Raw genomic sequence first — 54288 nt, 5'->3', positions numbered from 1 at the left:
GGGAAGTGAGAGGTAAAGTTTGGTCGCTTTATCCTTCAACAAACCTGGATGGCTTCATAGTTTTATAATCGCAACTTGAGTTAACATAGCATTCCACACACCTATGTCATGAAATTTATAAACCCCTATATACATCCCAGCTCTATGTCTACCATCTTTTAAACCTCCACCCCACCTTTGCGGTAAACACTTCCAAAGAGTTTTCTTCTCACGAAATCCTTCCGCAAGAGGTGGCATACAGGAAAATCACGATTCTATTCTTCTTTTGGGGGCTGGTGGGCTGCACCAATCCGAACCTTAAGACCAGAGGAGTCCTCACCCAAAAGGCGATGGTGGTGTCGGCGCACCCGCTGGCTTCTGCGGTGGGCGCTGATATTCTGCGGCGCGGCGGAAATGCCGTGGATGCGGCCGTGGCGGTGCAGTTTGCGTTGGCCGTGGTCTACCCAGATGCCGGGAACATTGGCGGAGGCGGTTTCCTGGTGCTTCGGCAAAAAGACGGCACGCTCAACACCCTGGATTACCGCGAGAAAGCTCCAGCTAAAGCACACCGAGACATGTACCTGAACGGCCAGGGTGAAGTCATTGAAAACCTGAGCTACAAAGGGCATCTGGCACCGGGGGTTCCGGGTACGGTAGACGGCATGGTGCAGGCCCACGAGAAATATGGTCGGCTCCCCTGGCCGGTGTTGGTGCAACCCGCGGTGAACCTGGCTGCCACTGGCTTTCCGCTTACCAAAAAAGAGGCGAAAAAGCTGAACCAGCAACGAAAAGACTTTCTCCAATACAACACCGTCCGGCCCGACTTCATCTTGAAAGATCGATGGCGCACCGGCGATACCCTCCGGCTGCACGACCTGGCCCATACGCTGGAACGGATTCGGGACAAAGGCCGGGCTGGTTTTTACGAAGGCCGCACCGCAGACCTGCTCACCGCCGAGATGAAACGGGGCACCGGCATTATCACCCACCAAGATTTAGCGGCTTACCGCGCCGTCTGGCGAACCCCCATTACCGGGCAGGTGGGCGACTACCGCATCATCTCCATGCCTCCCCCCTCCAGCGGCGGCATCGCATTAATCCAACTCCTGACCATCTCCCAGGACTATCCTCTGAAAGAATGGGGCTGGAACACGGTCGCCACTTCGCACCTCATGGTGGAAGCCGAACGCCGCGTGTACGCCGACCGTTCCCGGCATTTCGGCGACGCCGATTATTACGAAGTTCCGGTAAAAGGGCTCCTAAACCCCACCTACATCAAGAGCCGCATGCAAGGCTACTCGCCTAAAAAAGCCACCTCCAGCAAGGCCGTCTCGCCGGGTACGCCTCCCCTGCCCGAAGGCCCCAACACCACCCACTACTCCGTGGTAGACGCCGAGGGAAATGCCGTTTCAGTGACCACCACCCTGAACAGCAGTTTCGGGAGCAAGGTGTTTGTGGGCGGGGCTGGTTTCCTGCTGAACAACGAAATGGACGACTTCAGCATCAAGCCCGGCTTTCCCAATAGCTACGGCCTGGTGGGCGAAGAAGCCAATGCCATCGCGCCCGGCAAACGCATGCTCAGTTCCATGACCCCCACCATTCTGGAGAAAGACGGAAAGCTGTTCATGGTGGTAGGGGCCATGGGCGGCTCCACCATCATTACCACCGTGTACCAAATCATCCAGAACGTAACCGTACACGGCCACACCATGCAAGGTGCTATCTCGGCGGGACGGTTCCACCACCAATGGAAACCCAACTGGATATTGTCTGAATGGGGCGCCCTGGGTTTCGGCACGGGTCTGGGGCTTTGGCTCAAAGGTCACAAAATCGCCCCTAAAACGGGAGGCATCGGCCGCGCGGCCGGAATTCTGGTCTTACCCAACGGCCAACTGGAAGGCGGTGCTGACCCTAGGGGAGATGATGCCGCGGCGGGGTTTTAGATAAGGATTAAGCAGTTATTTTATGTAAGGGCAATACCTGGTGGTTGCCCTAAACGGCAAGAAACGCAATAGAGCTTCTGTCAGCAGATTCTCCCCTTTGGCACAACCCAACACACATGGTTCACACGCATCTCGTCCCCCTTTGAAGGGGGTAGGGGGATGACAAGGGCGCTAGAAGTACCAAAATCCTGGCTTTAGAGGAGCAAATAAAGATTCTCTTAAGTGCCATTATCAGCACGAGAAATCATCCCCCTACCCCCTTCAAAGGGGGACGAGATGCGTACTAATGATGTAAAAAGGGCAACCACAAGGGATTGCCCCTACATTACATAACGGCGATTTAAAAATCTTACGCCACCTCTTTGGCACCCAGGTCATATGCTTCATGCTCAGGTTGCTTCAGCCGGAAGAACAGTCTGATGAAGGGAATGAGCATGAGGCCGGCCACCGCAAAGGCGATAAAGGAGGTTTTTAGGCTAAAAGCATGCGCCAGGTACCCAATCATGGGCGGCCCAATCAACATCCCCACAATCCCGAAGGTGGCAATGAGGGAAATGGCGATGCCTGGCGAATAGGTTTTGGAAGCTCCTGCCAGTGTATAGGTCATAGGAATCACGGAAGCCGTCCCAAACCCCACCAGGGAAAAACCAATCATGGCGGGCCAGAAAGTAGGGAACAGAATGGCCAAAGTGATGCCCGAGAAGATGAAGACGCCGCTCAGCATGTAGGTGGTGGCCATGCCTATTTTGTCAATGATGCTATCAGACACAAACCGGGAGAGCGCCATGAACGTCATAAACGTGAGGTAGCCCACCGTGAACACATCTTCTTTCACTACCTGCTGAAAATAAATACCGCTCCAATCAAACATGCCCCCTTCGCAGACAGCGGCGAAAAACACCAGCAGACCCAAATACAGAATATACGGGTCGGGCTTTTTGAAGGAGAGTTTATTACCGGAGGTAGATTGGTCGTTGCGCAAGAGGTACTGGAAAGAGAAAAGAGTGGTCAGCACACTAATCACCGACACCGTGAGCAGGTGCGGCACCATGGGCACATCCATCAAAATCAGTAAAGTGGTGAAGCCCACGCCCAGGATGCCGCCGGTGCTCCAGAGCCCGTGAAATGAGCCGTTTATTTTCTTATCAAACTGCTTTTGGAGGGTGATGGCTTGGGTGTTCACCGAGATATTGAAGATGCGCATGCTCAGCGAGAACAGAAACAAGACCAATGACAGCATGATCGGCGTTGCCGCAAACGCAATCAGGGACAAGGCCACGGAGTTCAGCAAAAAGCCCACGGACAGCGGAATTCTGGTCTCAAAGCGGGAAACCAACCAGCCAGACAAGGGCACGCCAATCAAGGAAGAAACGGGCATGGTGAGCAGAATAGTCCCCAACTGTGCCTCGTTAAGGTCTAAGGCTTGTTTGATGGTGGGAATTCTGGAGGCCCAACTGGAAAAGTTAAATCCGGAGAGGAAAAAGAAAACACTAAGGAATATCCTTTGCTTTTGTATTAACTGCATTGTACTAACGTGAGGGCGCAAAGATGTGCTATTTTATTTATGAGTAGGCATACACGCTCAGGTACGCCTATGCCTTCACATAAAAAAGTTATAAAACAAGGATACGGATTTAGGTGCCGGACGGGTATAAATCGGGTGGTTCATTCCGGACGGTGATGGTTTCAATGGGGCGCAGGGCGCGGGTGCTGTCCAGGAAAATGAAGGCATCATAGCGCTTGGGCATCACGGAGGGCACGTAATTGCCCAGGTGTTCCAGCTTAGGGTTATACACCACGCCAATGGCCCTATGCCCCACCGGTTTGTTCAACACCTTGTTATCCCGTATGTCCTTTGACAGGATGATCTTGTCGGTAGGGCTTAACTGGTGCAGAATCTGCTCCCAACTGCCTTGGGTGGCGGGTGGCACCGCCATGGTCTTGACGGGCGCGCCCCAGCTTCCGGCCGCAATCACGGTGCCCCGGTGCGATCCGAAACCCACGATAAAGACATTCTCCTCGCCGTATTCTTTGCGCACCAGTTGGCCCACGTTCACCTCGCCGCTGCTGGCCATGTCGGTGTAGCGGGCGTCGCCCACGTGGGTGTTGTGTTCCCAGATCACGGCTTTGGCATTGGGGCCGTGGAAGTCGAGGAGGCGTTTGAGGGTTTGTGCCATGTGGTGGTCGCGGATGTTCCAGGACTCGGTGTTGCTGCTCACGGCGGCGCGGTAATAGCGTTCCCCGTTCAGGGCCACCAGGGCGTTTTGCTCTGCCACAAACTGTGCCTCAGATGACCAGGTGTTTCCTGATGGATTCAGTTTCTGCATCTCTTTCCAGAGGCGGCTGGTCTGGGCGCGGCAATTGGCCGAGGCATACGCGACGGCCTGCGCGTATTCCATGGCATCTGCACTAAAGGGCTGAAAGCACTGGTGCACGCCGCGGGCGGCTTTAGCAAGATCAGGGTTGTTTTTGACGTAGGGCATGAGCTCGGTCATGGACTCCCAGAGGCAGTACACATCCAGGCCGTAGAAACCCACTTTCTCCGCGGCCGGTTTGCCTTGGTTGTAGCCGTTGAGCCAGGTCACCAGCGAGGCCACTTCATAGTTGCCCCACATCCAGGTGGGCCAGCGGTTGTATTGTTCCAGTAGGTTTACCGTAGCTGCACTATCTTTTCTGGGCCCTTTGATGAACTGGTTTACCCGATAGGAATCGGCCCACTCACCTTCCACGGCCATAAAGTCGAAGCCTTTTTCCTGCATGAGCCGTTTGGTGATGGCCGCGCGCCAGGTATAATATTCTGCCGTTCCGTGCGAAGCTTCGCCCAGCAACACTACCCGGGCGTCGCCAATCTCCTGCAGGAGAATATCTAAATCCTGTTCATTCCGGAGCGGGTAATTAGGGATGTTGAGCGTGACAGCCTTGTCTTTTCTTTGCGCTACGGGCTGCGTGGGGGCTGATTGCCCAGCGTTTTGCGGCGGGGCCTGTTTACAGCCTATTTGCAGAAAACAGAGTAAAAACAGAACCCTGTACTCCCGCACGTATCTTTTCCACTTGTTCATACCGCACCTCCGTTTCTAGTGGTTTTTCTGGTTTTTAGGGCTAAACTGGATTCACTAACTTGGCATTTGTAGGAGACTTCATCTTAACCCCTTTCCAATTGCTGCTGCGTTTCGGGGCTGTTTTTGGGAAAACGGCCCCGAAACGCAGCAGCGGGTATATTAGGTTAAAATCGCTCTTTCGGAGTTCCACTCCGGAGGCACGCTGCCGGGGAGTTCAACCCTCCTTTTTTGCCCCTGGTTCCCGGCGGAGTGGAACTCCGCAACAGGCAGGTTCGGGAGTGGAACTCCCAAACAGCAAGAGTTTTGCCCCTGCCGTTTCGGAACTGTTTTGGGGAAAACAGTTCCGAAACGGCAGGGGCAGAGACGCTCGTAGGAGCTGCGCACACTACGAGGTCTTTGGAGCAGGCGCTATTGCTGGGCGAAACAATAAAAAGCTGGCGCGAGACTCCCGTCTCGTGACCTGGGATGAAGCGAGTCTCCAGCCTCGCCAGAAACTACTCGCAGTTCTACATCAGGCTATCTGATAAAGCAGCCAGGGCCCCCTGGCTGCTTGCTTTCATCAGGTGGTTCTTGAATTACAGGGTTCCAGGGGTAGCGCCAGTGGTACCGGGTGCTTTGCCCAGATTATCGCTGGAGGGGCGGTAGTCATCGGTTCCGCTGTTGTTGGTGCCGCTTTGGCCTACCACGCCGGTTCCGTAGATGTCAGCAGAACCGCTGGCGGCAGACGTGCTGCCGTAGCCGCCGCTGATGCTTCCTCCTATTTCAGAACGGTTGTCAATGATGATGTTTTCTGAGCTGGCAAGGGCATTCTCGGGTCTCTCGCTGGTCATGTCTGGGCTGCTCCCATGTCCTCCCGGGGTACCGCTCAGGGTGCCGGTGGTATAATCGGCGGCTACCGGATACGTGGCGGGGCTGGAAGCGGATCTTTGCCGCGAGGTGGTACCATAGCCAGAACCTTTCTTGTGCTGCAGGAGGTAATACCCCACGGCCCCGGCCAGTGCGACGCCCGCCAACACCCCGAAGGTCTTGCCTTTTTTGCTTGAATCCTCGGGCAGCCAGCCACCGTTCACCTTGTTCCAGTTGGTCATCGGCTCGTACAAATTGCCTTGGAACGAACCCGAAGGCTTGTTCTTGAAATGGTTCTGGGCGATCATCTTCTGCATGTACTTATCAAACAGCAAGGCCGGTGACACCATGCGCTGGAACCGCATCATGCGGCTCATGTTGCCTACCGTTACCTGCTCCTGCGGCTTTTTGGTGAGGCGGTAAATGGCTTTGGCCACCCGTTTGGCCGGAATCACCGGGTTAGGGGCTTTAACCGCCTTGCCCATGTAGTTACCGGCGTGCTGGAAGATAGGCGTGTCAATGACGGAGGGCAGCACGCAGCACACATGGATGTCTTCTTCATCGGCGAGCTCCTGGGTGAGGCTGATGCTCATGCCCCGTACCGCAAACTTGCTCATGGTGTACGGGATGGAGAAGGGCTGCCCCACCAGTGCCGCCATGGATGAAACGTTGATGAGCGTCCCGTAGCCCTGCAAACGGAACTGCCGGATGGCGGCCCGGGCCCCGTAGATGTACCCGAACACATTGATTTCCATCAATTGGCGGATATCCTCGGTGGGGATTTCCTCAAAGTGCCCGAACAAGCCTACCGCGGCGTTGTTCACCCACACATCAAACCCACCAAACGTGGACTGGGCGTGGAAGGCCAGCGCATGGACATCCTCCTCTTTGGAAACATCCGTGGGGACGGCCACGGCACTTCCGCCCAGGCGGTTACACTCCTCTACCACTTCGTCTAAACCGGCCCCGAAACGGGCGGCCAACACCAACTCATACCCCTTGCGGGCAAACTCAAAAGCGGTGGCCCGCCCAATTCCGCTGGATGCTCCTGTGATGACTGCTATCATATGCGTATCTTTTTCAATTGGTTAACTCCTGCTAAAGGGTACGCCCCTCCTACCGTTTTGTTAACTGAGAATCCGGAATTAGGTATTTCCCGCAGAGGAAGAGGCGTTTATGGACTGTTTTAAAGAAAAGAGGTCAAAAAGGTAGAAACCTGGGTTTACAAACTCGGAAATCAATGGGCGTGGTAACCGTCGTATGACTGCTTCACCATGTGGATTCCTCCTTTGAGGCTCATCCTACTCCATAACTCTAATACAGAAGAGCACGATATCAGATTGTCTTCCTCTGAAGGGGGTAGGGGGATGATTGCTCATGCGGATGCTGGCATTCCCAGTTCTTTACTCCTGCTGTTTCGCATTGAATGAAAGTTGCCTGCCTCTTCTTCTGCCTTCCTCATCCCCCTAAGACAGAATGCGTAAGGAATCCCTGTGGGGGAAAATCTGCGTTGAATTGACGAAGTTAGTGTTACTGAAGAATATACGTTGCCTCTAAAACCTCTTTCAATACCTGGGTTCACTTTTGGTTTAAGGCTTGTTTCAGGAAAACAGGCCTTAAACAAGATGGTTGTCTGTACACTGCCGCAGGCATCTGCTTGTACCGTCGTTTTTAGGCTATTTCTATGAAAACAGGTGTAAAACTCTAAACAGCTTCTGCGTTATGAGATGAATGCTTAAAGCTTCTTCTTCTGGTACTGTGCGTCGCCGCTGAGGAGTTCATGTTTGAAGATGTTGTCATGGATGACTCGGGCCTGTTTTCCGGCTGCTTCGGCTTTCCGGAAGAATAAGTCGGCTACTTCCTGCTGCTTCGTTTCCTTGAAGTGCTCGCCCATGTGCTCCAGCAGCATCTTGGTTTCCTCCAGGCCGCGCATGCCCTGGTACAGCATACTTTCCACCGATTCCGTGACCTCGGCCAGCAGGGTACTGATGGTGTAGGCGTGCCCCGTGTGGCAGCGGAACCGGATCAGGTTTCCCTCAATCAACTGCGTTAAGGCGCCGTGGCAATCTGGGCAGGTAAAGGCCGTGAGGGTGCCTTTGTCAATGATGCCCATTTCAAAGGCGTTGTCTTGCCGCGCGATGGTGATTTCTATCTCAATCCTTTCCAAGTCATTTTTAGGCAACTTCGGCGCAGCCGGAGCTTCTTCGGTAGTGAGGCGAACCAGCAAGGCCGAAAGCTCGGCTAAGGGGATGATGTGGTCTGCTTCCACAAACTCCAGGGCGTTGGCGGGCATGTCGGGGAAAGGGGCGTCATTAGGGTCTTGCACAATGGTTTTGCCGCCCAGCCGCTGCACCGTCCATAGCCCCGAGGTACCGTCATCCAGATACCCGGTGAGCACCACGCCAATGACGCGCGGCCCGTGCACATAGGCCGCCGACCGGAAAAGCGCGTCTATGGAAGGGCGGAATTTGTTTTCCTTCGGCCCTTTGGTCACCAGCACCTTGTCGTCTTCCAGCAGAAGGTGATGGTCTGGCGGGGCCATGTAGATAACCCCCGGCTTATATTTCTCGCCATGTTCGGGGTATTTGGCCTTCAACGCCGATACTCGGGAGATAAGGTCTGGCAGGATGCTGTGCGTGTAAGGCGCTACGTGCTGCACCACGAAAATGGGGGCGGGGAAATCGGCGGGTAAACTTTTGGTGAACTCCAGCAAGGCCGTCACGCCCCCCGCCGATGACCCAATCACCACAATGTCCCGTTTTGAAGCTCCTCTGGAGGATTTAGCGTAGTTTGGCATGGCCGAAGGTTAGGTTGGATTCTATGGCAGGCACAGGTAAGATTTTTTGGCTTCCGTTACCATAGGTTTACCTCTATGTTTACTTCAAACCCGTGGCTGGGGTTATCATCTGGAAAGTTCAAGCACATAGCCCCGCTTGGGCTTCGGGCTTTACCAATGCCTTTCTGGGCTTATATCCCTCTGGTGCAAGCATCTGCCTGTACCGCTGTTTCTGGATTGTTTTTGCGAAAACAGGGCCTAAACAGACGTAGCATCCGTCTATCACAGGCACTAGCACTTCATGTGCTAGAACAGTCCTCAAAGCCCATAATGCTCTTTCAGCACCCGCACAAACTCCGGCTGGTGATGCGACCACGGTACGTGCGACATACTTTGCGGCCGTGGGATACCGCCGCCCCACGCGCCTTCTGCTTTCACCAATACTGCCCTGGTCTCCATAAACAATGCGCGAGAGACGTCATGCCTCCCGGCACACCCGGGCCGCCGTGGAGCAATATCACCGTTTCCTGGCCGGGGTTTGGGTACGCCGTGGTAAACAGTTGCGTCTGCTTGTTTCCAATAAGCATTTCCATTTTGCGCACTTTTGATTGGACGTGTTCTGGTCTTCTGAGCAGAGACCGATATTTTATCTTCCTACTCCTAAAAAGACAGGAAGTTTAACAACAGCGTACCCTGCCCTCTCCACCGGTTAATTTCAGATACAATTCCCAACTGGAAGAACCTAGTTGAGGTAACCTCGGAGAAATCACAACCGTGTTTCTGTTTTAAGACTGTTTTGCAGAAAACAGCCCTAAAACGGTTCAAGTTGATGCCACAAACCAACAAGAGGAAACATTTTCTAAGTGCACGTAAGCCCCTGAATCTGTAATTTTGGGGACGATTTTTGAAACAGGGAGCTTAAGCCGCATTGGAAGAGACAGAGAAACCCGCCGCTGAGCGAAACGGAATCAACCTACAGAATGAACGCTCCCTGCACGCGGGCCTGAAACGGTGGTATGCGCAGCCGCAGGACAGGTTTGAGGTGCCGGTAGATGGGTTTGTGATTGATTTGGTGCGCGGCCCGCAGTTGGTAGAGATACAGACGCGTAACTTTTCGGCCATCAGGCCCAAATTGCAGACGCTGTTACAAGACCATCCTGTGCATTTGCTGCACCCCATCACCTTTGAGAAATGGGTGGTGCAGGTAGACGGCAAAGGAACGTCGGTGCTTTCGCGGCGCAAGTCCACGTACCGGGGCGCGTTGACTGATCTCTTTGAGGAACTGGTGCGCCTGCCGGAGTTGGTGAAGCACGCCCATTTCACGCTGGAGTTTCCGGTCATCCGGGAAGAGGAAGTACGCTGCCGCGATGGCAAGGGCAGCAAGCACCGCAAAAAGGTGAGCCTCAAAGACCGGAAACTGCTGGAAGTCCTCAGTACCCACCGCTTCACCCAGCCAAGTGATTTCCTGCAGTTCCTGCCGCCCACTCTTCCCCAGCCCTTCTCCAACCGCGACCTGGCAACGGCCTTGCAACTGCCTTTGCACCGCTGCCGCCAGATTACCTACTGCCTCCGCAAAATGGAAGCCATCCAACTGGCGGGCAAGAACCGGAACGAACTGCTTTTCATGGTGACTCCTTTCGCAGCAGAGACCGGGAACTTAGCGCATGTTGAAGAACCTGTTTCGTAATGAAATGGGAATGCCCCCCTTTGCGGCGGGTTCATCTATTCTTCTGCTTTCTGAAAGAGGTTCTTAAATACAAACCTGAATTATTGCGACGTTTTACGCCTGATTTTCAGAAAACAAGGTCAAACCACGTGTTCAGCAACTGGGAGCAGACGTAGACAAGATAGAACTGGTCTTTCCCATAGCTGCGTATGTTCTTCTTCGGCCTTCCTGTCCTGAAATTAACCTCCGGTTGCCGCATAACTGTCTGGCTTTTTGCCGTATGCATCATTTTGTCTAACTGTAAAGAAGCCGGCCGGATGATCACTAAAAGAGAAAACTACAATACAGGACGCCTCTCCTCTAAGTTCGGGGAACCCACTTCAGGAAAGGAGCCCACCGTGGGCCTGCAACCGCTGGGGCCGGATGGCAGCAAAGATGGGTTGCTCTACGTGCCAAAAGGGTATGACGCCGCAAAACCCGCCGCGCTGGCGATGATGTTGCACGGCTCGGGCGGCAATCCAGAGCAAGGCATGGGGTTGCTCCAGCGCTACGCCGATGCCCATAACATTATCCTCATCGCCCCGGCTTCGCGCAAATACACCTGGGATGTGATTGTCAGTGACTCCTTCGGGCCAGATGTTATCTTCCTAGACCAGGCCATCGCCCAGGTTTTGGAGACCTATGCCGTTGACTCTACGCACATGGCCCTGGGCGGCTTCTCTGACGGAGCCTCGTACGCGCTGTGTCTGGGTTTGACCAACGGCGACCTGTTCACGCACCTCATTGCCTTTTCGCCGGGCTTCTCGTTCTCCCGTGAAAAACATGGCTCGCCAGAGGTGTTCATTTCGCACGGGGTAAACGACGGCGTGCTGCCCATTGATCCTTGCGGTCGGCAGGTCAACCATGATTTACAGCGCCAGGGCTTAAATGTCAACTACCTGGAGTTTGACGGGGATCACGAGATTCCGGCCAACATCTCACAGGAGGCGATAGAGTGGTTTTTGAAAGAGCAATAGCGTCAACCTTTGGGAGGTATCTACGTTTCAAGCTTCTATTATCCCCCCTCACTGTTCAACTGTCTTTGCACTTGGTTCACGTTTCTTCCGTACTGCTGTGCCCTGTTCTCCAGGTTTTATCTAAAACCTGGAAGAAACTCCTATCCATCACTTATAAATATAATTTACCTGAACCTGAGATGACTTTCTGTAAGGCTTTACCACACCTCACAACCAAACATTCCAAATTTAGCCCAGTTACAATCACACAGAATAATTACATTATTAGACTCACTTGTTTAAAAACCCGCAAGAATATAACCTCTTGCTACTACCCTTAAAACGAGCAAGCCAATGTGAACGGGCAATATTTTGAACAAATTGGACATGACGCAGCACGAAAGGGATTACATGATTCTGCTTTACAGTTGCAATGTACTAAGAAAGTGCATTCTGCCGTTAAAATATTAACCAACCATATTTTTGGCGGAACAAGTACTTGCCAAGGCACTTCTCCCCTCTAAACTAGAACAAAATATTATTTTTTTGGAATATTTATTCAAATAGATGCCTTTACTTTTTCTGGACTGAAAACGGCTTTTTTATGGTTCTGGTGTAGTTAGCCAGTAAAACTTGCCTTCTACGGAACTCAGGAAAAAGGGTCTGAATCCTTAGATGTATTTTCTGAATTTAAGAATCTCAATATTTTATCAGATATTGTTTATAGATGGCAGAAGCAGCACTGTCAGCTAGAAGATATATCAGCAGATAAAATAAGAATATACTTATACCCATACTAACACATATGAGTACCAAGGCTCAAGTAAAAATAGGAGAAAACAATAAAGAAAAGGGCATCATGACCTGTGGGGTCATAATGCCCATCTCAGCCATAGACGGGTTACCCGCCGAACATTGGATAGAAGTACTGTCTATTGTGCAGGATGTGATCAAAGACGCGGGGTTTGAACCTTTACTGGTCAGCAATGCAGACGAGACGGGTATTATTCACAAGCGGAACGTGCATAGCATTTACACCAATCCCATCATCGTTTTTGATGTGAGCGCCAAAAACCCTAAAGTGATGTTTGAGCTGGGCCTGCGCTTGGCTCTGGACAAACCCACCATCATCATCAAAGACGATGTGACCGACTACAACTTTGACGCATCGCCCATCAAGCCCATCACCTACCCCAGAGACTTAAGGTTTACTCCCATTGTGGCCTTCAAGAAAGAACTCAGAAGTAAGATTGAGACCACCTACAGAACCTATGAAGAGAACCCCGGCGCGGTGACCTTTTTCAAGGAACTAGGAGAAGACAAGAGCGAAAAGGTATCTGCCAAGGAAGTTTCTGCGGACAAGATCATTCTGGATTCTATTGAAAAATTGACCGAAGAGGTTAAAACCATCAAAAACAACATCCGCAAGGAGTCTTCTACCGGGAGAGCCGGGGCGCCGGGCAACATTGCCGTGAACAACTTCACCGACATTTTTCTGCGGCCCGAGAATCTGGAGATTTTTGTCACCTCCAAGATTGACCAGTACGTGAAAGCCTCTGGGCTGAAAAACCGAACGGAAATAGAAAAACAACGGCTGCAGAACAAAGTGTTTGAGTTCATAGCCAGTAGTAATCCAGAGCTAGAGAACGATGTCATTGAACGCTTAATTCTGGAAGTCATTAACCGACAAATCAAAAGCAGCAACTAACTCCCCCGGTTGTCCAAACAAAAAGTCGAAAGCACTCCCCCTGCTTTCGATAAAATAAAGAAAAGCCGAAGCACTCCCCCCAGCTTTTGGTTTAGTAGCGTACCACTTGATTCATTCTTCATAACCCCGAGCAACCAACCGCCAAATCTTTAGCGGCAGGCATTACGCTGTTCATACAAATGTGACCTGTACCCGCCTTACCGGATAGGTACTGAAAGAAGCCCAGGTGTACCTTTCAGCATAGAGAATTTACCCCCCTACTGCTGCTTATACCCAAAACCAGTTATGGCGCGGAAGTACATCCGCGCCATAGCAGCTGAAAAAATACGCACTGCACGCAGGTTACAACAATCCTCTAAAGAAAGGCTCCAGTTCTGCCGCCATCACACCGTGCTCAGCCACGCTGGGGTGTCCCGAGCAGCCGCTGGCTTGCATGGGTTTAAAGAAATGGAGGGCCACCGGCTTAGAGGACGGGTACGCAGTATCTATTTGCGTTTTCACAGCGGCGAGGCAGTTTTCCAGGGTTTGCTTTCTGGGGCCGTTCAGCATGGGGCTACTCAGCAACGCAATCTGCGCCTGCGGGTATTTAGATTTAACCTTCTTCACGAACCCGACATAAGCCGTCACAAACCGTGCGCTGTCAAAAGGCAACCGCGGGGTTTTGCCGTCTCCATCACTGAAATCGTTGGTACCTAAGGCAATGCTCACAATCTGCGGCGAGAGCTTACTGAAATCCCATTGCCGGGCAGTCTTGGCCTGGAAATCTATTTTCTCATACACTTGGGGCAAGGTAGGCCCATTAGTGTTCCAGTTGCGATAGGCCCCGTAGCCACTTACGCTGCTCAACATAAAATTAGCGTTCACGGCCCGGGCCACCCGGGGGCCATAGGCCTGGTAGGCATTGTGCTGGTCGTGGTATTCGCCGGTGCCGCAGGGAACGTCTGACGGATCTGCCGCCGCGCCGCACGTAATGCTATTGCCAATGAACTCAATCAAAGGCGCTGCTGGTCTTGTCAGGGCCGCCGCCTCAGGCGCTACAATTTTCTGGATTACCAGTGCACCGGTATGGGCCTCGGTGGTTTTGTACAGCCAAACCGTATGCTTCCCGGCCGTTGGTGCAGAAATAGTTACGGTATCTGGCCGCCCATTTATTCTCACTCTTTTCTGGTAGACGCCATCCAACTCGTACTGCAGGTAACTGTGGGCACCGGCATAGGCTGCCGAGGCAATGACCCTGGCCTGCGGGCCTTCAAAGCTAAACCCTACATGGGCCGCCGAAGAAACCAACTCCAGGTGTTGCGCATTGTTCACCAGATACCTGCCCACCGGCTGCAACGCAGTAGCGGGCAACTCCTGGGGCGTCTGGTTTCCGGAAGTATTTTTCAGAGAAGTACAGCCAACGTAAAAGGCACAAAGCGCGGCAGCAAGGTAAACGTATGGAATTTTCATAAAGGTTTGCGATGGGTTTGTTCCTACAGGAGAAGCTGTTTAGTATTACAAAAATGACTGGTGCAAGCATCCGCTAGTGCCTTCCCCAACGTGCTACGCGTGCTGTTATAGGCCTGTTTTCACGAAAGCAGCCCCAAAACAGCAGCACCAGCGGACGCTTGCACCAGAAAGGGGTAAGCATTTTTCCTCAGAAGGAGATGCGAAACAGGTTCAATGTTAGGAATAAAGATATTCTGGTAAGTTTCAATGCATCAAAATAAGTCAGCCTTCCACTCCGGGCAAGTGACTTCTCCCTTTGTAAGACTGGCACAGAGAATGTAAGCTTAAAACAAGCCATTAAGCGTTTCAGGCCTATTTTAACGAAAACAGGCCTGAAACGCCCTCTACACTTCCTTACACCACTAGTGGATGTTTGGTGTGCTTTTGAAGAAGATGATGCAGAACCAGAACCCACCCCTACCCCTCCAAGGAGGGGAATACGTTTTTGCAGGAGATAGCAATGCGCGGTTGAGACAAGGCATGCCTGGTCTTTTCAAGTACTTTTTGAAGCATTATCGAAAGTCACGGAAGTAAATCCGCGCCATAATGCTATAGAAAAAGGGGAATACACCTTTCCCCAGTTCCAGTCTTCCCCGAGCGCGCCTCGCTTTTGGCCCTGGACAGGCATCAACTAAGAGCGAATATCTTCCCAGGCCGAAAGGGCAGTGCGAGAGGGGAAGACGGGGCCCCGCGGCCGTGAGCGCTTACCGCCAGAGGTGAAACAATACAGCACCTGCATCCACGCAAAAGCAGCCAAGCCAGGGGAACACCATAAGGCATGCACAAACTAATGCAGCCACGGAAACACCGTAAGGCATGCACCCACCAATCGCAATATAAAAATAACCAAGAAGGAACATTCTCCAAAGAACCCAGCTCCAGGCTGATGCCAAAGCACAGAAATAAACCAAAAGGTACATTTCCCTTCGCAAAAACACAGCAGAACTCCCTAATTACACATAACATTCTTCCCGGCAAGCACTGCATAAACCAAGTTTACACCACACCCTTTGCCTGGGCATAAGCCTTTCTCTCCCTCCTCCTCTTCCGCCCCACACAGATGAATAGATACTTTTACTGGCTAAGATCCATTGCGTAAACTACTATCCCGTTTAAGACAAATACTGATTTTTAGCCCATCCGGTTTTTTTCCTGGCAGATGCTCAACAAAGACCCCTCCCTTTTCCGTAAGGGGCAGTCTAAGGAGGTACCAGGCAGGCAAAGAAGATACTCTTGTGAAGCGAACGTGACGTTGAGCTCCACCAGCAGAAACAGCAAAGTTTCAGATCCTATTACCCAAACTGCATCATGCCGCCAATGGTGCCAGAGCAACGCAAGTACAGGGGCGCGGGCAAAATCCAGGCACCCAGACAACGCCGGCCTTGCCCATGGATTGGTGCACCTCTTACAAGTAAATTAACGTTTTTAGACCTACAGATATGGATGCAGCTGTGCGCCAGAACCAGACAAGTGAAGTATTTAGCAATTACCAGATTCCGCCTACTTTTTTAGATGAGGTTTTCCGGGCACCGGGTCAGGTTCATCCGCATTACGAGGCCGTCTACCGCCAGTTTCTGGAGTTCACCAAAGACGAATTCAAAGAACTGAATGAGCACGCCAAGATGTCCTTCTTCAACCAGGGCATCACGTTCTCGGTGTACTCAGACAAAGCCAAGGGCGTGGAGCGCATCTTCCCGTTTGACCTGTTCCCCCGCATCATTCCGGCCGCCGAGTGGGCCAAAGTGGAAGAAGGCATTCTGCAGCGCTGCGTGGCCATGAACCTGTTTATCCAGGACATCTACTCCAATCAGCACATTTTAAAAGACAAAGTAGTACCCGCTGAGCTAATCTTCTCGTCCAAGAACTACCTCAAGGCCATGCTGGACATCAAGCCCGTGGGCGGCATCTACAACCACATTTCCGGCACCGACCTCATCAAGCACTCAGACGGCGAATACTACGTGCTGGAAGACAACCTGCGGTGCCCGTCCGGCATCAGCTACGTGCTGTCTAACCGTGTAGCCATGAAACGGACGTTGTTTCAGATGTTCCGGCAGTTCAATGTGCAAACCGTACAGGAATATCCGCAGGAACTGCTGGCCACCATGCAGTCAGTGGCGCCCAACGGCATTGATGCGCCCACCTGCGTGGTGCTCACGCCGGGCGTGTACAACTCGGCGTACTTTGAGCACGCGTTCCTGGCCCTGACCATGGGCGTGCCGCTGGTGGAAGGCCGCGACCTGTACGTAGACAAGAACTTCGTGTACATGAAGACCATCAACGGCCCCAAGCGGGTAGACGTGGTGTACCGCCGCCTGGACGATGACTTCCTGGATCCTATGGCCTTCAAACCAGACTCTATGCTGGGCGTTCCCGGCATCATGGCGGCCTATAAAAAAGGCAACGTAAACCTGATCAACGCCCCCGGCACCGGCTTCGCCGATGACAAAGCAGTCTACACCTACGTACCCGACATCATCAAATATTACCTGCAACAGGAGCCTATTCTCAACAACGTACACACGTACCGCTGCGAGAAAGACGACGACTTCCAATACGTGCTGGAGAACATGGACAAGCTGGTGATAAAACCGGTAGACGAAAGCGGTGGGTACGGCATCTTAATCGGGAGCAAAGCCTCCAAGGAAGAACTGAGCGAGTTCAAGAACCTGGTAACCGAGAACCGGCGCAAATACATCGCGCAGCCTATCATGAACCTTTCCATGCACGCCACCTTCATTGAAGGCGAAGACCAGTTTGAGCCCCGCCACGTGGATCTTCGCTCCTTCACCCTTTTGGGCAAAGACCGGCAGTTTGTGCTGAAAGGAGGCTTATCACGGGTGGCCCTCAAAAAAGGCAGCCTCATTGTGAACTCCTCGCAGGGCGGCGGCTCTAAAGACACCTGGGTAATGGCCGAAGACGGCGCGGGCATGTCTATGAAACAAAGCGGCTCCCTGGAGCAAAGCATGACCATGAACGGCGAAACCATGACCATGGGCCCGCAAGGCATGTCTATGGGCACCCAAGGCGGAATAGCAGAGGGAAAAGGTATCTGATTCAGTCCCCCTTTGAAGGGGGTAGGGGATGATAAGGCCGTCGAAGATCCATCTGTCTCAGCATAAATGACAAACAGAATGATCCTCGGCAAATGCCATGATCTGCAAGAGTAATCATCCCCCTACCCCCTTCAAAGGAGGATGATCAAAAAAGTATCACCACCAAAAATCATTCGAACTCCTGACTCAGAACTCAGGACTCAAGACTCAGAACTATAAAATATGCTTTCACGAATTGGAAATAGCTTGTTTTGGATGGGGCGCTACATTGAGAGAGCCGAACACATAGCCCGGTACACCCGGGTACAATATGTCTCTTCCGTAGATGCGCCGCTGGGGCAGAACCGGGACTTGATTCTGGAGTCTATTCTGAACATGGCGGGCAGCAAAGACGCCTACTTTGGGGTACACGAGAAACTGGAAGACGACAAAGTCATTGATTTTATTTCTATCTCAGAAGCCAACCTGTTCTCCATTGTCTCCTACATTGGCCGCATCCGAGAGAATGCCCGTGGTTCGCGCGACAGTATCTCCATAGAGCTGTGGGAAGCCATTAACCGGTTTTACCACAAGGTGAATGAACTGATGACGGCAGAGATGCCCGCCGAGGAAATTGAGTACTTCGCCCGCCGCATTGAAGAGAACAGCTACATCACCAAAGGGTACATAGAAAACACGCTGCTCCACAATGATGTCTGGATGCTCATCTCGCTGGGCATGCACCTGGAGCGGGCCATCCAGGTCATCCGGATTCTGCAAACCAAGCTGGAGGACATTGAAAAGTTTGACACCCTCAAGCAGGGCACCGCGCTGGAAAACTACCAGTGGAGCACCACCCTCAAGAGCACCGAGGCCTTTGACATGTTCATGCGCTGCCATAAAACCAGCCCTACCCGCACGCACGTGTTAGATTTTTTGCTTTTAGATACCCAGTTTCCTAAGTCAGTTGCGTATAGCCTTACATGGGTAAGGGAATGCATTGAGGGAATCTCTTTTCAGCAGGAAGAAAGCAAGAAAGAATCTCTGGAGTTTATGGCCGGTAAACTGGCTTGCCGGTTCCAGTACCTCACCATAGAGGAAGTGGATGACCGCGCCACCCAGTTCCTGAAGAGAACCCTGGATGACGTGTATGAGCTTGCCCATTTACTGGACGTTAAATATTTAAAATACAATTGATGCCCGGTTGGGCCTTGCCTATATGAAGACAGAATACGAAGTGGTGTACCGCACCCATAACACGTATGCCGAAAACGTAAGGGAGGCCTTCTTTTCTTTCCTGATCCTGCCTTGCGAAAACGAGAGCCAGGTGGTGCGCAACGTGACCATGACCAACTCTCTGGACGCCGAGGTGTTTCAGCATACCAACCCGTTCGGTTTTGAAGTGACCAACCTGTACTCGGTAGAACCGTTCACGGAGTTTGAGTTCCAGATGCGGGCCATTGTGGAGAAAAGTGTGATGCCTTTTCCCTTGGAAGACACCTTGCCGGTAGAAGAAGAGCAACGCCTGCTGCATGACCATTCTTTCTACCTGGAGAATCACCTGTACCTGGGGTTTGACCATTACACCCGCATCAAAGAAGCCTACCGCCCCAAACTACTCATGCGCCAGCCCAACCAGGGCGTGTATGAGTACCTGCAGCAATTAAACAATTTTATCTTTGACCTGCTGGAGTTTGACCCCGAACCTACGCACGTGTGTACCTCGGCAAACGAAGTCCTGAAGTTGGGCCGCGGGGTCTGTCAGGATTACACGCATATCTTCATAGGCGTCGCGCGGCTCAACAAGATTCCGTGCCGGTACGTCTCGGGGTACCTGAACCAAGGCCTGGAACTGGCCGGCTCGGCGGTCATGCACGCCTGGGCCGAGGCCTATATTCCGGGTTTCGGGTGGCAGGGGTTTGACCCCACCAACAACCTGCTCGCTGATGCGCATTACCTCAAAGCAGCCCACGGCTCAGACTACTCAGACTGTAGCCCCATCAAAGGAACGCTCAAGACCAACGGCAAGCAAAAGACAAATTATGGCGTGCAGGTAACGCCCCTTCAAGGGGCAGAGAACATCCCGCAACCCGTACAAACCAGCGTGCAAGCCTAACAGCAGAAACAATCTAGTTCCTGCGAAAAACGGCTGTTTTAAGAAAACCAGCAGGCAAAGCTAACGAATTTTACTTGAATGAAGACATTTCACTGCACTTGCGGTAATAAGCTATTCTTTGAGAACTCCTTCTGTGTGTCATGCAACAGAGAAGTGGGTTGGTGCCCGGTGTGTAAAGGCATGCACGCCATAGAACTGGACGGGAAAGGCGGCTACACCTGTACCAACCCCCAGTGCCAGTCACACGTGGTAAAATGCTACAACTATTCGGCACACAATGTTTGCAACCGCATGATAGAAGCACCGCAGGGCCCTCCTCACAACTTCTATCAACTGTGCCGTTATTGTCAGCTCACCGAAACCATCCCAGATTTATCTGTGGAGGGCAACGCCCAGAAATGGTACCACCTGGAAATAGCCAAACGCCGCCTGTTGTATCTGCTGGATACCTTAGGCTTGCCCTACGGCTCCAAAGCCCAAAACTTTGAACTGCCCCTCTCCTTTGACTTCAAAGAAGACATAGAAGCTTCTCCCGTTTTAGGCTGGATAGGCTTGGAAAAGGGCGAAAAAGTATTTACCGGCCACGCCGATGGCAAAATCACCATCAACCTCAGTGAAGCCGACCCGGTAGAGCGCGAGAAACTGCGGGTGGCCTTCGGCGAAACCCAGCGCACGTTGATCGGGCATTTCCGGCATGAGGTTGGCCATTACTACTGGCAGTTGCTGGTACAGGGCAAAGACGAGGAGGCCTACAAAGCCATCTTCGGGGATCATGAAAATCCCTCCTATTCTGATGCCATGGATCAGTACTACAGAAACGGGCCTAAAGCCAACTGGGCCCTTCGCTACATCAGCGCCTACGCCACCATGCACTCCTGGGAAGACTTCGCCGAAACCTGGGGTACCTACCTAGACATGATGGCCGTCCTGGACACCGCCGATAACCAAGATCTTCTGGAATTGCCGAGTGAAGATTTGGTAGACACCCAGTTAGAGGAAATGCTGACCCGCTATGCAGACCTAAGCCTGAAAGTAAACGAAGTGAACCGCTCCCTGGGCCTCCCCGACCTGCTCCCCGAGACTTTCTCACAGCCGGTGATAGAGAAACTACGCTACATCCACCAGTTAATCCAACGGAACCGGAAAAGGAACCAGGAGTTGTAGCATAAAGTACCCCACCCTTAAGGACACGGTCAGAAATAAGAGCACCTTCTTTTCCCTGTCCTCCTGCAAGGCTCTTGGTGGCGAACTAGAATAGCTTTGATGGAGCGCTATTGCCATTCGCGACCAAGAGCCTTGCAGGAGGACAACAAAAAAAGTCTATCCAGCTAATTCCCTACTGTTACGCCATCGTGCTGGTGGTTTCCGGCGGGTCTGGAGACTCGCTTCATCCTAAGTCACGAGACTGGAGTCTCGCGCCAGTACTTATCAAACCTGTGAGGTCCCCAAGACCTCACAGGTTTTCGCGTTTTCCCCAACACCGCCTGCTCTAAAAACCTCATAGTGCGCGCAGCTCCTACGAGTGTCTGCGCCAATGCCGTTTCAAGCCCGTTTTCTGCAAAACAGCCCAAAAACGCATCAGCATGGCTCCACGGGAAAAGGAGCTGAAGATGAAGCTTACCAGGGTGGGGGGGGTGTTTTATCCCTGATTTCCCAAAAACAGGCCTATTTCTTCTGTGAGTTATACGGAATAGTATTCCGCAGGCTCTCTATCCGTTCGGGAGTGAACCGGGGCAACTGCAGATCGTTGGTCTCGCGCCAGGTTTTAACTTTTTCTTCGGCAGCCTGGGTATTCTCTTCTGATTTGCCCGTGTCGCGGCCCAGGTAAATGGTCTGGGACGGGAAGGCGAAATCGGTGCCACTGGCCGCAATCACATCCATCATGCGTAGCAGCAACTCTTCCTGAATCTCCAGAAACTCATTGAAATCGCTGGTCAAAACATACGAAAAGACCTCCAGATCAAAGGAAGACGCGCTCACCCCTACAAACCGTACCCTGGCCGACTCTGGATCTATCTTAGGATGAGCGTACAGGATGGCCCTGAGTTCCACCAACAGGTAGCGGAGTTGGTCGGGGCTGGTATCGCAGCGAACCCCGAAGGTAGGGTGAAACCAGACGCGGTCGCGGTGGGCGTAGTTTTCAATGCGCTGCGAGGAGAAATCGCCGTTGGGGATAGTGACCACCGTGCGGTCATTGGTTCTGAGGCGGGTGGAACGCATGCCAATGGACTCTACGGTGCCCACGGTTTCGCCCACCTTACAAAAATCCCCTACCCTAATGGGCTGATCGGCGATGAGGGTCACACTGCCCACAAAGTTCTCTACCGTTTTCTGCGCGCCCAACGCCAACGCGATACCACCAATCCCCAGGGCGGCAAGACCCGTGGTCACGTCAAAGCCCAGCATGCCTAAAAAGGCGATGATGCCGAAGACGATGATCGCAATCTTGGCCCCCCGCCGCAGAAACAACACCGCCGACAAAGCCGCCTGGTTCCGTTTGCGGGTCAGGCGCCGCTGCAGGTACTGCGACATCACCTCAATGAGCCGCCACAACAGCAGCAAAAACACCACCAAGCCCATGAGCACGGTAAGTTGGCTAAACTGCTGGCGCACAATAATGGAGATGCCCACGCGCTGGGTAGTAGCAATGAACAGCCACAAAGCCAGGTACAGTTGAATAGGCAAGGTGAACGCGTGGATGATCCCTGCAATGTGCTCCTCGCGGGCTTTGCGCCAGCTGCGCCGCAAGATGAACACTACCAGCCGCGTGAGCACCCAAGACGCCGTGTAGGCCAGGCCAGCAATCAGCAGCAGAAAAAACCACTGCCCCACGGGCACGCCGTTCCATTTGGTATCTACGGCGAACTCAGGCATTACTTTATTGGCGAGGGGCTTGTCTGCCTCCTCAATCACCTCTGGAATGCGCTGAATGGTCTGGGAGGAGAAAAGCCAGACGGGCCCTCCTTCCGTATCTTCGGTCTTTTCCAGAAACAAGTCAAATTCTTCGCCATTGACCGTGGCCGAACCTACCCGGTCAAGGTTTGGCCCCAGGTTATCGTCTTCCCGGCCGGTGTAGGTGTCACTGATCAAGGAATACGGAATGATCTCGCCGCCCTGGTCTAGCAGGCGCTGCAGGGCATGCGCCAGCTTGGCCCCGTGCTGCTTCTGCTGCAGGGTGCTGTCTAGGTTGAGATAGAGGGCGGCTTTGTCATAGTTCTCCTTGGCAATGGCCGAGATAAACCCCTGCACCGCCCCGCGGGGCGTACGCCGACCCAGGGTATCTTCTGCCCAATCTGGCACCACCGCCTCTACGGCGGCAGAAGTATCTGCTTCGGGTACAAGCTGCGCCTGCGCCGGAACGGCCACAAAGCTTGCCAGAAGCAACCAGAAACCCCATAGGAACCGGTACGGGTTAGACTGATTTTTCAGGAAAGGAGGCGGTAATTGGAATGGCACTGAATACGTCATGAGAAGCTGATTTTACTACGTGTACAGGAGAGCAGCCTCACTAGAAGCGTGGAAAAACGGTTGCCTTCCTCATTGCTCTGCTGCCTTAGGATGTCACCCCTGCAAGCTTTACAAACGTTTTGGCTACGCGCCTGGTTACTTCTTTTTCCGGGTAAGCTTTTCACTTCCTTTCCAGAAAAGAGGCGAAAAATGCCTTCTTGCCGCTCCTTCCCTTTTTCCTGATGTACGGGCTCCGTTCTCTCCCCATCTTTGCACGAGAAGGGGCCCGCGCCATAGCGGCGTTTTAAGACCAGCGGCGTGTTGGCCTTTCGTAAGCGGGGTTGACCTGTGTTTCCTACCTGTATAGAAGGCAAATCTTGTTTGTAAGTTGTTTTAGGGAAATCTGCCTATAAACAGGATGTACTTTCAGTTTGATTGAAGGAGCTTAAAGTATTCTCTTGTTAATTCAAGTAGTAGCTGATTTTTTTCTATCATTTCTAGCAAGCAGTCTTCTATCTCACCTTTATAAGGATTATCACTGCTGAAGAGCATACAGGCGTACACCGAAGAGGTGTTGGCGATAGTGACTTTGATCATATTCTTAACTCTGTACGGCCGGAACCATATATCAAAGAGCTTAGCCCGAACTTGTTGCCTGTCGTCTGCCTGATCATATACATACAGAAGCACGGTTCTTTTGTCTTTGAATAGTTCCCGAATGAAAGAAACAATAGTATCTGAAATCCTGGGGTCAAACTCAATGGAACGGGATTTTGTGAAAGACTGGAATGGAGATGTAATCTCTTCTAAAGAACGTTGGCTTTCACGCAGAGGCTTAAACCCAAACATAAGTGTGTGGGCAGCAAAAAGGGTACCTTCTGGAAAGTACCCTTCTGCTTCAGTTGTATATACTACGTAGGCTTTACCCTGATCCGTTAGGAACTGAAATCCACTACTTACTTCTAAAAGTTCGTAAGGATTCAGGTTTGACGAAGGTAATGCCATGGATTTGCTGCGCTTCGGGGTTTTCCAGGGAAGCATCAATGCGCTTTTTGTCAGCGGCCATTTGCTTTACAATGTTGTCCCACTCCAACTTCTTATTTGTTTCGGTTGCCATAAGGCGCTCCTTTCTTAATTGTTTGCTGAAGAAACGTTTGCTTCCCTAACAGCTTGTTTACAAAGAAAGTATATTTCTATACAATGTTGAAACCAAAGTGGTTTACATCTTACCTCTCCTGTAGCTGCTCATTTGAATTAAGCAAAGCTGTTTTTAGGCTGGTTTGGGAAAAAGAGGCCAAAAACAGAAAATACGCAGCAACACAGGCAATTGAATTCTTTTTGTACCTTACCCTACCAAACCGTTCACTCCCATGGAAATCAAACACGTAAACACGCCCACCGATGGGTACTTTGAAGCCATTGAAATAAAGGCCCAGGCGGGTCTGCTCACCTATACCTGGGCCAACCCCCAGAAGTTGGTGATTGAGCATACAGAGGTGAACCCAGCTTTTTCGGGGAGAGGCGTTGGCAATGCATTGGTCATGGCGGCCGTAGCGTATGCCCGCGCCCAAAACATCAAAATTCACCCGGTGTGCCCCTTCGCCAAAATGCTCTTCAAGAAAGATGAATCTATTAGGGATGTGCTGTTTAAAGAGCGGCTGGTAGTGGGGTGAAGTGAGATTTTGATTTTTCCGTTTTTGGCTTACTTTTGGTAAATAAGGCTAAAAAACTAAAGATAGTATGGAGTAAATAGCTTTGTGACGGCGGCTGCGGCATTGAATGATTAGAACTTGCCCATCTGCTCTGTTGGGCTTTGGAACATCAAATCTATAAAAATTTGTAAAAATACATTTAACGTCCCTTTTAATTACACTATAGAATTAACTTCTAGACCGTAAACTTTAGTGTTTTCAGGATTGGAGTTTACATATTCTAACATGACTTTCCCGAGCTCAGAATTCGGATTTTCAACTTTTAAATAAAGAGTATCAATAGCTCTAGTGAAAGCCATTAGCACCCAAGTAGCCGCAAACATTGATTTTCTCTTTTCGTTCTGAAGATTTAAAAACAAATCCTCAATCAAAAATTTTTCAGCATCAGGGTCTTCAATCTTTTGATTAAAAAATTTATCAATATCAAAACAAGCTACAGCCCAAGATTCTAATCCTCTACAAGAATCGTAATAAATCAATCTACTTTCCGAAGAGTTAGGAACTGGCAACTGACCCTTATTAATTGTCCCATCCCAAAAATCAACTTGCTGGTTTAATACTGATTTAAACTTCCATTCTACCTTATTTGTCAATTTAGCGTCCTCGATATTGCCATATTCATTTATCTTACCTTGACGAACCTCGGGACTTGTGATATTTGCACCTTTATCCTTCTTTGAATCGGAATCTACAAGAACTAGCAAACTTTCATATGTAGTACACCCATTCACTTCTCCTTTTAACAAAAGATTATTAAAAAGGGAAGTAACATCTTTTTCAGAAGGGGATTGTCTAAAATCAATTATAAGCTCACCAACATCTTCAGTATCTATAGCTTCAAGATTTAAATCAACTTGAAATCTTGAAGCTATAAAATTACAAAAATTCAATATACTCTTTTTTACTCTATAAGATTTATTACTTGTCCTTATTTTATTAAATTCGTTTTTCTTTTTATTAAAAACCTCCCAATTACATAATTCTGTATGTCTAATTAATTGCTCTTTACCTCCACTTGAAATAACTAAATTAGGCACACCATACATTCTGAATAAAATCTCTTTTTCAAAAGGATGACAATCTTGGGCCTCATCCACAAAAACTGTTCTTCTACGTTTTCTCGAACCAACTCTTCTATTTACTTTTTCAGTAAAGCCTTTTTCCGAAATCTTAATTTCGTTTCCATCTATTTCTAAGTGTTTATCTTCTAACTCTAAATGGCTACCTAATAAATCAAACTTATCAGCAACATTGTGTTTCTTATAAAAATCACTTGTATTACTTATAATTAACAAGGTGTTTTCTAATACTCCATAGTAGTCAGCTAAAAACACTTTATCAACCTCAATATTCCTAAGCAGAGATCCCTTATATTTTCTAAACACATCCATAGACTGTTCTATATTATCCAAATTTAATAAATTAGATTTGAATATATAGTTTACAAAATCAATAGCAACCTCTTTAGTTCCATTATCAAGAGACCTATCATTCTGAAAAATCTCTTTTATTAGATTGCTCTTTTTAAAGTCTAAATACTTAATATTTCTTACACAAACTAGATCTTTTGCTTTATTTAGAACTACATTAGTTCTAGTATCAAGTAGACCAATTATTTTACTTATTCTTTCCTGTGAAAGGATATGCAAAACTCCTAACGACTTTGAAAAATTGTAAAAAAATGAATGAAGTGTTACAACAGAATACTGCCCCACTTTATCAGTTGAAGAAGAATATGATTTAGAATTTAAATATGATTTAACAGTCTTTGCTATATCATTTACTAGCAATTTATTATAGGTAAGAAAGAAAGCATTTTTGCCATTATCAACGCACTTCAGCATTAAAAGCAAAAGCTCACTTGATTTACCAGTACCAGCTTTACCTTCTACTATAATTAAATTTTTGTTCAATTCATTATAAATAGCTCTTTTACTATTTACACTCTTACTTATCCTATCAATTTTTTTCTTTGTTATATATCCTGTTAAACTATCATATGAAGCCTGATTTACAATAGCTTCTAATTCAACCCCAAGGTTATCATATACATTATCAGTTTTCCACTTTCTATATGAACACAAATAATCACTTGGATATTCTTTTATATATTCTAACAAAGCATAAAAATCGAATTTTTCATAAATTAGGTAATTCCCATATAATAGATTAACGCTATTATGAACAAATACAATAGGATGAATGAACACTTCATTTTTAGAAAATTTACATTTATTCACCAGGTAATTAATCAACCCAAATTTTATACTTTTAATTTCTGAACTATAGTCTAAAACTTCATCATCAATTACTAATTCAGAATTATCAATAGACACCTTAGAATCTTTACTATTTTTTACGAAGTTCACAGGAATTATAAGATTATTCAGATACACCCACCTGTCTCCTCTTTTTATTCTAAAGTAGCTACCTTGCTTTTGCTTAACTACTAAAACGACAATTAAGTCAATCGAAGCCTCAGTAGATATGACAGCTGGGAAATTCTTAAGAAGAAAGACTGAAGCCTCATTACATGTTGGTGACAAAACCTTTCTTACAGATTCTTCAAAAGATTCATAATTAAAATTATCACAGATTCCATTTATCGGTATAAATTTTAGATTCATGATTTTAGTGATTGTTTTTTATCAAATATATAAAATTTTCAATATTTTCTTTGCCAAAGCCAAATTAATTTTATTACTCATACCTACTGCCTGTCTTTTATTCAAAATGTGCGAACTTTAACTTTGCAAACTCACCACAAAATAAACCCCTCCCCTTGCCTTTCAACCCATATACCATAGACCTGCCCGTTCGGGAAATCATCCCTGCCGTCCGGGAACACCTTGCCGCCCAGAACACACTGATTGTGAACGCGCCTCCGGGGGCGGGCAAGAGTACCCTGTTGCCGCTGGCCCTCTTAGACGAGGCCTGGCTCACCGGGCAGAAAATCATCATGCTGGAACCCCGCCGGCTGGCGGCCCGCACCATTGCCGAGCGGCTGGCGCAACTGCTGGGCGAAGAAGTGGGCCAGACCGTGGGCTACCGCATCCGGTTTGAGAACCGCATCTCAGAGAAGACTCGCCTGGAGGTAGTTACTGAGGGCATTCTCACCCGCATGCTACACTCAGACAATGCCCTCAAAGGCGTGGGGCTGGTCATTTTTGACGAGTTCCATGAGCGCAGCATCCACGCCGATGTGGCCATGGCCCTTTGCCGCGAAGCCCAGGCCCACCTTCGCCCCGACCTGCGCATTCTGGTCATGAGCGCCACCCTCAACATGCCCCAGCTCACCCGCCTGCTCAACGCCCCCGCCGTAGAGAGCCAGGGCCGGCAATACCCCATCCACGTGCAGTACGCCGGCGAGACCGATGCCCAACTGCTCCATGAAATGACGGACTGCGCCATCCGCAAGGCCCTGCAAGAACAGCAAGGCGATGTGCTGGTGTTTCTGCCCGGCGAGCAAGACATTAGAAAAGTAGAGGCCCTGCTCCGGAAAGGCCTGCGCGAGGTGGCCATCCACCCGCTGTACGGCATGCTTCCCCCCGGCAAGCAGTACGCCGCCATTATGCCAGACCGCAACGGCAAACGCAAAGTAGTGCTGGCTACCTCCATTGCCGAGACCAGCCTCACTATTGAAGGCGTGACTGTGGTCATTGACACCGGCTTTGCCAAAACCCAGCGCTTTGACCCCGCCACCGGCCTCAGCCGCCTGGAGACGGTGCGCATCTCCAAAGATGCCGCCGACCAACGCGCCGGACGGGCCGGAAGGTTAGGCCCCGGCACCTGTTACCGCCTCTGGACCGAGGCCCTGCACGCCCGCCTGGCCCCGCACCGCACCCCTGAGATACAGGAAGCCGACCTGGCCCCGCTGGTGCTGGACATGGCCGCCTGGGGCATCTCAGACATCAGGGCGCTTACCTGGCTCACTCCCCCGCCCAAAGCCGCCCTGCTGTACGCCCAGGAAACCCTGCACCAGCTCAATGCGCTGGAGAACGGCCGCATCACCGCCCACGGCCGCAAAATGCACGCCCTGCCCACACACCCGCGTCTGGCGCACATGCTGCTGGCCGCCCAGGAAAGCGACCAACTGGCCCTGGCCACCGACATTGCCGCCCTGCTGGAAGAGCGCGACCCGCTGCCCCGCGAAGCCGGTATTGACCTGAACCTACGCATTGAGGCGCTTAGAAGAACCCGCAAAGAAGGGCTGCACCAAAAGCGCTTCGCGAAGATTGAAAAGATTGTTGCCTCTTACCGCCGTATGTTTTCTATTGAACCGGAGAACACGGCTGTTGACCCCTATGAAACCGGCGTGCTGCTAGCCAATTGCTACCCAGAGCGCATCGCCTACGCCCGCCCCGGCAACAACGCCCAGTTCCAACTGGCCAACGGCAAATACGCCTCGGCCGGTCACCGCGATGACCTGGCGCATGACCCCTGGCTGGCCATTGCCCACCTGCACGCCGGCGGCGAAGGCGTGGGCCGCATTTTCCTGGCCTCGCCGCTCAACCCCAAAGACCTGGCTCCGCTGGTAAAGCAGAAAGACGTGGTCTCCTGGGACCCCGAAGAAGGCGAACTCACCGCCTCCCGTGACATGCGCATCGGCTCCATCGTGCTCCAAAGCAAGCCCCTGCCCGAACCGGATGAACGTTTTTTAATCCCCGCCATCTGCGAGACCATTAAACGTGAGGGTGAGCAATGGCTCAATTTCTCTGACGCAGTGAAGCAGTTCCAGAACCGTGTGCTCTGCCTGCGCAAATGGCACCCCACCGAAGGCTTCCCTGACCTCAGCACTCCTACCCTACTCATGACCTGCAATGAATGGCTGGCCTATCACTTAGAGGACGTGGAAATCGGCCAAGACCTGTTTGACATTGACCTGCTGCCCCTGCTGCAAAATATGCTGAGCCGTGAGCAACGGCAACGCTTGGAAGAACTGGCTCCCGCTACGCTAACGCTGCCAGACGGCCACGAAATGGAACTCTACTATCCCGGCAACGCCCAACCGCCCCTGCTGGAAATCCGTCTGCAAGACGTACTGGCCTGGGAACATACCCCTACCGTAGATGCCGGAGACGTGGGCGTTGCCCTGCACCTGCTCACCCCAGATCTAAAACCGTTGAAGGTGGTGAACAACCTGCGCCACTTCTGGCAAGAGGAGTACCCGGCGTTGCAGCCGATGCTGCTAAGGAAGTTTCCGAGGGTAGTTTGGCGGTAATGGATTTATTGGCTGAAATGGCTTGGAAATCCGTGTAATGCTAATCAGAGAATTAGCTGTCCGGAAAGTGCGAATACGTGTAACGCCAATCAGGAGATTGGCTGTACGAGGATGCGTAGAGCGCTGCCGCTAACTCTACGCATAACCTGGTGAGAGAGCCTCACTCTTAGCCCCCTCTCCAGTAGAGAGTTGACCTACTCCCATACTTCCAGCATGTGAAGAACGCTATCTGATCGTCCCCCTTTTAAGCTCATCTTGTAGGGAAAAAACAGTAGCCATTTCAATGAAAGAAAAGGCGTTTTCTACCTTCCCGCCCTTTCGGATTTATCAATCTGAAACGACTCTGTCGGGGATTTATCAATCCCCGTATCTATCCAACTGGCGCGAAGGGGATTTATAAATCCCCGACCGAGTGGTTCGGGATTGGAAATCCCGAACAGCAATGTTAGTAAAAGTTTCCCTGTAAGATCAGCTTTGAAGGGGGTAGGAGGATGAGGAAGCGGAAAAAGAGGCAATGAACTTTTATCCGATGTAAAAATAGCAGACGTAAAGCATCGGGAATGCGTGGATCTGCACGAGGAATCATCCTAGACCCTCAAAGGGGGACGGAATACGCACAAAATTTCTATGGGGTAAGATTAGCCAGCAGAGAAAGGAACCCCGCTGATGCGTTTTGGGCCTGTTTCCTGCAAAACGGGCCTAAAACGCGGAAACCTATGAGGTCTTGAAGACCTCACAGGTTTAAGAACAATTGGCACAAGGCCCCAGTCACGTACCTAGGAATGAAACAAGTCGCCGGAGTCACCAGGAACCATACTATTGTTGTGCGTAGAGTTAGCGACAGCGCTCTGCGCACCAAGGGACAGCCAATCTCCTGATTGGCGAGCTATCGGCACAGAGACGCTCGCAGATCCTCCGGACGTTACAAGGTCTTTGGAGCAGGCGGCAGGGGGAGCCAACAAAAAAAGGCGCGCGACTCCCGTCTCGTGCCACGGGATGAAGCGAGTCGCCAGCAGGAGTGCGTAACATTAGTAAATAACTCTTAGCAGGTTCAATTTTAGACAGTGAAGCTGTTTAGAGTTTTATGCCTGTTTCATAAAAATAGCCTGAAAACGGCAGTTCAAGCAGCGGCAGGCGCCAGTGTACAGATAAACTTCTTGTTTTTGGCCTGTTTCCATAAAATCAGCCTAAAAATGCATGGCACCTACAGCCGCTTGCAACAGAGGAGTTGCTTTAAAGGCCAGTTGAGAAAAACTCTAAACAGGTTCAGGAAGAGCATCTTCCTTTTCAAACAATTTTCTATTTTGCCATATCATTCAATCTCACCCGCTTGTAGGCGCGTCTTCGTCTAAGGTAATTCTGCTTCTATGCTCCAGTTGTCCCGCGTCATTCTTCTCCTTGTGCTGCTTACGTTCGCTTTCCCAACTTCTTCACAGGCTCAACAGAATGCGACAGATGGGAAAGGCCCGTGGTCGTTTGGAGTGAACGGGTACTATGGGGGGTACTTCCGTTACCGGTCTGGGCTCTCCCTCCTCAATTACTCTAATCTTCATGGGGTGGAACTCTATGCCAACAAACAAACCCTGGGCAAAAGGTACTGGGAACGGAAATACAAACTCCCGGCCCTTGGGTTTGCGCTGTCTTATTTCAATTACATGGTTCCAGATGAGTTAGGTGAATCTGTGACGGCCACCTCTTACCTGGACGGCCCCCTTGCCAAAATTGGCAAAGGTAGTTTGCGGTATAACCTTGGCTCTGGCTTGGTGTATACTACCCGCCACTACAACTCCACTTCCAACGAAAACAACAAAGCCATTGGCAGCCCCATTACCTTTTCAATCCGGGGTAACCTGAGGTATGAACATCCCATGGGGGAGCGGGTTTTTCTGAACGCTATCTTTGCTTTCCGCCACTTCTCCAATGGCAGCCTGAACCAATCCAACAACGGGATGAATATGCCTTTGCTGGGTCTTGGGGTACGCTACCAGCCAAAGGGCGCAATTACAGCGAAAACAGAACAAGACTCCACCGCGCCCCAAATTGACAAGCGTTTGCGCATGAACATTAGAATGGCGGCCGGTGTGAAGGAGGTTTTGAGGGATGACTTCAAACACCCGGTGTACACGATGTCGGGCTATGCGAGCAAACGGTTCACCTATACCAACTCCCTGCTGCTGGGAGTTGATGCCATCTTTGATACGGCCATTGGGGAAGAGTACCTGAACCAAGGAATGAATTATCCGGAGGGGTACTTAGACAAACGTTCGGCGGGAATTTTCATAGGGCATGAACTACACCTGAGCCACTTGTCTTTTGTGTTCCATTTTGGGCGGTACGTGTACCAACCGCACCACTTATTCCCTGATTTCTACCAACGGTATGGCCTGCAGTACATGATTTTCAAACACCTATCTGCCAGCGCCCTGCTCATGGCCCATGACGGCCATGCCAATGTGATTGAATGGGGACTTGGTCTTCACTTATAGGTGCTGTGAACAAGCATAAGATAACATCGGTGGCATCACATGAACCGTCAACCGTTTTAAGGGTTGTTAAAAAAACACCCTAAGCGCCTGTTTAAACTTTGCCTTTCGTGCTGCAAAAGCCCATAGCAAGAACCTGCGTTCGCGCTTTGATCGCCTTCGCAACCCTGCTACGAGGCTCAAAACAGGCTTCCGCAGAACCTTACGCTTGCCGTGTTCGCTTACGAAAGCAAATTTTAAACATGCTCTAAAAACAGGCATCGCTTCTATCTTCTACCTCAGGCAGTGAAGTTTTTCTTATTTGCACCTAAGACTATAGGGCAGGAAAGAAGGGAGTGCCTATCTTTACACCTGCAACCAACTATTGAAACGATGTACACAGGACTACAGCATGCGCACTCTTACCTGGCCTATCTGGTGCTTTTAGGGGTAGCGATCTCGTTGATCTCCGCTCTGGCCGGACTTTTCGGGGGGAAAACCTTTACTGAGGGAAGCCGGAAATTAGGTTTATTAGGACTTATCCCAACGCACCTCCAGTGGGTGATTGGGTTGATCCTGTACTTTGTATCGCCGCTGGGCGTGTCAAATGCCTCCGGTGCCGCCATGAAAGATGCCACCTCCCGTCTTTATTTCCTGGAGCATCCTTTAATGATGGTTCTGGCTGTAGTTCTGATCACCATTGGCTACTCCAAAGCGAAGCGCCAGATTGGGACTAACCGCGGCTTCAAAACCATTGCCATTTTCTACGGATTGGGTTTGATCCTTATCCTTAGCCGCATTCCCTGGAATGCCTGGCCGGGTAACTAATCGTACTTACGCTTTATAGAAAAGCCGCTCTTGCATAAGTTAAGAGCGGCTTTTCTATGGCTGGTATGGCAGCCTCTCATGCATTACCGTTTCTGGCCTATTTTACTCAACTTAAAGCAAAAACACACTAGTTTTCCGCACGGTTGGCTGCCCGGTAGTTTGCTGAGTGTCGCTGCTACGCACAACTACGTTTACCTGCAAGGACAATTGATACCACTATCAATGATTGGTGCGTGTTAAGCCCGCATTTGCTACAAAGCAGAATTCTTAAGATGGTGCTCATAGAAAAAACGAAAATCCAGAAGAAATCGTTAATTTTAAGAACAAACCCCAAAAACTGACGACATGGCCTTCGAGACTATCAAGATACAGAACGAATCTGGTTCACAGGCAATCCGGATTCCTGAAAGCCACAAAATAAATGATGACAAAGTCTATGTCAAAAGGCTTAGAAATGCCCTTTACCTTATCCCATTCCACAACCCATGGCAGAACCTCTTTGAAAGCCTAAGCAAGTTCACTCCTGACTTCATGGAGGAGAGAAGCCAGCCGTTAGAACAGAAAAGGGAAGCATTTGACTAGTGGATTACCTTCTGGATACAAACATCTACATCATAAAGAAGAAGCCCGAGATTGTACTGGAGAGGTTCAAGGAGTTGACACTTGGAAACGTTGGGATTTCAACTATCACACTTGCTGAACTGGAATATGGGATAAGAAAGAGCGGCAGCCCTGACAGGAACCTAGAGGCGCTGAACCAATTTCTTGTGCCGCTGGACATCAAAGACTTCGATTATAATGCTGCCGTAGAATACGGTAAAATTAGGGCAAGTCTTGAAAAGGCGGGGACACCTATCGGACCGCTTGACACCTTGATTGCCGCACATGCCCTAAGCCTTAATACTACATTAGTTACCAACAATGAAAAAGAATTCAACAGGGTAGCAGGATTGAGAATTGGGCAAAATAAAACAACGATGCGCACACATTGTATAAAAGCCATGCCACGGCCGACGGCCTTGCACGTTTTTTATACTAGCCGATGATGTCCTGCTATGGCGCGAAAACCATTGCCACTGGCATTATCCCAAACGTGTGGTTAAACGCTCTTTTCAGAGAATACAAGAAACTTTCTAAAGAAGTGGCTTAATGACATAGACTTTCTGTCATTCAAGCTAGTTTGTTTCTGACTACTGGGGAAGAGGTCTCTTATATTGAAAGATACAAGCGGAAGTTTCCTACCCCAAACTGATTAATTCCCCGGCAAGAGGCATCTTTCAGGCAGAAAAGCCGTACCTAAAACCTCATAAACCTTTAAAACTATGGAAGATAATAACCAAGAAACCAAAGCCCTTGCTGACCTCATCCAAAATCCGCAGGAAATCTCCAACATCATTAACAATCCGGCAGATTCAGGCATGAAATTTTATCAATCACTGCGCAACAAAGACAAGCAGTATGTAGCCTTTGCAGCAGGAATTGGACTGATTGCCTACGGCTTCTTTCTGGGTAGAGGAAGTAAAAAAGTAAGTGCCGGGCATTCCAGCGGAAAACGTAGCGGTGGCAAACACGCTGGCGCAGGTCAGACCAGCACTGCCAACACCGGAAATACCGGCGGCAACGCGAATGACGATGATGTACACAATCAGAACGTAGTAGGTGGCTACAACGGCGGCGACTACCAAGGTGGCCAAAATAACGGTTAAGCAGTTGCCTTCCGGCAGAATCATCTTTTTGAGGGGTGCGGGTTTAAACCCGCACCCTTTTTTGTTTGTCCTTTCTATACTCAAAGCATGAAGCTGTTTAGAGTTTCTGGCCTGTTTTTATAAAAGTAGCCTGAAAACGACGGTACAAGCATCTGCATGCGCAGTGTACAGCTAAACCTTTTGTTTTTGGCCTGTTTTCATAGAAATAGCCTCAAAACAAAAGTATAACCGGTTGCTTGCCCCAGAGGAATTGTTTAAAATACCGGTTAATGAAAAACTCTAAACAGGTTCTATAAGAAAAACCATTACTTGAGATTGTATATGCTTGATATTGCGGTGTTGAAGCTGTTTTGCAGATGAGGGCCTACTTCATTCTCCTATAAGTAAGAATGATACGTGCGCAGTGCATTTGTAAACCTGAGGGAGGGTATCTGATCTTCCGCAAGCGCCCCACTGATGCGTTTTGGGGCTTTTTTACGGAAAATGGGCCAAAAACGGAATGGGCGCAGACACTTGTAGGAGCTGTGCGCACTACGAGGCCTTTGGAGCAGGCGGTGCTGCGGAAAACAGGTTTGATAAGTACTGCCGCTTCATCCCGTCTCGTGACACGGGATGAAGCGGGTCTCCAGACTCGCCGCGCCGGGAACCACGGCAGGATGGCGTAAGGTAAGGTTAAGGGATAGCGTTCTTACAGGAACATGGGCGTAAAGACAATGCTTCTTTCCACATTGGTCCCTTTTCGCACTTCTTGGTTTTTAAAAGGCCGCTCTACATCAGCGTTTAAAGTCATTTCATTGGTTACTTTTGTAGAAGAAGACTTTACCGGGGAGTACATTGGCTTTCAATAAACACCATTGGCCAGCCTTAAGTAAAGATACCTACACCAGTCAATCCAACATTGCCTCTATATTTTTAAGATGATTACCAGTATACAAGAACTTAATAAGAAAGAAAAAGGCTTTTTCGCACTTGTCCTCATATTTTTTATAACCCTTTACTTCGCCCGTTTGAGTGGTGTGAACTCGGTAGTGACAGGTTTGCTGGTGGTTTACAGCTTTTCCCTAAGCACCTTGCAGGAGAAATGGGACACCTTGAAACAAAGACCACACATACAGGGCATGCTTGTTTTTTTCCTGGCGTTGGTAATCAGTACGCTGCTGTCAGAAGATGTGGCAAGGGGTATGCACCATTTGAAAATAAGGCTTCCGCTTTTACTCTTTCCCGCAAGTATTGGGCTGCTGCAACTCCAGAAAAGTTTGAAGGAAAAGATTTTACTTTCTTTTGCCGTCATCACCACCCTGGTAGCTGTTCTGTGTTTAGTTACCAGCATATATGCCGCCACTACCTTCAATAGAACAGATTATATGTACAATGATGCGCTTACTGGCGTCACAAGACAGCAATCTATTTATGTGGCATTGGCCGTCAATCTGTCCATTTTCATTTTCACTAAGAATATCCTCTTTGGAAAGACTAAGCGAAAAGGAATGATGCTGCTGGCGGTTGTCTTTCTTATTGCTTTTAGCTACTTGTTAGCCAGCAGAATCATGTTGGCGCTACTGCTGGTTACCACCCTCTGCTTTAGCTTTTACTACATTATCCGTCACCGGAAAATAGTAGAAGGCGCCGCTCTTGTTTTAGGCCTATTTTTAGGAATAATGGCGATAAACAAGCTAATGCCTTCTACTTTTAACCGGTACAAAGAACTCACCTATAGAAGCTTTGATTTTGAAAGCCGGGGCAAGGAAAGCCATTACAATATGGAGGTCACCCCAGACCAGTGGAACGGGGCGAATTTCAGATTAGCTGCCTGGACCTGCGGCCTGGAGGTATTTCAGAGCAGCCCTTTGAAAGGGGTAGACTTGGGAGATAAAGAGGCGGCCCTTCTTGAAAAATACAAAGAGAAGAACTTTTATGTAGCCATTGAAACGGACAAGAACGTCCATAGCAACTACCTGGATGTCCTTTTTAGCTTAGGGATTGTAGGGTTTCTCCTCTTCCTGATGGGTTGGCTAATCCTGCCCTTGGCTTCTGCTTACAAGCACCAGAACGGATTGGCCATAATCGTTATCCTAACCTTTGCCGCTGCCTGGATCACGGAAGTCTATTTTGGCAAGAACTTCGGAACCATGTTGGTAGGCTTCTTTATTCCTTTCTTGCTAACAGAAGGCCATAAAACAAAAGCAGCCCGGCAGTAATCTGCCGGACTGTTTGGTATTTGCAAATATTCTAGGTTTTACTGGTTATCTTCCATATAAAGTTCTATGGCTTTTTCAGTATCGCCATAGAAAACTAGTTCTCCGTGTTTCAGGAAAGCTGTTCTATTACAGTATTGCCGAATTACTTCCATGCTGTGGCTAACTAAGATTACAGTTTTACCTTCAATCCAAGAGCTTTCAAATACTTTGATTGCTTTGTCCTGGAACTTAACATCACCTACTGCAAAAATCTCATCCAGGAACATGATATCTGCACCAGCTTTCACCGCAATAGAAAAAGCTAAGCGTGCCACCATACCTGAAGAGAAGAACTTAATCTTAGTATCTACAAACTCTTCTAGCTCTGCAAACTCAATGATTTCTTTGAAGATTGCATCAATTTCCTTAATGCGTAGGCCCAGCACAGATCCAGAAACATAGACGTTTTCACGGGCAGTAAGTTCATGGCTCATGCCAACTCCCAAATTCATGAGCATTGTAGAACCATTGATACGAATTTGCCCGCTATCACTTGGATAAACCCCTGCCAAAAGCTTTACCAGAGTTGATTTCCCACAGCCGTTTCTGCCTAGCAGGCCTATGCATTCGCCCTTCAGAATTTCAAAAGACATGTTTTTAACCGCTGGCACATATCTACTCCTGGAGGGTTTAAAAATGTTAAAGAGCCGGTTCTTAACTGTATTGTGACTGTCTTCTGAAATATGAAACGTCTTACTTATATTTTTTGCTTCAATGGCAAATTCCTTCTCCATAAATATTATAACTTTTCAGCAGCTCTTGCTCCAATCTTATTCAGCATAATTAAACCTATCAGCAATAGTAACAGAGCGTATCCTAAATCAAAGAATAACAGCCCAAAATCAGGAAGACTCTTTTCCATCATAACTTTTCTGGCATTTATTATGATACCGGCAATGGGGTTGATATACGTCAAAGCAGGAAGTGACTCTTTGAATAACGCCAGCTTGTAGAAAATAGGAGAAAGGAAAAAGAGTGCGGCTGTAAACACCTGCCAGATTTGTGTAATGTCCTTTGCTAGCACATAAATACAGGAGAGAATCAAGGAAAGAGCAAGAGATAATATAAAAAGGATGACGAACAGGGGCACAATCCAAAGGTTCAATAAGCTAAGCCCTACTAGATCTGTTTCAATAAAATTCAGGAAGATAACAAACATGCTTAAGTTAAAGAAGAAGCCGATGCTGTTGCTCAAAAGCGTAGAAAGGTAGATCTCCATCTTATTCATGTTGCTGTATTCATAGAGATACTTCTTGGTCTGAAGTATCTGAACAGTACCAGAAGTACTTTCAACGAAAAAATTCCACAGAATTAATCCAATGAATAGATAAGAAGCAAATGCTGGAACATCCGTCTTCAAAATTGTTTTAAAAACAATATAATAAATAGCAACATCCATTAAAGGCTTCAAAAGCGCCCATAACAACCCGAGGTTGTTTTCATAGTATCTTAATTTGAACTCAATTTTGGCTAATAGCCATAGCCGTTCCAGTTTATTTGATCCAACTAAGAAACTGGTAATCATTTTGATCATAATACTTGTATTGATTTTACTTTACTGTAGCCCGCTAGGGCTATCTTTCGCAAAAGTGGTTGCTGCTTGATTATAGAAAACAATTTTCTGAGTACTTTATGATACTTAGAGTTTCCTGAAAATAAATGGTAGTCCATGGTAGGGTTCTCAATTTCAAACCCCGGGCCATTGGCATTTAGTAAATTAGAGATTTCAACCCCATAGTTATCATAGAAGGTCTTATGCTTTTCTGCTAAAATCTTATATAGGTAACTTTTGTTCTCATTATTGAAACCTCGGGCCATTGAATTTTTTCTGACCCTGTAATTAAATAAAGTCTCGGGCAGCACTACTCCCTTGTACCCATTCGCCACTAAGTTTATGACACTATCATAATCTTCCATACCGTACACAAACTTCTTGTCATTCAATCCACCTGCCAAAAATGATTCTTTCTTGTAAACTAAACTACTGGAATTGACCATGTTGTGAAAAAGCAAATATGGCGGTTCTGGATTGAAAGCTGGCCAAACGGAGTTTGAATTTTCAAAATACTGTACCCAGCATCCTACAAAATGAACATTGGGCTTAGACTTCAATACGTCAACCGCTTTTGAGAAGTAATTTGGGTGCACGGTATCATCCGCATCTAAAAACGCTAAAAAATCACCTTTAGCGTTTAAAGCCCCTGCGTTTCTAGCTTCAGCTAACCCTTTATTCTTTTGTGTGACTATTGTTATCTGATTATCTTGTTGTAGCTCCTGAAGAACCATCAGGCTTTCAGGTGAATCGCTCCCATCATCCAATACAATTATCTCAATGTTTTGATATGTAGAAGATTTAATGGAATCAATGGTTTCTTTTACCAAGTGTCCCATATTATAATGGGGAACCACAACAGATAAAAGGGCTTCCTGGTTTCCATTAGATTTTCCAGCAAAGTCAGATTCTATCTCAGGGCCATTATGGGTATAAATAAAATTTTTGACTGGCAAGACCTCTTGTTTACAGATTTCCAGCACTTGCATCTTTTTAGTATGATAAGCAGTGGGATCACATTCCTGAGCAACCTTATTTGCTGCGTTGTTGCCAATCACCATCAATTCTTCTTCAGACAAGGAAAAAATCTGGTTGATTTTTTCCTCTAAACTATCTGGTTGGGAGTGGTCAAATAGAAATCCATTAATGCCATCTTCTATAATTTCACGGTGCCCTCCCTGTTTTGAGGCTAACACCACTTTCTTTTCAGCCATACACTCAACCACGGTGTAAGGGAAATTGTCAACTGTGCTAGGAACCAATATAACTTTAGCATCTCCTAACTCTACCTTAACTTTGTTAGGAGGTAGTGCCCCTGTCATCTCTAACAAACCTTGCTTTACAAATTCTGAATAGGAATCTATGATGTAATCACCCATCATGCATTGTTTAGCATGATAAAAGTAATTCTTATTACCTATTAATTTCAATTTATACTTATGACCTTGTCTCCACAAACTCTTGAAAGACTGCAAAGTTTGCAATATCCCCTTGGCAGGAGAGAGCTTAGCTAAAAATATTACCTGATGACCAGCGGTGCCTTTTTCAATTGGCTCACTTTCAATTTGAAACGGATTGGGCAGCACATAAAACTTTCTATTGAAAGAATGTCTTTCTTGTAATCGGTCAATTAAGTATTGACTTGGAGATATACATACATCTGCGGCTTGTATGCAATACTTTTCCATTTCCCCAATCCAGAAGTAGGGTAACTTGTAATTATTTACGTGATTGAATTCGTAGTAAAGAAAAGAAGGCGCGTGGCAGGTTATCAGAACCTGGAGGTCTCTAAAAAGCGGATATCCAAGATGCTTTTTCTGCAATAAGAAAAAAGCAATTCCATTATATTCCTGGGCCTCCACCCAGGTTGGAACCCCCTCTTTCTCAGTATAAATTTTAACTATCTCAGCAAAAGAGTAGCTGATCATCGTTTCAAACCCTAAAAAAGAAGCAGTATTTACTAAATGCGGAGAAAATTCAACAATCCTAATACCCTCTATTGTTCTCTCAGCAAATTCAGTGATGGCATCATTAGGAAGAAAAACGGTGATCTCGTGTCCTTTGGATTTTAAAATTTTAGCCCATTGGTAACAATAAGTTCCTATTCCTCCGCCATAGAATGGAGGATACTCGGTTGTCAATAACCAATAAATCATTTATTAAGTATTTAATCTTAATCTTCTTTCGACTTTATTGAATCACAACCAATTTGTCTAATTACAACATCACAATACATTTGTGGATGAAGGGCCAAATATATTATTTCATAATCGTGATTAACACAAACTTCATTTACAGCATGAATTACTCCATACGGGAATGCTTCTTGATGAGAATAGAATATATAGTCGTTCAAGACAATATAACCAGATGATTTTACGACTCTTATCGCTTCACTTAGATCTTTAGAAACACCTGGATATTTATGATCCGCATCTAAGTAAATCCAATCAAAGTAATTATCAGGAAATTCTTTCAACATTTTCCAAGAAAATCCCCGCTTTAAAACAACTTTCCCACCATCAATATCATTTTTAAATCTTTGATTCACAAAGTCAAAGTGGTTCTTAGCATAAAACCTTTTATATTCATTACCACTCCAATCATCTATATTAAATGTATCAATTAATACCAACTGGGAGGGATTAGTTTCACGAATAATAAACTCAGAGAAATCACCAGCAAGAACACCTATCTCTGCTACGATGGCATTACTTGGAAGCTTATTTAGAATAGCATATCTATCAGGTAGTACTACACAATTAGCAAGGTGTTTATGATCTAGCTTTACTGGATTAACAAATTCTTCCATTTATATGCGATATTTAGATTATAAGGTTTATATGAAATAAACTACTGTTTATCCCCTCTAAAAAGAAGCAATCTCTGCCTATTGATAGAGCTAACATTCCCCTTCTTCCAAGTTTTTTAACTTTTCTCAAAAATAAGCCAAAAACAGAAATAAGGTTCCTTATTAGGGATACATGAGCCAGAAACCGTTGAAATACTAAGCAGGCTTAAAGTATAAAGCCAATGCATTCTCAATTAAAAAGCTTTCGCTTACCAGTAACTATCTTGATCAGGTGACCTAATCGTTTAAACCATAGAGGTAACACCTCATACTCTTGATGATACCACAACTTAATCACCTCAACTTTATCCTCATCCATGGCTGAAAACCTTCCTCCTTCGTTTGGATTTTGCGAATCCTTCTGATTAGAGTTAAGTGAGGAATAATAAGGAGTATACGTAGGATTATCAAAAAGAAAACTTGGCCCGTTAGCTTGCAACAGGTTAATTATATCAGTTGAATATTCTTTGAAAAAATCATTATGCTTTTTTGTCAATAGCTTGTAAGCATCTAAATGAATAAAAGGATTGAACGTTCGCGATAATGAATCTGGATGGATTCTATAATTAAATAATAATTCAGGAATTATGATACCTCTAAAACCATTCTGTACTAAATGAACAACTGACTGATAATCTTCATAGGCAGGCATCATGTCCATGTCGTTCATCCCTGATGTAATAAAATCTGCCCTTTTATAAACTAATGAAGAGGAGTTTACAGAATTGTGCAGCAATATATAGGGTGGTTCAGGGGTGAACGTTGGCCAAACTCCTTTAGCCCCATCGAAATATTGAGTCCAACAACCTACAAAGCTAACATTCTCATACTTATTCATAATGTTTATAGCCTTTGCATAATAATTGGAATCCACCATATCATCTGCATCTAAAAAAGCAAGATATTCCCCAGAAGCATACATTGCTCCAGTATTTCTTGCTCCAGGAAGGCCCAAATTATCCTGAGTTACAATCTTAACTGGATACTTTTCATTTACATACTCTAGGACGTGTAAACTTTCTATTTCATCTGACCCATCATTCACAATTATTATTTCTTTATTAGCATAGTTTACTAATAGAAGATTCTTAATTGTTTCTTCCAAATACTTACCTGTATTATAATAAGGAATCACAATTGACAGTTTGTTATGAGAAGAGGCAAGTTCTTTAACAGGAATCTTCCTTTGTATGACCCTTGTGAACGGATACTCATTTGAGCTAAAATGAACATAATTATTGATTATGTTCATTTTATTTTCAAAAACCACATCATAGCTACATAGGCTACAAATTCTATTGACCGCTCTTTTTGATACTAATGAGTACTCTTCGGCAGAAAGAGACAAAATTCTTTTTAACTGTTGAGAGAAGGAACTTAGTTCATTTAGATTATAAATGAACCCTGATTTTCCATCTTCAATAATCTCAACTTGCCCTCCCCCATTTGACACCAACACAACTTTTCCTAATGCCATTGCTTCTACAACAACATACGGGAAATTATCCACAATACTCGGCACTATAACAACTTGGGCTTTAGCTAATCTAGTATTTAATTTATGCGGCTCTAATTTGCCTTCAAATTGAATTTTGCCTTTATCGTAATACTTTCTATATTTTTTTATTATATACTCCTTCATACTCATTTGATAAAGATCATAGAAATGATCATCACCAATAATTTTTAAAGGATAAGCAAAACCTTCATCCCATAGTTTTGACATTGTCTTTATCAAATCTAAACTTCCTTTCTGATAAGTTAGTTTACCAAAAAAAACAATATCCCCAATTTCAATTTCATTGGATGTTTTGGGTGTATTGTCTAAAGCATAAGGGTTAGGTAATACATTATATAAATGAAGTTTATCTCCAATTTCATTAGAAGTATTATCCAGCATATACTTACTTGGAGAGATAAAAATGTCCGCTGCTCGCATTGTCCATTTCTCCATCTCACCTATCCAAAAGGTAGGCAACTTATACAATGGATCTCTACAATGATCATGATAAAAGTATGAGGGAGAATGCAGCGTTAATATAATAGGCACATTCTTAATTATTTCTTCTCCAATTTTTTTTCTTTGCAGTAGATAATAACCAATTCCTTGATAGTCCTGCACTTCTATAAAAGAGGGGATTATAACTTCACGGGCATATTGTATTATTATTTCAGAAAAATGATAACTCAGAGCAGCATGATAGCCTAAGAATTCATAATAATATTTACCAGCTGGCTTAAACCGTACAATTGTTAAATTTCCATGCTTCTCCTCCTGTAAGCGATGGCTTGAAAGCGAGTTATCTGAAACGAAAACCTTCACATTTACTCCTTTGCTGGACAACATTAGAGCAGTATGATAATTATAAGTACTAATTCCACCACCATGAAAAGGAGGGTACTCTGTTGTTAGGATCCAATATTCCATCAAAAAAGATACAGTTTTATTTTTTTAATAGTTTTTCTTTTATAACTCCAAACAGGCTTCTATTTTCATAAGTACTCTTGTACCACTTCAAAGATAGTTCTTGCTCTTCTATCTTTTGTTTCAAATAAAGAGTTTCACTATCACTTAGCATAAATTGTTCATTTCTTAAGCCGAGCATTTTATCCATAGCTTCTAGTCTGCTTTCTTTTTCAATAAGCCTTTGGCTTAAGTCCTCAACCATACTTTTCAAAAACCTATTGCTATCTTCTAAGCTCTTAGATCTGCTTACTAAGCTCTTAGATCTGCTTAGCTCAACATCAATCTTATCATTCAAAATCTTGATATTTACTGCTTGCTTATTGGCCTCTTCTTGTAAGGGATTGGTTAACTCAAGAACCGGTGCTGAAATGTTCGCTTTCTCGTTCCCGTTAAAAGGCAATGTAAACCTACCTAAACTCTGTTTAAGAAAATCATGTTCAGGAACACTCCCAACTATTGTATTACGAACAAAAAACAACTCTATTTTCCCTCTTTCAAAACCTGAAAAACATTCATATTGAGTAAGATTATCTAGTGGTTGAACAAGCTTCACTTCAACACTCATATAAATGCCCCATAATCATGCAGTAATTTCAATCTTGCATAATTCCAAACATTTACCCAATCTATATTCTTAACAGCAACTAATAGAAATTCATTATCAAATTCAAAATTACTTCCATTCCATCCTCTTATCTCCCAATCAGGATGTAAGAGAGCCCATCCTTTGATATTTCTCTCATACTCTTCAGGTAATTCTTGTTCCCCAAACCAACAATAATGAAATTTTTTTTGGAATCATTTCACCTAAAGCTATTTGCCAAAAATCTTTTCTTTTATTGTCCCAAGTAAGCTTCTTTTCTCATACGTCCGCTTATACCACTCAATATCCTGCTGTTTCCTGACAACTTCGTTAATCAACTTTTTATTAAGCTGCTTATTCCCCTCGTTATTCCTTTCAACTTCAGCAACTTTCTTATTCAAGCTTTCAATCTTTTCGTCCTTTTGCAGTAATTCAGCTTTTAGGTGGAGGATTTCTGCCTCTTTGGCGAGGATGAGTTCCTGTTTTAAAGCCAATTCGTCCAACAAGTGGTACTGAATCTTCTTTAGAGATTCATTTATATCTTCTAAATGGTCGGGCTTGGAGGTGAAATCGTGGAGTAATAATGTATTTCTCATGGCTTCTTTCTTTAAGGAAGATAGTAGATTGACTTATACAGCAGACGCTAAAAGAACACGTTCTATCTTCTTTTCACTACCCTGGTAAGCGGCCTTGTAATTTTTAAAGTTCAGGTCAACATCAAAGTTAGCGCTGCAGATGTCAAAGGAATAATCTCCCATTACCTCCAGCATTTCCTGGTTATTGAAATAGTGCAGGATTTTAACAATGGCTTCCGTCTCATTTTTGAAAACGTCACCGTTCAATCCGGTTTTGATAACATCTGAGTTTCCTACGCAATCACTCAAAAGCACAGGTTTCTTCAGGGCCAAAGCCTCTAAAACACTAAAGGAGAGTCCTTCAAACAAAGAGGTAGAAATAAACACATCTGCTTGGGCTACCATTTCTTTCACGGTCTGAGGGTCTTGCCAGCCACTAACAATTATATTTTTAGCAGTTAAGGCCGCTCTTTCTTTACCGTCACCGGCCCAGATGAATTCTATTTGGTCAAAGTCTTCAAAAAAGAGGGCAATGGCATTGAACAGAAATGGATTTTTCTGCTCCTCAATTCTGCCGGTAGTAATGACCTGAAACTTCTCGCTTTTGGCAACGGGAACACTGGCTAGTGCTGTTTCCTTCAAGGAAACGCCGTTATTGATATAGGTGGCCTTGATGCCTATTTTCTGGTATTCGGCTAACTCTGAGGCAGAGCAGCATACCACCTGTCCTCCCATTCCGTTCCCGAACTTTTCTATCTGTTTGAAGAGAAAGCTCACGATGGGGTTACCGGCCGAAAGGAAAGGGGCTCCGTTGGGAGTATAGACCACATTCTTGATTCCGGCCAATTTACAGGCAATTCTACCTAAAAGGCCGCTTTTAGAGGAGTGCAGGTGAACGGCATCTACAAAGCCTCTTTTGTGAAGTCGCTTGAGAATGCTCTGTAGTTCGCTCAGGGCCAGAAAGTCTTTAAAAGGATTAATAGACCGTTGCGCGGACTTCCATCTGATGAAGCGGACGTTCTGCCTTGGAAAAGTTTTTTTAACTTCTTTGGCAGACATTACCTGCTTCCGTTCGCCATGAATGACAATATGGAGGTCACCTGGCATCGTTTCCGTAAGAGACTTCACAAAAACGGCGACTCCTGAGGCAAAAGGTTCTATTACGTGTACTATCTTCATTACCCGGGGGATACAGCACTAAAGCAACTGTCTAAACTACAAGAGTTCCTGTTTCAAAGATAACTAAATTTCTATTGTGAGTATTCACAGAATCGTATTAAGACTATTTATCTTTTTATAGACCGATAGGTACCCCTTAACCCCTACTCAGAGATATTAAAAACATCATTTTATTTCATTAATGACATTTCCAAACAACGCACCCTGCTATAGAAATAAAATATAATATTTTACGGTCATTACTCAATCCTGAACTCCATTCATTAGATAAGCCTCTCAGATCAGTCCAAAAGTCTGGGCCAAAGGCATGGAAAAACCATAGTTACACTTTTCCTGAACTCAGCTTATTTTTAATGAGCAGTATTACCTGGTAAGGCAATAGCCTGAGCAGATACACTTTACTCTTGCCCACCAATTTTTGAAACGCATTAACCCCGAACTCAGAAATCACCCGTTGCCTTCCCTTTAACTGGGCTTTCCGGTTAGAGATGGAAATGCCTTTTGAGTTGATTTCGCAGGTGACTAAGGTTTTGTCCAGAATAGCCCCTTTGGTTTGGTGCAGCATTTTAAAAAAGAGGGCATAATCCTCTACATGAGGAAAATCTGTGGGATACAGCCCAACCAACGGAACCAGTTCCGTCCTGAACATGACGGTTGGGTGGATGAATACATTTCTGGAGTGCATTTCAGACAAAATGGCCCCATGCTGCGTGGGGGTGGTATACGTGTAGTGAAAACCGGTGGAAGGGTTTTGGAAAACACACCAACTCCCTAGCAAACCCACCTGCGGGTTTTGCTCCAGGAATTCCACTTGCCGGTAAAACCGATCTTCTTTGCAAACATCACCGGCGTCTAGCCTGGCAATGTAGCGCACCGTCAGGTTAGCCTCTATCCATCGCAAGCCGGTATTCAGGGCCTCCGTGATTCCGCTGTTCTTTTCCAAACGCACCACATAAACGGAAAAAGGAAACCCACCTGCCCCCACCAGCGCCTCTACCTTGACAGGTGACTTACTGCCATCATCTACTATCACCATGGAAAGCTTGCCAGGGTAATAAGAGACGCTCTCCACAGACGTTCTTAACCCTGCCTGGTTGTTATAACACGGCAGGAGTACACAAACGTCAAATGCAGGCTTTACGGTAGGGTTGCTTTGCTCCAAAATAGGATGATGTATTGAGATGAGGCGAAGTTAGCGAGGGGCTGGCGCTGTTTCAATTCCAAATCTACGTACCTCCGCGCGGTTCACAATAGATTCTTCTTGCCTCCGGCTAAGTTTTTATTGGCTGTTTTACCCAAATAACCAGAAAAACAAGCGCTTAAGTACATGGCCCCGAAAGGGAAAAGAATAATCTTAATCGTTTTTCCATCGTTTTCTGTAAAGGAGAGCAAAACCAGGACTCTGAGACAACGTCCTGTTACTTTAAAAGAAAAAGGCAATGCGATTTTTTGTTGAAAAAGGATCTGTGGTGCGCGAGATCTGGGGGAAAGGCGATACGGTTCTCTTTATCTTCGCGGGTTCTTCTGCGGAGTTCGCCCTGAACAAGGCGGTAGATTGGCTCTACTTCACCGGTCGGCTGCCCGCTGATCCGCTGGGCAGGCTTTTCTCTACCGTGGCCTATGCCCGGCAGATTGTTTTTTCGCCTCTGGAGCGGGCGCATCAAACCATTGACAAAATGGCCAGCATTCATGCAGCGGTTGAAGCCAAACGCGGGGCCACCATTCCAGATTGGGCGTACCGCGATGTGCTGTTTATGCTCATCGACTACTCCATCAGGGCGTACGAGGTGCTGGAGCGGGAACTTACCACTCCAGAGAAAGCCGAAGTCTTTGAGGTGTTTTACCGCGTTGGCCACCGCATGGGCTTGACGGGGCTACCCGTTACGTACCCAGATTGGCTGCTCATGCGGGAACAACATCTGCAGCAAGACCTTGCCATGAGCCATTACACCAAGGACTTGTTCCAGCAATACCAAAAGCATTTAGGCAAACTCAGGTACCGCTTATTACTGGAAGCCCAGGTGCTGGTAGTCCCAGACCGCGTGAAAGAACTGCTGGGTTTCCGGAAGGCTTCCCTGATCACCCCTCTCCTGCACGGCTACAAGGCCAGTCGGCTCCTGAAACTGGATTGGTTTCTGAAATCCATCATTCTCCCCACCGCCTACAAAAAGGAGATCAAGGATTTAGACCAGCAACCAGGGTCAGCTACTTGATCCTGCTACTTAGTACCTGATGTTACGCGGGAGCCTGGCTCCCCTCCGTAGAAGAGGAGCCAGGCTCCCGCGTTTTGGGGCTGTTTTTCGGAAAACGAGCCCAAAACGAAGAAACCTATGAGGTCTTAAAGATTCAAAGGTGTAGAACCACACTATTGTTGTGCGTAGAGTTAGCCGGAGCGCTCTACGCACCTTTGGACAGCCAATCTCCTGATTGGTGAGCCATCGGCGCAGACGCTCGTAGGTTCTCCAAAAGCTACGAGGTCTTTTGGAGCAAGCGGTATTACAGGGTGAACCAATAATAAAACCGGCGCGAGCCTCCGGGCTCGTGACAAAGGATGAGGCGCGTCTCCGGACTCGCCGGGAACCACCGGCAGAATTGCGTAACGTCAGTTTGCACTACCCGAATAAGAATACGTTTTAGACCTAGTTTCAGGAAAACAGACCTTAAACGGAATAGACAGCCAGTAGAAATTTTATTCTAATTCCTGTTTCAGGCCTAGTTTCCAAAAATCAGGTTAAAAACAGAACCTGCACAAGAATGCAGCTAACAGAACCCCTCTTTACTCTGCCCGTACACGTTGTGTCATCTAAAATCAGGGAGGCGTCCGTTTGTAAATCAGCTTTCTACCGGCCGCGTATGATACCGTAGCTAGTTTGCACTAATGATAGAATGCTGCAATTTACTGGTTAGCCTTCAACAAGTTTTATATTTCCTTAATGAAGAGAAGTTGCGCGCTTCTCACACCCACGAAAACAGCATCATGCAACATAAAGACATCTCTTTTGGATACCACTGCTCGCATGAGCAGTTTAAACCCAGCCATTTGCTAACCCTGGTGCAGCAAGCTGAACAGGCTGGTTTCGGGAACGCGCTGTCCTCTGACCATTTTTATCCCTGGAGCGAAAACCAAGGCGAAAGCGGATATGCCTGGAGTTGGCTGGGCGCCGCCATGCAGGCCACTTCCCTGCCCTTCGGGGTAGTATCGGCGCCGGGGCAGCGGTACCACCCGGCCATAGCGGCGCAAAAGGTAGCTACGTTGTGCGAGATGTTCCCGAACCGGTTCTTCATTGCGGCGGGCAGCGGGCAGTTTCTGAACGAGCGCATCACGGGGCAGAAGTGGCCCAACAAACAGGAACGGAATGACCGCCTGAAACTCTGTGTAGACATTATGCGGGCGCTCTGGCGGGGCGAAACCGTAACCCACAAAGGCTTGGTGGATGTGGAACAGGCCAAACTCTACACCCGTCCTGACTACATCCCTCCGGTCTTCGGCGCAGCCATCACCCCAGAAACCGCTGAGTGGGTGGGCAGTTGGGCCGATGGTATGATTACTATTTCTCAGCCGCCAAAGGTGTTGAAAGAGATAGTGGAGGCTTTTCACCGAGGCGGAGGCGAAGGCAAGCCCATGCATTTAAAGGTGCAGTTGTCTTATGACACCACTACAGAGAAGGCCCGGCAGGGCGCGCATGAGCAATGGAAAAACAACGTCTTCCCTTCGGCCCTGCTCTCAGACATTCCCACGGTAAAAGGATTTGATGCCGCCGGCAGCATGGTGAAACCAGAGGAACTGGATGACGCCGTCAGAATCTCAGACAGTGCCCAAGAACATATTGACTGGCTGGCAAATGACCTGGAACTCGGCTTCACGCATTTCCACCTGCACAATGTGAACCTGGCGCAAGAGCACTACATTGAGTTCTTCGGGGAGAAAGTGTTGCCGCAGTTGAGAGCACTTTAAATGAATTTGTTCACTCGCTCGCCTCTGGCGAGTGTGGGCTACCCGCGGCTTCTGGCCGTTAGCGGCGGCACGCCGGAGGTAACGCACACTCGCCAGAGGCGAGCGAGTGTGCTACTTTGGTTTATGAACTACTTTTCACCTTCTTTGGCTAAAATGAAACAAAAACGCCCCTCCACTGGAGGGGCGTTTTTGTTTCATTTTATTTATTCGGATATAAAATGTCATCAATCCTGACTAACGCATCCTGCAGATGGTATTTGGTCAAATCATTGGTATTGCGAGTGGAGGCACTTTTTAATTGTTTCTGCAACTTCACCAACTCTCCTCTCACCACCGACCGGATGTCTGATTGACTGACATTCACCTGTGGTCTGGAGGCTCCTCCTCCCTGGGCGGTTAAAGGCTGTGGGGCAGGGTTCACATTCAATAAGAAGTTTACCCGGTCTAAGTAGGCTTTTTGTAGGTTCCGACGGTAAATGTCAATCGGCTGGCCGGAATAGGCCTCGCTCCAGATGCCGCGCTGTAGTTGCCGCACCATGTCCAAGGCCGTGTAATTCACTTTGTGGGCTTCGTTCTCCATGAGACGGGCCATGCGGGCCGAAGAAAGTAAATTATCTAGGTGGCGGGTCTGCAAACTCCTGATGCTTTCTACATGGTTGGCCGGGTCAATATTTCTACTGATTTTGGTCTGGTGCAACCAAGCCGGGGACGAAAAAGCATGCGTCAGCATCCAATTAACCGAAGCGGTCTGTTCCTTGCTGCTCACCGGTGTATAGATGTACCCTTTTTGGTTCGGCTTCAGCCTATTCTCGTGCACCCCGCCCACGTTGGTGGCTACGTGCCCAATGTAGCGGCTCCATACGCCCAAAAGCTCATCGTACAACTCAGCCAAATCATCATAGTCATTGGTTTTGGCGGCCGTCCAGTTATACAACTGCGGCACCACTTTCTTTAGGTTCGCAAGGCCGTACGTACTGGCCTTCACTACATCACGGCCAATGCCTTCGGTCTGGCTATTGGGGTCATGTCCGCCGTTGCCGCTCCCGAACTGGTAAATCGGGTCCCCCGATTTTTCGTTTATCCACTTAGACAAAATAGGCACTTCCTGTTCCGGCGTTTTCGCGTCTGGCAGATAGCGGTAGCCCCAGTTGATGGCGTAATGGTCATACGGCCCCAACTGGCGCACAAACCTGATGTTCTTATCGCCCGGCTGGGCTACGTAATTATAGCGGGCATAATCCATAATGGTAGCGGCAATCCCGTACTTCTGGGTAAAAGCCCCGGAGCGCAAAGAATCTGTAGGATAGGCGGAACTAGCCATCATGTTATGCGGAAGGCCCAGCGCATGGCCTATCTCATGGGTAATCACCTCCAGCATCATTTCGCCTAAATCTTCCAAGGGGGTTTCCAGCGTACGGGCACTGGGGTTAGCGGCGCCGGTTTCCAACAGATACCGGTTGCGGTAAGACCGAAGATGGTTGTGGTACCAGATGATATCGCTCTCAATGATTTCGCCGGAGCGCGGGTCTGACACACTTGGCCCCACGGCATTGCGGGTGGTGCTGGCCACGTACCGAATCACTGAGTACCGTACATCTTCGGGGTTGAAGTCCGGGTCTTCCTGCGGGCTGGGCGGGTCTTTGGCGAGGATGGCGTTTTTGAAACCGGCGGTCTCAAACGCTTTCTGCCACTGCTCCACCCCTGCTTTGATGTAGGGCCGTAACTTGGTGGGCGTGGCCGGATCCAGGTAGTAGACAATGGGTTTTACCGGTTCCACCAACTCTCCCCTTTTATACGCGGCCACGTCTTTAGGCTCCAGACGCCAGCGTCTGATGTAGGTTTTCACATCGGCTTTCAGGGCTTCAGAACCGTAGTCAATCTGCCGGATGTTGAAATACCCTACCCTATAATCATCAATACGGGCTTGCATGGGCACCTTGGGCAACAGCACCATAGACTGGTTCATGACCATACTGATGGAACCCGTGGCCGAGTTGGAAGGCGGCTCGGCGGCGTCATACGTCAATTCCTGCCGCACCTCTATGTTCATGGGGAAGCTTTTGGCGCTTACGATGAAACTACGGGATTCATCTAGGCGGTTCACTTTGTAATCGCGGCGCAGGTTGGCGCTGAGGCCACTAAACGCTTTCACATCGCTTAAAAAGAATTTAGTGACATCAATCACATACCCGCTGGAATCCCGGCTCAAGGCCGCAATATCAAAGGCGTACAGCGTAGGCTGATAGTTGTTGGCTCTCACTGAAAGGCTGATGGGCAGAGAATCGGCGGCTACGGCGCTGTAGGATTTTGTTCTAAGCAGGAGTTTGTTGTCTACTTTCTGCCACTCTACCATCTGCTCATTCACTGACGAACCCGCATTGACGTATCCGCCGCCTAAACCGGCCGGCAAATCCGCAATCCGGCTAATCCAGAGAATATCCCGCTGCAACAACGAGTCCGGAATCTCATAGAAATACTTCTCGCCCACTTTGTGGATGGTGAAGAGACCTTTGTCAGATTTGGCATCTTTGGTGATGACCTGATTATAGCTCTTCATGCCAGATTCAGGGGCTTTTGGTCTGGCCGAGGCCTCGGGCGAGGAGGGGCTGGCGCTTTTTTGGGCAACCTTAGAACTGGTACAGGCGGAGTGGGTAAAAACCACCAGCGCTGCCCAGCCTAAAGTCTTGTACAATTTCAGCATTGCTGTCTGTTTGTTAGGCTTGGGAAAAAGGATTTGTATGCGTCTTCGGCATTCATGGTGCCTAAAGAGCTCTCAAAGTAAGAATTATTCCAGCAAACGGCACGTCATTTCTGCAAACCTTCTGAATTAGCCGCCCTTGCGCCTTTCTATTTTAGGGCTCCTTTTCAAAAACTGCCTTAAAAACAGATAAATACCTGCCTCTCTCCCACTTATCGCTAGGAATCATTTCCCATCATATTTTCTTACAGCTATGTTACCTTTGTAAATGGGCGCGAGAAATGCCGGGTGTAATTTTTATGCCTTTACCCCTACTAACTACTTACCAGATTCAAACCTTAAATAACCAATGAGATTTTTTAAACAGATGACGTACAGCCTTGTCTTTCTGGCTGTACTAATATCCTGCCAGCGGCTAGGCAAATCCAAACCCACGGCGAAGCAGGACTTTAAAGTAGACTATGAAAAGTTTACCCTGGGCAACGGTTTGACCGTGGTCTTCCACGTGGACAAATCTGACCCGGTGGTGGCTGTGGCGCTCACCAGCCACGTAGGTTCTGCCCGCGAGAAAGAAGGCCGTACCGGCTTTGCGCACTTGTTTGAGCACCTGTTGTTTCTGGAATCTGAAAACCTGGGCAAAGGCGGACTGGATAAAATGAGTGCGCGTATTGGCGGTTCAGGGGCCAACGGTTCCACCAGCCGCGACCGTACCAACTATTACCAAACCGTTCCCAATGACGCTTTAGAGAAAATGATTTGGGCCGAGGCTGACAAGTTGGGCTTCTTCATCAACACGGTGACGGAACAGGTACTGGCCAAGGAAAAACAGGTGGTGAAGAATGAGAAACGCCAGAGCAATGACAACGCGCCCTACGGCAACACGTCGTACGTGATTGACCAGAACCTGTACCCCAAAGACCATCCGTACCATTGGCAGGTCATCGGGTCACTGGAAGATTTGCAGAACGCGACGCTGGAAGACGTAAAGGAATTCTATCGCCGCTGGTATGTGCCCAACAACGTGACCTTGGTGGTTTCCGGTGATTTTGAGCCCGGTCAGGCAAAAGCCTGGGTGCAGAAATACTTTGGGGAAATCAAGAAAGGCGAGAACATTCCGGCCCTGGAGAAGAAACCGGTGGTGCTTTCCCAAACCAAGAAACTGTACCACGAAGACAACTTCGCGCGCCTGCCCGAACTGACCATG

General features: G+C 47.8%; 40 protein-coding genes (1 of these 40 running past the window's edge). 20 read left to right on the top strand and 20 right to left on the bottom strand.

Annotated features, from left to right (window positions below; all coding sequences use genetic code 11):
• Positions 1 to 329 precede the first annotated feature (329 nt).
• Complete coding sequence (gene ggt, locus HHO50_RS15030) at positions 330 to 1922, top strand: gamma-glutamyltransferase (protein WP_181306929.1); 1593 nt, start codon at positions 330 to 332, stop codon at positions 1920 to 1922.
• Positions 1923 to 2271: 349 nt separating this feature from the next.
• Here ggt and HHO50_RS15025 read toward each other — a convergent pair whose 3' ends face one another.
• From HHO50_RS15025 to HHO50_RS15005, 5 genes are all read right to left on the bottom strand, one after another.
• Complete coding sequence (locus HHO50_RS15025) at positions 2272 to 3447, bottom strand: MFS transporter (RefSeq protein ID WP_181306916.1); 1176 nt, start codon at positions 3445 to 3447, stop codon at positions 2272 to 2274.
• Positions 3448 to 3556: 109 nt separating this feature from the next.
• Entirely contained in the window at positions 3557 to 4981 is a 1425-nt protein-coding gene (locus HHO50_RS15020; protein WP_181306915.1) for an erythromycin esterase family protein, read from the bottom strand.
• 575 nt (positions 4982 to 5556) lie between these two features.
• Entirely contained in the window at positions 5557 to 6894 is a 1338-nt protein-coding gene (locus HHO50_RS15015) for an SDR family oxidoreductase (RefSeq protein ID WP_181306914.1), read from the bottom strand.
• A 668-nt stretch (positions 6895 to 7562) separates the two neighbouring features.
• A complete protein-coding gene (locus tag HHO50_RS15010) occupies positions 7563 to 8624 on the bottom strand; it encodes a chemotaxis protein CheB (RefSeq protein WP_181306913.1) in 1062 nt (353 codons plus the stop codon).
• A gap of 297 nt (positions 8625 to 8921) precedes the next feature.
• Complete coding sequence (locus HHO50_RS15005; protein WP_181306912.1) at positions 8922 to 9062, bottom strand: hypothetical protein; 141 nt, start codon at positions 9060 to 9062, stop codon at positions 8922 to 8924.
• A 5-nt stretch (positions 9063 to 9067) separates the two neighbouring features.
• Between HHO50_RS15005 and HHO50_RS15000 the strand changes: the two genes are divergently transcribed.
• The 4 genes from HHO50_RS15000 (at position 9068) to HHO50_RS14985 (ending at position 12972) form a co-directional block, all read left to right on the top strand.
• Positions 9068 to 9211, top strand: coding sequence for a hypothetical protein (locus HHO50_RS15000; protein ID WP_181306910.1), 144 nt, complete (start codon positions 9068 to 9070; stop codon positions 9209 to 9211).
• Positions 9212 to 9531: 320 nt separating this feature from the next.
• On the top strand, positions 9532 to 10290 hold the full coding sequence (locus HHO50_RS14995) for a hypothetical protein (RefSeq protein ID WP_181306908.1): 759 nt from the start codon (positions 9532 to 9534) through the stop codon (positions 10288 to 10290).
• 296 nt (positions 10291 to 10586) lie between these two features.
• Positions 10587 to 11285, top strand: a complete 699-nt coding sequence (locus HHO50_RS14990) for an alpha/beta hydrolase (protein ID WP_181306906.1) — start codon at positions 10587 to 10589, stop codon at positions 11283 to 11285.
• Positions 11286 to 12069: 784 nt separating this feature from the next.
• Entirely contained in the window at positions 12070 to 12972 is a 903-nt protein-coding gene (locus HHO50_RS14985) for an RNA helicase (protein WP_181306898.1), read from the top strand.
• A 342-nt stretch (positions 12973 to 13314) separates the two neighbouring features.
• Here HHO50_RS14985 and HHO50_RS14980 read toward each other — a convergent pair whose 3' ends face one another.
• Positions 13315 to 14421, bottom strand: coding sequence for an SGNH/GDSL hydrolase family protein (locus tag HHO50_RS14980; RefSeq protein WP_181306896.1), 1107 nt, complete (start codon positions 14419 to 14421; stop codon positions 13315 to 13317).
• Between the two features lie 1478 nt (positions 14422 to 15899).
• Here HHO50_RS14980 and HHO50_RS14975 point away from each other — a divergent pair.
• The 4 genes from HHO50_RS14975 (at position 15900) to HHO50_RS14960 (ending at position 20775) form a co-directional block, all read left to right on the top strand.
• Positions 15900 to 17516: a circularly permuted type 2 ATP-grasp protein gene (locus HHO50_RS14975; RefSeq protein WP_181306895.1), complete on the top strand. Its 1617-nt coding sequence runs from the start codon at positions 15900 to 15902 to the stop codon at positions 17514 to 17516.
• A 222-nt stretch (positions 17517 to 17738) separates the two neighbouring features.
• A complete protein-coding gene (locus HHO50_RS14970) occupies positions 17739 to 18692 on the top strand; it encodes an alpha-E domain-containing protein (RefSeq protein ID WP_181306893.1) in 954 nt (317 codons plus the stop codon).
• Positions 18693 to 18714: 22 nt separating this feature from the next.
• Positions 18715 to 19611: a transglutaminase family protein gene (locus HHO50_RS14965; RefSeq protein WP_181306891.1), complete on the top strand. Its 897-nt coding sequence runs from the start codon at positions 18715 to 18717 to the stop codon at positions 19609 to 19611.
• Positions 19612 to 19689: 78 nt separating this feature from the next.
• Positions 19690 to 20775 (top strand): putative zinc-binding metallopeptidase, encoded by a 1086-nt coding sequence (locus HHO50_RS14960; RefSeq protein WP_181306889.1) that lies wholly within the window; start codon positions 19690 to 19692, stop codon positions 20773 to 20775.
• Between the two features lie 501 nt (positions 20776 to 21276).
• Here HHO50_RS14960 and HHO50_RS14955 read toward each other — a convergent pair.
• From HHO50_RS14955 to HHO50_RS14945, 3 genes are all read right to left on the bottom strand, one after another.
• Positions 21277 to 23079 carry a mechanosensitive ion channel family protein gene (locus HHO50_RS14955; protein WP_181306887.1) on the bottom strand — a complete coding sequence of 601 codons (1803 nt, stop codon included), beginning with the start codon at positions 23077 to 23079 and terminating at the stop codon, positions 21277 to 21279.
• 405 nt (positions 23080 to 23484) lie between these two features.
• Positions 23485 to 24063, bottom strand: a complete 579-nt coding sequence (locus HHO50_RS14950) for a DUF6169 family protein (RefSeq protein ID WP_181306885.1) — start codon at positions 24061 to 24063, stop codon at positions 23485 to 23487.
• Complete coding sequence (locus HHO50_RS14945; protein WP_181306883.1) at positions 24011 to 24175, bottom strand: hypothetical protein; 165 nt, start codon at positions 24173 to 24175, stop codon at positions 24011 to 24013. Before HHO50_RS14945 ends, HHO50_RS14950 begins: the two co-directional genes overlap by 53 nt.
• A 214-nt stretch (positions 24176 to 24389) precedes the next feature.
• On the opposite strand from HHO50_RS14945, the gene HHO50_RS14940 reads away from it, so the two are divergent.
• Positions 24390 to 24731 (top strand): GNAT family N-acetyltransferase, encoded by a 342-nt coding sequence (locus HHO50_RS14940; RefSeq protein ID WP_370457607.1) that lies wholly within the window; start codon positions 24390 to 24392, stop codon positions 24729 to 24731.
• 194 nt (positions 24732 to 24925) lie between these two features.
• Here the strand turns inward: HHO50_RS14940 and HHO50_RS14935 are convergent, their stop codons facing one another.
• Complete coding sequence (locus HHO50_RS14935) at positions 24926 to 27397, bottom strand: UvrD-helicase domain-containing protein (protein ID WP_181306879.1); 2472 nt, start codon at positions 27395 to 27397, stop codon at positions 24926 to 24928.
• A gap of 155 nt (positions 27398 to 27552) precedes the next feature.
• Here HHO50_RS14935 and hrpB point away from each other — a divergent pair, with 155 nt between their 5' ends.
• From hrpB to HHO50_RS14900, 7 genes are all read left to right on the top strand, one after another.
• The gene (gene hrpB, locus HHO50_RS14930; protein ID WP_181306877.1) at positions 27553 to 29991 is read left to right on the top strand and encodes an ATP-dependent helicase HrpB; all 2439 of its coding nucleotides are present in this window, start codon (positions 27553 to 27555) and stop codon (positions 29989 to 29991) included.
• Between the two features lie 1367 nt (positions 29992 to 31358).
• On the top strand, positions 31359 to 32477 hold the full coding sequence (locus HHO50_RS14925) for an acyloxyacyl hydrolase (RefSeq protein ID WP_181306875.1): 1119 nt from the start codon (positions 31359 to 31361) through the stop codon (positions 32475 to 32477).
• A 369-nt stretch (positions 32478 to 32846) separates the two neighbouring features.
• Positions 32847 to 33281, top strand: a complete 435-nt coding sequence (locus tag HHO50_RS14920; RefSeq protein ID WP_181306873.1) for a hypothetical protein — start codon at positions 32847 to 32849, stop codon at positions 33279 to 33281.
• 345 nt (positions 33282 to 33626) lie between these two features.
• Positions 33627 to 33863, top strand: a complete 237-nt coding sequence (locus tag HHO50_RS14915; protein ID WP_181306871.1) for an antitoxin — start codon at positions 33627 to 33629, stop codon at positions 33861 to 33863.
• Positions 33863 to 34327 (top strand): type II toxin-antitoxin system VapC family toxin, encoded by a 465-nt coding sequence (locus tag HHO50_RS14910; protein ID WP_181306869.1) that lies wholly within the window; start codon positions 33863 to 33865, stop codon positions 34325 to 34327. Before HHO50_RS14915 ends, HHO50_RS14910 begins: the two co-directional genes overlap by 1 nt.
• Before the next feature lie 276 nt (positions 34328 to 34603).
• The gene (locus HHO50_RS14905) at positions 34604 to 34987 is read left to right on the top strand and encodes a hypothetical protein (protein WP_181306867.1); all 384 of its coding nucleotides are present in this window, start codon (positions 34604 to 34606) and stop codon (positions 34985 to 34987) included.
• 1016 nt (positions 34988 to 36003) lie between these two features.
• Positions 36004 to 37185, top strand: a complete 1182-nt coding sequence (locus HHO50_RS14900) for an O-antigen ligase family protein (protein ID WP_370457606.1) — start codon at positions 36004 to 36006, stop codon at positions 37183 to 37185.
• A 38-nt stretch (positions 37186 to 37223) separates the two neighbouring features.
• Here HHO50_RS14900 and HHO50_RS14895 read toward each other — a convergent pair whose 3' ends face one another.
• From HHO50_RS14895 to HHO50_RS14855, 9 genes are all read right to left on the bottom strand, one after another.
• A complete protein-coding gene (locus HHO50_RS14895) occupies positions 37224 to 37958 on the bottom strand; it encodes an ABC transporter ATP-binding protein (protein ID WP_181306863.1) in 735 nt (244 codons plus the stop codon).
• 5 nt (positions 37959 to 37963) lie between these two features.
• On the bottom strand, positions 37964 to 38758 hold the full coding sequence (locus HHO50_RS14890) for an ABC transporter permease (RefSeq protein WP_181306861.1): 795 nt from the start codon (positions 38756 to 38758) through the stop codon (positions 37964 to 37966).
• Positions 38755 to 40932, bottom strand: coding sequence for a glycosyltransferase (locus HHO50_RS14885; protein ID WP_181306860.1), 2178 nt, complete (start codon positions 40930 to 40932; stop codon positions 38755 to 38757). The genes HHO50_RS14890 and HHO50_RS14885 overlap by 4 nt, the downstream gene beginning before the upstream one ends.
• A gap of 17 nt (positions 40933 to 40949) precedes the next feature.
• On the bottom strand, positions 40950 to 41588 hold the full coding sequence (locus HHO50_RS14880; RefSeq protein WP_181306859.1) for a class I SAM-dependent methyltransferase: 639 nt from the start codon (positions 41586 to 41588) through the stop codon (positions 40950 to 40952).
• 229 nt (positions 41589 to 41817) lie between these two features.
• Positions 41818 to 44055 (bottom strand): glycosyltransferase, encoded by a 2238-nt coding sequence (locus HHO50_RS14875; RefSeq protein WP_181306858.1) that lies wholly within the window; start codon positions 44053 to 44055, stop codon positions 41818 to 41820.
• Between the two features lie 16 nt (positions 44056 to 44071).
• Positions 44072 to 44659, bottom strand: a complete 588-nt coding sequence (locus tag HHO50_RS14870) for a hypothetical protein (RefSeq protein ID WP_181306857.1) — start codon at positions 44657 to 44659, stop codon at positions 44072 to 44074.
• Positions 44660 to 44907: 248 nt separating this feature from the next.
• Complete coding sequence (locus HHO50_RS14865) at positions 44908 to 45273, bottom strand: hypothetical protein (RefSeq protein WP_181306856.1); 366 nt, start codon at positions 45271 to 45273, stop codon at positions 44908 to 44910.
• A gap of 33 nt (positions 45274 to 45306) precedes the next feature.
• Positions 45307 to 46431: a glycosyltransferase gene (locus tag HHO50_RS14860; RefSeq protein ID WP_181306855.1), complete on the bottom strand. Its 1125-nt coding sequence runs from the start codon at positions 46429 to 46431 to the stop codon at positions 45307 to 45309.
• 322 nt (positions 46432 to 46753) lie between these two features.
• Complete coding sequence (locus tag HHO50_RS14855) at positions 46754 to 47593, bottom strand: glycosyltransferase (RefSeq protein WP_181306854.1); 840 nt, start codon at positions 47591 to 47593, stop codon at positions 46754 to 46756.
• Between the two features lie 277 nt (positions 47594 to 47870).
• Between HHO50_RS14855 and HHO50_RS14850 the strand changes: the two genes are divergently transcribed.
• Both HHO50_RS14850 and HHO50_RS14845 read left to right on the top strand, forming a co-directional pair.
• Positions 47871 to 48644, top strand: coding sequence for an oxygenase MpaB family protein (locus HHO50_RS14850; RefSeq protein ID WP_181306853.1), 774 nt, complete (start codon positions 47871 to 47873; stop codon positions 48642 to 48644).
• Between the two features lie 764 nt (positions 48645 to 49408).
• Positions 49409 to 50386: a TIGR03885 family FMN-dependent LLM class oxidoreductase gene (locus HHO50_RS14845; protein ID WP_181306852.1), complete on the top strand. Its 978-nt coding sequence runs from the start codon at positions 49409 to 49411 to the stop codon at positions 50384 to 50386.
• A 199-nt stretch (positions 50387 to 50585) separates the two neighbouring features.
• Here HHO50_RS14845 and HHO50_RS14840 read toward each other — a convergent pair whose 3' ends face one another.
• A complete protein-coding gene (locus HHO50_RS14840; RefSeq protein ID WP_181306851.1) occupies positions 50586 to 53087 on the bottom strand; it encodes a zinc-dependent metalloprotease in 2502 nt (833 codons plus the stop codon).
• 346 nt (positions 53088 to 53433) lie between these two features.
• Between HHO50_RS14840 and HHO50_RS14835 the strand changes: the two genes are divergently transcribed.
• Positions 53434 to 54288, top strand: the start of a protein-coding gene (locus HHO50_RS14835; RefSeq protein ID WP_181306850.1) for a pitrilysin family protein. 1974 nt of this gene lie beyond the right edge of the window; the window shows 855 of its 2829 coding nt (coding positions 1-855); the start codon lies at positions 53434 to 53436; its stop codon lies beyond the right edge, outside the window.

Source organism: Rufibacter sp. XAAS-G3-1, assembly GCF_013623775.1.
Taxonomy (GTDB): domain Bacteria; phylum Bacteroidota; class Bacteroidia; order Cytophagales; family Hymenobacteraceae; genus Nibribacter.
This window is presented reverse-complemented; position numbering and strand designations above follow the sequence as displayed.

Bases quoted from the DNA above. Each gene is read 5' to 3' on its own strand.
- HHO50_RS14895 (WP_181306863.1), bottom strand. From the start codon at position 37,958: ATGGAGAAGGAATTTGCCATTGAAGCAAAAAATATAAGTAAGACGTTT.
- HHO50_RS14990 (WP_181306906.1), top strand. From the start codon at position 10,587: ATGATCACTAAAAGAGAAAACTACAATACAGGACGCCTCTCCTCTAAG.
- HHO50_RS15020 (WP_181306915.1), bottom strand. From the start codon at position 4,981: ATGAACAAGTGGAAAAGATACGTGCGGGAGTACAGGGTTCTGTTTTTA.
- HHO50_RS14985 (WP_181306898.1), top strand. From the start codon at position 12,070: ATGAGTACCAAGGCTCAAGTAAAAATAGGAGAAAACAATAAAGAAAAG.
- HHO50_RS14935 (WP_181306879.1), bottom strand. From the start codon at position 27,397: ATGAATCTAAAATTTATACCGATAAATGGAATCTGTGATAATTTTAAT.
- HHO50_RS14905 (WP_181306867.1), top strand. From the start codon at position 34,604: ATGGAAGATAATAACCAAGAAACCAAAGCCCTTGCTGACCTCATCCAA.
- HHO50_RS14965 (WP_181306891.1), top strand. From the start codon at position 18,715: ATGAAGACAGAATACGAAGTGGTGTACCGCACCCATAACACGTATGCC.
- HHO50_RS14925 (WP_181306875.1), top strand. From the start codon at position 31,359: ATGCTCCAGTTGTCCCGCGTCATTCTTCTCCTTGTGCTGCTTACGTTC.
- HHO50_RS14850 (WP_181306853.1), top strand. From the start codon at position 47,871: ATGCGATTTTTTGTTGAAAAAGGATCTGTGGTGCGCGAGATCTGGGGG.
- HHO50_RS14950 (WP_181306885.1), bottom strand. From the start codon at position 24,063: ATGGCATTACCTTCGTCAAACCTGAATCCTTACGAACTTTTAGAAGTA.
- HHO50_RS14970 (WP_181306893.1), top strand. From the start codon at position 17,739: ATGCTTTCACGAATTGGAAATAGCTTGTTTTGGATGGGGCGCTACATT.
- HHO50_RS14945 (WP_181306883.1), bottom strand. From the start codon at position 24,175: ATGGCAACCGAAACAAATAAGAAGTTGGAGTGGGACAACATTGTAAAG.
- HHO50_RS14975 (WP_181306895.1), top strand. From the start codon at position 15,900: ATGGATGCAGCTGTGCGCCAGAACCAGACAAGTGAAGTATTTAGCAAT.
- HHO50_RS14845 (WP_181306852.1), top strand. From the start codon at position 49,409: ATGCAACATAAAGACATCTCTTTTGGATACCACTGCTCGCATGAGCAG.
- HHO50_RS14920 (WP_181306873.1), top strand. From the start codon at position 32,847: ATGTACACAGGACTACAGCATGCGCACTCTTACCTGGCCTATCTGGTG.
- HHO50_RS14885 (WP_181306860.1), bottom strand. From the start codon at position 40,932: ATGATTTATTGGTTATTGACAACCGAGTATCCTCCATTCTATGGCGGA.
- ggt (WP_181306929.1), top strand. From the start codon at position 330: ATGGTGGTGTCGGCGCACCCGCTGGCTTCTGCGGTGGGCGCTGATATT.
- HHO50_RS14865 (WP_181306856.1), bottom strand. From the start codon at position 45,273: ATGAGAAATACATTATTACTCCACGATTTCACCTCCAAGCCCGACCAT.
- HHO50_RS14890 (WP_181306861.1), bottom strand. From the start codon at position 38,758: ATGATCAAAATGATTACCAGTTTCTTAGTTGGATCAAATAAACTGGAA.
- HHO50_RS15005 (WP_181306912.1), bottom strand. From the start codon at position 9,062: ATGGAGACCAGGGCAGTATTGGTGAAAGCAGAAGGCGCGTGGGGCGGC.
- HHO50_RS14880 (WP_181306859.1), bottom strand. From the start codon at position 41,588: ATGGAAGAATTTGTTAATCCAGTAAAGCTAGATCATAAACACCTTGCT.
- HHO50_RS15015 (WP_181306914.1), bottom strand. From the start codon at position 6,894: ATGATAGCAGTCATCACAGGAGCATCCAGCGGAATTGGGCGGGCCACC.
- HHO50_RS14980 (WP_181306896.1), bottom strand. From the start codon at position 14,421: ATGAAAATTCCATACGTTTACCTTGCTGCCGCGCTTTGTGCCTTTTAC.
- HHO50_RS14955 (WP_181306887.1), bottom strand. From the start codon at position 23,079: ATGACGTATTCAGTGCCATTCCAATTACCGCCTCCTTTCCTGAAAAAT.
- HHO50_RS14875 (WP_181306858.1), bottom strand. From the start codon at position 44,055: ATGGAATATTGGATCCTAACAACAGAGTACCCTCCTTTTCATGGTGGT.
- HHO50_RS15000 (WP_181306910.1), top strand. From the start codon at position 9,068: ATGCGCGAGAGACGTCATGCCTCCCGGCACACCCGGGCCGCCGTGGAG.
- HHO50_RS14915 (WP_181306871.1), top strand. From the start codon at position 33,627: ATGGCCTTCGAGACTATCAAGATACAGAACGAATCTGGTTCACAGGCA.
- HHO50_RS14840 (WP_181306851.1), bottom strand. From the start codon at position 53,087: ATGCTGAAATTGTACAAGACTTTAGGCTGGGCAGCGCTGGTGGTTTTT.
- HHO50_RS14960 (WP_181306889.1), top strand. From the start codon at position 19,690: ATGAAGACATTTCACTGCACTTGCGGTAATAAGCTATTCTTTGAGAAC.
- HHO50_RS14860 (WP_181306855.1), bottom strand. From the start codon at position 46,431: ATGAAGATAGTACACGTAATAGAACCTTTTGCCTCAGGAGTCGCCGTT.
- HHO50_RS15025 (WP_181306916.1), bottom strand. From the start codon at position 3,447: ATGCAGTTAATACAAAAGCAAAGGATATTCCTTAGTGTTTTCTTTTTC.
- HHO50_RS14870 (WP_181306857.1), bottom strand. From the start codon at position 44,659: ATGAGTGTTGAAGTGAAGCTTGTTCAACCACTAGATAATCTTACTCAA.
- HHO50_RS15010 (WP_181306913.1), bottom strand. From the start codon at position 8,624: ATGCCAAACTACGCTAAATCCTCCAGAGGAGCTTCAAAACGGGACATT.